Annotated in this window: 59 protein-coding genes and 1 tRNA gene (2 of these 60 cut by a window edge); 36 read left to right on the forward strand and 24 right to left on the reverse strand. The window is 59.6% G+C overall.

Annotated elements, in window-relative coordinates; genetic code table 11:
- Positions 1-620 carry the 5' portion of an AraC family transcriptional regulator gene (locus tag HYE77_RS25145; protein ID WP_023659137.1) on the reverse strand. 319 nt of this gene lie to the left of the window's left edge, so the window shows 620 of its 939 coding nt (coding positions 1-620); its start codon is at positions 618-620; its stop codon lies off the left edge, out of view.
- A 79-nt stretch (positions 621-699) separates the two neighbouring features.
- On the opposite strand from HYE77_RS25145, the gene HYE77_RS25150 reads away from it, so the two are divergent.
- The gene (locus HYE77_RS25150) at positions 700-1,665 is read left to right on the forward strand and encodes an oxidoreductase (RefSeq protein WP_177069717.1); all 966 of its coding nucleotides are present in this window, start codon (positions 700-702) and stop codon (positions 1,663-1,665) included.
- A gap of 39 nt (positions 1,666-1,704) precedes the next feature.
- On the opposite strand, the gene phnX is transcribed toward HYE77_RS25150, so the two are convergent.
- From phnX to HYE77_RS25195, 9 genes are all read right to left on the reverse strand, one after another.
- Positions 1,705-2,532, reverse strand: coding sequence for a phosphonoacetaldehyde hydrolase (gene phnX, locus HYE77_RS25155; RefSeq protein ID WP_177069719.1), 828 nt, complete (start codon positions 2,530-2,532; stop codon positions 1,705-1,707).
- An 88-nt stretch (positions 2,533-2,620) separates the two neighbouring features.
- Entirely contained in the window at positions 2,621-3,493 is an 873-nt protein-coding gene (locus tag HYE77_RS25160; protein ID WP_087695146.1) for a LysR substrate-binding domain-containing protein, read from the reverse strand.
- Between the two features lie 36 nt (positions 3,494-3,529).
- The gene (locus HYE77_RS25165) at positions 3,530-4,825 is read right to left on the reverse strand and encodes an MFS transporter (RefSeq protein WP_102606353.1); all 1,296 of its coding nucleotides are present in this window, start codon (positions 4,823-4,825) and stop codon (positions 3,530-3,532) included.
- 93 nt (positions 4,826-4,918) lie between these two features.
- Positions 4,919-6,010: an iron-containing alcohol dehydrogenase PsrA gene (psrA, locus tag HYE77_RS25170; protein ID WP_003210343.1), complete on the reverse strand. Its 1,092-nt coding sequence runs from the start codon at positions 6,008-6,010 to the stop codon at positions 4,919-4,921.
- Between the two features lie 126 nt (positions 6,011-6,136).
- Positions 6,137-8,155, reverse strand: a complete 2,019-nt coding sequence (locus HYE77_RS25175) for an LTA synthase family protein (RefSeq protein ID WP_177069721.1) — start codon at positions 8,153-8,155, stop codon at positions 6,137-6,139.
- Positions 8,155-8,754, reverse strand: a complete 600-nt coding sequence (locus HYE77_RS25180) for a hypothetical protein (protein WP_177069723.1) — start codon at positions 8,752-8,754, stop codon at positions 8,155-8,157. The genes HYE77_RS25175 and HYE77_RS25180 overlap by 1 nt, the downstream gene beginning before the upstream one ends.
- Positions 8,754-10,022 carry an exo-alpha-sialidase gene (locus HYE77_RS25185; protein WP_256347483.1) on the reverse strand — a complete coding sequence of 423 codons (1,269 nt, stop codon included), beginning with the start codon at positions 10,020-10,022 and terminating at the stop codon, positions 8,754-8,756. The genes HYE77_RS25180 and HYE77_RS25185 overlap by 1 nt, the downstream gene beginning before the upstream one ends.
- Positions 10,023-10,045: 23 nt before the next feature.
- Entirely contained in the window at positions 10,046-10,591 is a 546-nt protein-coding gene (locus HYE77_RS25190; protein ID WP_003210336.1) for a cytochrome b/b6 domain-containing protein, read from the reverse strand.
- Complete coding sequence (locus HYE77_RS25195) at positions 10,591-10,857, reverse strand: PepSY domain-containing protein (protein WP_003210334.1); 267 nt, start codon at positions 10,855-10,857, stop codon at positions 10,591-10,593. The genes HYE77_RS25190 and HYE77_RS25195 overlap by 1 nt, the downstream gene beginning before the upstream one ends.
- Before the next feature lie 147 nt (positions 10,858-11,004).
- On the opposite strand from HYE77_RS25195, the gene HYE77_RS25200 reads away from it, so the two are divergent.
- Together HYE77_RS25200 and HYE77_RS25205 are read left to right on the forward strand one after the other, a co-directional pair.
- A complete protein-coding gene (locus HYE77_RS25200; protein WP_177069725.1) occupies positions 11,005-11,667 on the forward strand; it encodes a response regulator in 663 nt (220 codons plus the stop codon).
- Positions 11,664-13,037 (forward strand): sensor histidine kinase, encoded by a 1,374-nt coding sequence (locus HYE77_RS25205; RefSeq protein WP_177069726.1) that lies wholly within the window; start codon positions 11,664-11,666, stop codon positions 13,035-13,037. Before HYE77_RS25200 ends, HYE77_RS25205 begins: the two co-directional genes overlap by 4 nt.
- A gap of 37 nt (positions 13,038-13,074) precedes the next feature.
- Here HYE77_RS25205 and HYE77_RS25210 read toward each other — a convergent pair whose 3' ends face one another.
- The 5 genes from HYE77_RS25210 to HYE77_RS25230 form a co-directional block, all read right to left on the reverse strand.
- Positions 13,075-13,698: a DUF3916 domain-containing protein gene (locus HYE77_RS25210; RefSeq protein ID WP_177020400.1), complete on the reverse strand. Its 624-nt coding sequence runs from the start codon at positions 13,696-13,698 to the stop codon at positions 13,075-13,077.
- Between the two features lie 55 nt (positions 13,699-13,753).
- Positions 13,754-14,008, reverse strand: a complete 255-nt coding sequence (locus HYE77_RS25215; RefSeq protein ID WP_102368185.1) for a colicin E3-like toxin immunity protein — start codon at positions 14,006-14,008, stop codon at positions 13,754-13,756.
- A 6-nt stretch (positions 14,009-14,014) separates the two neighbouring features.
- Positions 14,015-15,169 carry an S-type pyocin domain-containing protein gene (locus HYE77_RS25220; RefSeq protein WP_177069728.1) on the reverse strand — a complete coding sequence of 385 codons (1,155 nt, stop codon included), beginning with the start codon at positions 15,167-15,169 and terminating at the stop codon, positions 14,015-14,017.
- A gap of 125 nt (positions 15,170-15,294) precedes the next feature.
- Entirely contained in the window at positions 15,295-15,615 is a 321-nt protein-coding gene (locus tag HYE77_RS25225) for a hypothetical protein (protein WP_008438441.1), read from the reverse strand.
- Positions 15,616-15,652: 37 nt separating this feature from the next.
- Positions 15,653-16,021, reverse strand: coding sequence for a PH domain-containing protein (locus tag HYE77_RS25230; protein WP_177069730.1), 369 nt, complete (start codon positions 16,019-16,021; stop codon positions 15,653-15,655).
- A 157-nt stretch (positions 16,022-16,178) separates the two neighbouring features.
- On the opposite strand from HYE77_RS25230, the gene HYE77_RS25235 reads away from it, so the two are divergent.
- The gene (locus HYE77_RS25235; protein WP_003210319.1) at positions 16,179-16,814 is read left to right on the forward strand and encodes a LysE family translocator; all 636 of its coding nucleotides are present in this window, start codon (positions 16,179-16,181) and stop codon (positions 16,812-16,814) included.
- On the opposite strand, the gene HYE77_RS25240 is transcribed toward HYE77_RS25235, so the two are convergent.
- Positions 16,811-17,140 (reverse strand): hypothetical protein, encoded by a 330-nt coding sequence (locus HYE77_RS25240; RefSeq protein ID WP_008438439.1) that lies wholly within the window; start codon positions 17,138-17,140, stop codon positions 16,811-16,813. The two genes, HYE77_RS25235 and HYE77_RS25240, sit on opposite strands and share 4 nt — an antisense overlap.
- Before the next feature lie 561 nt (positions 17,141-17,701).
- On the opposite strand from HYE77_RS25240, the gene HYE77_RS25245 reads away from it, so the two are divergent.
- A complete protein-coding gene (locus HYE77_RS25245) occupies positions 17,702-18,733 on the forward strand; it encodes a hypothetical protein (RefSeq protein WP_083853252.1) in 1,032 nt (343 codons plus the stop codon).
- A gap of 131 nt (positions 18,734-18,864) precedes the next feature.
- Here HYE77_RS25245 and HYE77_RS25250 read toward each other — a convergent pair whose 3' ends face one another.
- The 3 genes from HYE77_RS25250 to HYE77_RS25260 form a co-directional block, all read right to left on the reverse strand.
- Positions 18,865-19,296, reverse strand: a complete 432-nt coding sequence (locus tag HYE77_RS25250; RefSeq protein ID WP_087695135.1) for a MaoC family dehydratase — start codon at positions 19,294-19,296, stop codon at positions 18,865-18,867.
- The gene (locus HYE77_RS25255; RefSeq protein WP_008438437.1) at positions 19,296-19,961 is read right to left on the reverse strand and encodes an acetyltransferase; all 666 of its coding nucleotides are present in this window, start codon (positions 19,959-19,961) and stop codon (positions 19,296-19,298) included. Before HYE77_RS25255 ends, HYE77_RS25250 begins: the two co-directional genes overlap by 1 nt.
- Before the next feature lie 630 nt (positions 19,962-20,591).
- A tRNA-Leu gene (locus HYE77_RS25260) sits at positions 20,592-20,676 on the reverse strand.
- Between the two features lie 108 nt (positions 20,677-20,784).
- Here HYE77_RS25260 and queA point away from each other — a divergent pair.
- The 6 genes from queA to HYE77_RS25290 all read left to right on the forward strand — a co-directional run bounded on the left by queA (position 20,785) and on the right by HYE77_RS25290 (position 26,864).
- A complete protein-coding gene (queA, locus tag HYE77_RS25265) occupies positions 20,785-21,834 on the forward strand; it encodes a tRNA preQ1(34) S-adenosylmethionine ribosyltransferase-isomerase QueA (RefSeq protein ID WP_003210316.1) in 1,050 nt (349 codons plus the stop codon).
- A 5-nt stretch (positions 21,835-21,839) separates the two neighbouring features.
- Positions 21,840-22,955, forward strand: coding sequence for a tRNA guanosine(34) transglycosylase Tgt (gene tgt, locus HYE77_RS25270; protein WP_003210314.1), 1,116 nt, complete (start codon positions 21,840-21,842; stop codon positions 22,953-22,955).
- A 43-nt stretch (positions 22,956-22,998) separates the two neighbouring features.
- The gene (yajC, locus tag HYE77_RS25275; RefSeq protein WP_003175975.1) at positions 22,999-23,337 is read left to right on the forward strand and encodes a preprotein translocase subunit YajC; all 339 of its coding nucleotides are present in this window, start codon (positions 22,999-23,001) and stop codon (positions 23,335-23,337) included.
- A gap of 62 nt (positions 23,338-23,399) precedes the next feature.
- Positions 23,400-25,268 (forward strand): protein translocase subunit SecD, encoded by a 1,869-nt coding sequence (gene secD, locus HYE77_RS25280; RefSeq protein ID WP_003210312.1) that lies wholly within the window; start codon positions 23,400-23,402, stop codon positions 25,266-25,268.
- A 9-nt stretch (positions 25,269-25,277) separates the two neighbouring features.
- Positions 25,278-26,192, forward strand: coding sequence for a protein translocase subunit SecF (gene secF, locus HYE77_RS25285; RefSeq protein WP_003210311.1), 915 nt, complete (start codon positions 25,278-25,280; stop codon positions 26,190-26,192).
- A 123-nt stretch (positions 26,193-26,315) separates the two neighbouring features.
- Positions 26,316-26,864 carry a glycine zipper 2TM domain-containing protein gene (locus HYE77_RS25290; RefSeq protein WP_003210309.1) on the forward strand — a complete coding sequence of 183 codons (549 nt, stop codon included), beginning with the start codon at positions 26,316-26,318 and terminating at the stop codon, positions 26,862-26,864.
- A 51-nt stretch (positions 26,865-26,915) separates the two neighbouring features.
- On the opposite strand, the gene suhB is transcribed toward HYE77_RS25290, so the two are convergent.
- Positions 26,916-27,731: an inositol-phosphate phosphatase gene (gene suhB, locus HYE77_RS25295; protein WP_003175971.1), complete on the reverse strand. Its 816-nt coding sequence runs from the start codon at positions 27,729-27,731 to the stop codon at positions 26,916-26,918.
- 145 nt (positions 27,732-27,876) lie between these two features.
- Here suhB and trmJ point away from each other — a divergent pair, with 145 nt between their 5' ends.
- The 21 genes from trmJ to HYE77_RS25400 all read left to right on the forward strand — a co-directional run bounded on the left by trmJ (position 27,877) and on the right by HYE77_RS25400 (position 46,698).
- Positions 27,877-28,647, forward strand: a complete 771-nt coding sequence (gene trmJ / locus HYE77_RS25300) for a tRNA (cytosine(32)/uridine(32)-2'-O)-methyltransferase TrmJ (RefSeq protein ID WP_003210307.1) — start codon at positions 27,877-27,879, stop codon at positions 28,645-28,647.
- A gap of 2 nt (positions 28,648-28,649) precedes the next feature.
- Complete coding sequence (cysE, locus tag HYE77_RS25305) at positions 28,650-29,435, forward strand: serine O-acetyltransferase (protein ID WP_008438291.1); 786 nt, start codon at positions 28,650-28,652, stop codon at positions 29,433-29,435.
- A 302-nt stretch (positions 29,436-29,737) separates the two neighbouring features.
- The gene (gene iscR, locus HYE77_RS25310; protein WP_003210305.1) at positions 29,738-30,229 is read left to right on the forward strand and encodes a Fe-S cluster assembly transcriptional regulator IscR; all 492 of its coding nucleotides are present in this window, start codon (positions 29,738-29,740) and stop codon (positions 30,227-30,229) included.
- 50 nt (positions 30,230-30,279) lie between these two features.
- Positions 30,280-31,494: an IscS subfamily cysteine desulfurase gene (locus HYE77_RS25315; protein ID WP_008438290.1), complete on the forward strand. Its 1,215-nt coding sequence runs from the start codon at positions 30,280-30,282 to the stop codon at positions 31,492-31,494.
- A 102-nt stretch (positions 31,495-31,596) separates the two neighbouring features.
- Positions 31,597-31,983: a Fe-S cluster assembly scaffold IscU gene (gene iscU / locus HYE77_RS25320; protein WP_003209682.1), complete on the forward strand. Its 387-nt coding sequence runs from the start codon at positions 31,597-31,599 to the stop codon at positions 31,981-31,983.
- Positions 31,984-32,011: 28 nt separating this feature from the next.
- The gene (gene iscA, locus HYE77_RS25325) at positions 32,012-32,335 is read left to right on the forward strand and encodes an iron-sulfur cluster assembly protein IscA (RefSeq protein WP_003209680.1); all 324 of its coding nucleotides are present in this window, start codon (positions 32,012-32,014) and stop codon (positions 32,333-32,335) included.
- 8 nt (positions 32,336-32,343) lie between these two features.
- Complete coding sequence (gene hscB, locus HYE77_RS25330) at positions 32,344-32,865, forward strand: co-chaperone HscB (RefSeq protein ID WP_008438289.1); 522 nt, start codon at positions 32,344-32,346, stop codon at positions 32,863-32,865.
- 51 nt (positions 32,866-32,916) lie between these two features.
- The gene (hscA, locus tag HYE77_RS25335) at positions 32,917-34,779 is read left to right on the forward strand and encodes a Fe-S protein assembly chaperone HscA (protein WP_087695132.1); all 1,863 of its coding nucleotides are present in this window, start codon (positions 32,917-32,919) and stop codon (positions 34,777-34,779) included.
- 3 nt (positions 34,780-34,782) lie between these two features.
- Positions 34,783-35,124 (forward strand): ISC system 2Fe-2S type ferredoxin, encoded by a 342-nt coding sequence (gene fdx, locus HYE77_RS25340; protein ID WP_003209674.1) that lies wholly within the window; start codon positions 34,783-34,785, stop codon positions 35,122-35,124.
- A gap of 14 nt (positions 35,125-35,138) precedes the next feature.
- Positions 35,139-35,339, forward strand: a complete 201-nt coding sequence (iscX, locus tag HYE77_RS25345; RefSeq protein WP_003209673.1) for a Fe-S cluster assembly protein IscX — start codon at positions 35,139-35,141, stop codon at positions 35,337-35,339.
- 92 nt (positions 35,340-35,431) lie between these two features.
- On the forward strand, positions 35,432-35,857 hold the full coding sequence (ndk, locus tag HYE77_RS25350) for a nucleoside-diphosphate kinase (protein ID WP_003175956.1): 426 nt from the start codon (positions 35,432-35,434) through the stop codon (positions 35,855-35,857).
- A 30-nt stretch (positions 35,858-35,887) separates the two neighbouring features.
- The gene (gene rlmN / locus HYE77_RS25355) at positions 35,888-37,036 is read left to right on the forward strand and encodes a 23S rRNA (adenine(2503)-C(2))-methyltransferase RlmN (RefSeq protein ID WP_003209670.1); all 1,149 of its coding nucleotides are present in this window, start codon (positions 35,888-35,890) and stop codon (positions 37,034-37,036) included.
- A 12-nt stretch (positions 37,037-37,048) separates the two neighbouring features.
- The gene (gene pilW / locus HYE77_RS25360; protein ID WP_003209669.1) at positions 37,049-37,807 is read left to right on the forward strand and encodes a type IV pilus biogenesis/stability protein PilW; all 759 of its coding nucleotides are present in this window, start codon (positions 37,049-37,051) and stop codon (positions 37,805-37,807) included.
- Positions 37,807-38,799 carry a RodZ family helix-turn-helix domain-containing protein gene (locus tag HYE77_RS25365; RefSeq protein WP_177069732.1) on the forward strand — a complete coding sequence of 331 codons (993 nt, stop codon included), beginning with the start codon at positions 37,807-37,809 and terminating at the stop codon, positions 38,797-38,799. The genes pilW and HYE77_RS25365 overlap by 1 nt, the downstream gene beginning before the upstream one ends.
- 4 nt (positions 38,800-38,803) lie before the next feature.
- A complete protein-coding gene (ispG, locus tag HYE77_RS25370; protein WP_003209666.1) occupies positions 38,804-39,913 on the forward strand; it encodes a flavodoxin-dependent (E)-4-hydroxy-3-methylbut-2-enyl-diphosphate synthase in 1,110 nt (369 codons plus the stop codon).
- A gap of 23 nt (positions 39,914-39,936) precedes the next feature.
- The gene (gene hisS / locus HYE77_RS25375; RefSeq protein ID WP_003209664.1) at positions 39,937-41,226 is read left to right on the forward strand and encodes a histidine--tRNA ligase; all 1,290 of its coding nucleotides are present in this window, start codon (positions 39,937-39,939) and stop codon (positions 41,224-41,226) included.
- A gap of 40 nt (positions 41,227-41,266) precedes the next feature.
- Positions 41,267-41,908, forward strand: a complete 642-nt coding sequence (locus tag HYE77_RS25380; RefSeq protein WP_003209663.1) for a tetratricopeptide repeat protein — start codon at positions 41,267-41,269, stop codon at positions 41,906-41,908.
- Complete coding sequence (gene bamB / locus HYE77_RS25385) at positions 41,901-43,052, forward strand: outer membrane protein assembly factor BamB (protein WP_003209662.1); 1,152 nt, start codon at positions 41,901-41,903, stop codon at positions 43,050-43,052. Before HYE77_RS25380 ends, bamB begins: the two co-directional genes overlap by 8 nt.
- Before the next feature lie 139 nt (positions 43,053-43,191).
- Entirely contained in the window at positions 43,192-44,661 is a 1,470-nt protein-coding gene (gene der, locus HYE77_RS25390) for a ribosome biogenesis GTPase Der (RefSeq protein WP_003209661.1), read from the forward strand.
- A 109-nt stretch (positions 44,662-44,770) separates the two neighbouring features.
- Positions 44,771-45,919, forward strand: a complete 1,149-nt coding sequence (locus HYE77_RS25395) for a pyridoxal phosphate-dependent aminotransferase (RefSeq protein WP_003209660.1) — start codon at positions 44,771-44,773, stop codon at positions 45,917-45,919.
- Complete coding sequence (locus HYE77_RS25400) at positions 45,907-46,698, forward strand: amidohydrolase (RefSeq protein ID WP_003209658.1); 792 nt, start codon at positions 45,907-45,909, stop codon at positions 46,696-46,698. The genes HYE77_RS25395 and HYE77_RS25400 overlap by 13 nt, the downstream gene beginning before the upstream one ends.
- A gap of 162 nt (positions 46,699-46,860) precedes the next feature.
- Here HYE77_RS25400 and leuA read toward each other — a convergent pair whose 3' ends face one another.
- From leuA to HYE77_RS25420, 4 genes are all read right to left on the reverse strand, one after another.
- A complete protein-coding gene (gene leuA, locus HYE77_RS25405) occupies positions 46,861-48,540 on the reverse strand; it encodes a 2-isopropylmalate synthase (protein WP_003209657.1) in 1,680 nt (559 codons plus the stop codon).
- 320 nt (positions 48,541-48,860) lie between these two features.
- A complete protein-coding gene (locus HYE77_RS25410; RefSeq protein WP_008438272.1) occupies positions 48,861-49,682 on the reverse strand; it encodes a peptidoglycan DD-metalloendopeptidase family protein in 822 nt (273 codons plus the stop codon).
- Between the two features lie 3 nt (positions 49,683-49,685).
- Positions 49,686-51,065: an exodeoxyribonuclease VII large subunit gene (gene xseA, locus HYE77_RS25415; RefSeq protein ID WP_003209653.1), complete on the reverse strand. Its 1,380-nt coding sequence runs from the start codon at positions 51,063-51,065 to the stop codon at positions 49,686-49,688.
- A gap of 10 nt (positions 51,066-51,075) precedes the next feature.
- On the reverse strand, positions 51,076-51,966 hold the full coding sequence (locus tag HYE77_RS25420) for a LysR family transcriptional regulator (protein WP_177027908.1): 891 nt from the start codon (positions 51,964-51,966) through the stop codon (positions 51,076-51,078).
- A gap of 99 nt (positions 51,967-52,065) precedes the next feature.
- Between HYE77_RS25420 and HYE77_RS25425 the strand changes: the two genes are divergently transcribed.
- From HYE77_RS25425 to guaA, 4 genes are all read left to right on the forward strand, one after another.
- The gene (locus HYE77_RS25425; RefSeq protein ID WP_003209649.1) at positions 52,066-52,833 is read left to right on the forward strand and encodes a sulfite exporter TauE/SafE family protein; all 768 of its coding nucleotides are present in this window, start codon (positions 52,066-52,068) and stop codon (positions 52,831-52,833) included.
- 137 nt (positions 52,834-52,970) lie between these two features.
- Complete coding sequence (locus tag HYE77_RS25430) at positions 52,971-53,519, forward strand: hypothetical protein (RefSeq protein ID WP_003209647.1); 549 nt, start codon at positions 52,971-52,973, stop codon at positions 53,517-53,519.
- A gap of 159 nt (positions 53,520-53,678) precedes the next feature.
- Positions 53,679-55,148 (forward strand): IMP dehydrogenase, encoded by a 1,470-nt coding sequence (gene guaB, locus HYE77_RS25435; RefSeq protein ID WP_003209646.1) that lies wholly within the window; start codon positions 53,679-53,681, stop codon positions 55,146-55,148.
- Positions 55,149-55,230: 82 nt separating this feature from the next.
- On the forward strand, positions 55,231-55,403 hold the beginning of the coding sequence (gene guaA, locus HYE77_RS25440) for a glutamine-hydrolyzing GMP synthase (protein ID WP_003209644.1). The gene runs 1,405 nt beyond the window's last position; the window shows 173 of its 1,578 coding nt (coding positions 1-173); the start codon lies at positions 55,231-55,233; its stop codon lies off the right edge, out of view.

Raw genomic sequence — 55,403 nt, forward strand, 5'->3', positions numbered from 1 at the left:
CGCTTGTCGCTGACCGTGCGCAGCCAGCCTTCGGGTAATACGCCCGAGGTCTCGACATAGGCCCGCAGGATCTGGATAAACATCAACTGCGCCAGTTGCGCCGACGCCAAGCTTGCCCCGAGCAAATTGGCTTGCCCCTCATGTGCCAACTGGCCGAGTAGCCATTGCACGATTGTCGCTTGCGGCGACGTGGCCCGCACGTGGATCAGGGGCGGCAGCGCGTTGGCCAGCAGGCCGCCACTCTCCGGGTCCAGTTGCACGTAGCCGCCGATTTGCACACAGCCCTGGCCGTCACCGATTTGCGGGAAGCGGCCGGCGTCAGCGAATAATTGCCGCGCTTCCAAAGGCGCGACCGACACATCGCCTGCAAGCACAAACGAGCGTTGCGCACACAGCAGGAACACATCGCCCGCCTCAATCAACACCGGCGCCAGTTCGCCATCCATCCACAACCAGCACTGCCCCTTCACCACCCCGAAAAACTTGATCTTGTCCGGCGCGGGAAAACGCAGGGCCCAGGCGCCGCCCGCGCTGAAGCCGCCGGTCATCACCGATTGGGCATTCACGAACGTGAGAATCTCGGAAAACGGGTCGCTGGGCATATTCGTACTTTTACGCATGTAAATGGGATAATCGAGTATTCAGAGTACGGCTTTCGAGGGGTAGCGTGTTAACCACACGTCCAATGGAGACTCTGTCATGCCCACAGTACAAAAACCGATCCACAGCGGCTATGGAGCAGCAACCACCGTCGCCGAAGTCATCCGGGGCGTCGATCTCTCGGGCAAGGTGGCGATTGTCACGGGCGGCTACTCCGGCATTGGCCTGGTCACCGCCCGTACCCTGGCTGCCGCGGGCGCCCGCGTGATCGTCCCGGCCCGTGACCTGGCCAAGGCACGCGCCGCACTCAAACCTTACCCACAGCTGCAACTTGAACCCCTGGACTTGATGGACGCCCAGTCCATCGAACAGTTTGCCGAGCGCTTTCTGGCGACAGGCTGCCCGCTGCACCTGCTGATCAATAACGCGGGCATCATGGCGCCGCCGTTGAGCCGCAATGCCCAGGGCTACGAATCTCAGTTTGCGACCAACCATCTCGGGCATTTCCTGCTTACCCAGCGCCTGTGGCCGGCCTTGCAGCGCGCCGAAGGTGCACGGGTGGTGACGCTGTCCTCACGGGGGCATGTGCACGGCGCCGTCGACTTTGACGACTGGAATTTCGAGCGCCAGGCCTACGATCCATGGAGGGCCTATGGTCAGTCCAAGACTGCCAATGCGCTGTTCGCCGTGCATCTGGATACGCTCGGTGCGGCGAGTGGGGTAAGGGCTTTTGCGGTGCATCCCGGTGGAATCATTACCGATCTGGTGCGGCACATGAAGCCTGAAGTCTTGCAGGCATCAGGCTATGTCGACGAGCACGGGAAACCGGTGATCGACCCTGAGCGGAACATGAAAACCCCGGAGCAAGGCGCGGCCACCAGTGTGTGGTGCGCGGTGAGTGGGCAGTTGGCGGGAATGGGCGGGGTCTATTGCGAGAACTGTGATGTGGCGGCGGCAGTGAGTGCGGAATCGGAAGAGCAGTTGGGTGTCAGGCCGTGGGCGGTGGATACCGGGTTGGCGCAGCGGCTGTGGATACTTAGCGAGCAGCTTGTCGCAGGGCGATAGGCCGCAGTGTGGGGTCAGCTCACTGACCCCATCGGCCCATCAAGAACCCTGCGGCGTTTCTCCGCGCGCCAAACGCGCATTGATATCGTCGATCACCGCCGGCAGTTCGACGATGGTGTCGATCAGGTAATGCGGCCGCGAGCCCTCGAACATCTGTGTAATGCGCGCACGCTCCAGCGCCAGCTCAGCAGCAGGCAGCGCCTGGTATTGCTCGTAGGTCAAACCCAGTGCGTTGCCGGAACAGGTCAACGCCACCGTCCACATGCCGGCGCTACGGCCTTCCAGGATCCCCGGCCAGGTGTCGTCGACCTTCACGCACGCGGCCACATCGCTGACCCCCAGGGCAATCACGTTGGCCAGTGCCTGCGCCGGATGCGGGCGCCCGTTGGGCACTTCGTCGGTTGCCACCACATGGTCGGCGACGTAGCCGTTCTGTCGCGCCAGCTCGACCACCTTGGCCATCACCACCGCCGGGTACCCGGAGCAGGAGCCAATCTTCAAGCCCTGCGCGCGCAGGGTGTTGATCGCCTCAAGGGCGCCGGGAATGACCGCCGAATGCAGCGCGATTTTCTCGATCTGCAACGGCATGAAGCGCTCATACAGTGCGGTGACATCCTCGTCAGTCGGTAAGCGATCAAATACCGCCCGATAACGCTCGGCAATCTGCGGCAGGTTGCACAAGGTGCGGATGTGATCCCACTTGCCCATGCCCATCGGGCCGCGGGCTTCCTCCAGGGAAACGGCGACGCCGAACTCGCCGAACGCCTCGACAAAAATCTGCGTGGGGGCGAAGGAACCGAAGTCGACGACGGTGCCGGCCCAGTCCAGGACCACGGCTTGCAGCTTGGAAGGTTGTTGGTAGTGCATGGCAAGTCTCCATTTTCAGGTGTGAGCAGGCCGTCCCTCTCTCAAAGAAGAGGTAAGCGCCTGGTGAGGGTTTAAACGGTCAAGACGATCAGGTGGCCGGGATCGGGCTGGCCTCGAATAGCTCGGCGATCATCGGTCGGTTGCGGCGGATGCCCAGGCAACACAAGTGGTAGTCGATGAAAAACGGATGGTCGACGAAGGTGATCGGCGTGGTGCCCGGGGTTTCGGCGTATTCCACGGCAGACACAAAGCCGATGCCGATGCCCTTGGTGATCGCGTGCACAATGGCTTCGCGACTGTTCAGCTGCATCACGCAGTTCACGGCGATGCCCTGGCGCTTGCAGCTTTCTTCAACCAGTTGCCGGGTGCGTGAGCTTTTCTCGCGCATCACCCACTTTTCGCGGCTGATCTGTTCCACGTGCACCTCTTTCTGCCGGGCCCACGGGTGGTCATCGCGCACCACCGCAATAATCGGATAGCGCCGGTACAGCTGGGTATCGAAGCGCTGGTCGAACTCCGAAAGTGCCAGGATCGCCACGTCGATATCGAAGTTGAAGAGCCGGTCCAGGGTTTCCTTTTCCGGGGAAAACGAGGTTTCCAGTTCGATGTCCGGGTGGCGCTGCATCAGCTCGTAGGTCAGGTTCATCGCGATCGGCGGCGACACCGCGCCCAGGCGCAGCAGCCCGGTCTTGCGCTGCTTGAAACTCTGCAACAGTTGCATGGCTTCATCCTCCTGGCCGAACAGCCCCTGGGTGATCCCGTAAAGGGCGTGCCCGGCGGCACTCATCTCGATAAACCGCCCGCGACGGTGGAACAGCTCCACCGAGAACTGCTTCTCCAGCCCGTTGACCTGCTCGCTGACCGTCGGCTGGCCGACGCTCAGGTACTCGGCGGCGAGGGTGAAACTGCCGGTCTTCGCCACCGCATGAAACGAGCGCAGCCACTTGTGGTACTGGTACATAACGAGTCCTGTTCCTGAGGTCCGCCGGGCCGGTCATCAACGTCGGATAAACAACGCCACCGCTGCGCTGCACAGGCAGGCCGAGGTCACGACGATGAAGATCAGCGAGGTATTGCCGGTACTGTCGAGCATACTGCCGATCAGCGGTTCCGCCAGGCCGGCGAACAGATAGGATGAGAAATTCATCACGCCCGTGGCCGTACCCGCACGCTTGGCGCCGACCAGGTCCGGGCACAGCGCCCAGAAACTCGACGCCGGGCCATACACGAAGAACCCGCAGAGGAACAACGCTACCAGGCCGATTGCGCTGTGGGGCGGCAAACTCCACATCCACAGGCTGGTGGCGGCGCCGAGGAACATGTAGAGCATGATCGCCAGGTAGCGTTTGGAGCCGAACAGCTTGTCCGAGACCCAGCCGTTGCTCAGGGCGCCGATGGCCATGCCCACCGGCAGGGCCACGGTGATCCACTTGGGGTCGATCATGCTGTCGCCGCTTTTCCAGTTGGCCCCGAGGAAGTGCACCGGCACCCAGACGATCAGGCCGTAGCGGGCGGCGTTCTGGAAACCCAGGGAGATCGCGGCGATGATCAGCCGCGGATTTTTCAGCACCGCCTTGTAGCGCTGCGCCGAGGATTCGACTTCGCCGTGGGCCACTTCATGATTCTTGTCTTCGGCATTCGCCACGCCGGTATCGGCCAGGGGCTCGAAGCCCATGTCTTGAGGCCGCTCGCGGGCCACCAGGTAGAAAATGATGCCGCCCGCCAACATCAACAGCACCGGCAGGCGGAAGATCCAGCGCCATTCCAGTTGGAACACTTCCAGCACCACGATGGAGGTGACGTACGACAGGACCGAGGCGCACCCGGCGGCGAACACATAAAAGCCATACACCTTGCCGCGCTCGCCGGCGCTCCACCAATTGGAAATCAACCGGCTGCCGGGTGCCCAGCCGAGAGCCTGGAAGTAACCGTTGATGCCCCACGGCAGGATCAACCCGGCAAAGCCGCCGGCGAAACTGGTGACCCAGTTGGCCGCGCAGGACAGCACCGCGCCCAGGGTCATGATGCGGCGGCCGCCGAACTTGTCGGCGAGGTTGCCGTTGATCGCCTGGCCAATCGCGTAGGCCCAAAGCATCGCCGCGGAGGCCCAACCTAGGGTTTCCTTGGTCAGGCCGAACTCGGCCTGGATTCCGGGGATGGCAAAGCCGAAGGTCTGGCGGCCGGTGTAGAAAAACAGATAACAAAACATCGCCGCCAGCAGCATGCGCCACTGGGCTACGCGAAACGATGAGGTACGGACGGCAGGAACAGGCAGCACGTGTGCACGATTCATGATGTTTTCCTTATTGTTATTCGCCCCGGCGACCGTAGCCGCTGGGGGGCACTCTTGATAGGTGCAACAGGAAACGACTGAATTACGGTGAGTCTAGGCCGCTTGCGCGCCGATGAAATTCTTGCCGCGTGCGCCTTGCAGGGCGAAGCGGATCATCGCCTCGGCCTCGGTGGCATTCACGCCGTAGTCGGCAAATTCGGTCTTCACGTCCAGGCTGTGGAGGAAGTCGCGCAGCTGCGCCTGGGCCTGCTGCAGGTCGGTGCCGAATACCCGTTGCAGAGTGCGGTCCCGCGCGGCGTCGTGCCCCCATGCCAGGCCCAGTACCAGCGGCAAAGTGAAGGAACAGGCGATGCCATGGGGCAGGCCGTGGTGCAGAGTCATCTCATAAGAGATGGAGTGGGCGAGGGCGGTCTTGGTGTTGGAAAAAGCCAGGCCGGCTTTCAGCGCCGCCAAGGCCATGCGCGAGCGCAATTCCTGGTTGCCGAGGTCACGCCGCAAGCGCGGCAGGCATTCCAGGATGTCTTCGATGGCGGAGATGGCGAAGGTGTCCGAGACCGGGTTGGCGTTGACGTTCCAGATCGATTCCAGCGCATGGGACAAGGCATCCAGCCCGGTGGACACCGTGACCCCGGCCGGCACCGTCAGCATCAACTGCGGGTCGATGATCGCCACTGTCGGCCAGGTGCAGTCCAGGTGCAGCGAATACTTCTTGAGGCTGGCGGAGTCCCAGATCGTCGCCCATGGCGTGACTTCGCTGCCGGTGCCGGCGGTGGTCGGTGCGGCAATCAACAGCTTGTGGCGGGCCGGCGCGAAAGGTTTACCGGTGGCCAGCAACGCCAGCAGCTCGTCGAAATCCCCGGAATCTGTGCCGACGATCAAGGCCTTTGCCGTATCAATTGCACTGCCACCGCCGACGGCGACCACCACCTGGCAGTCACCGGCCTGCAGCCAGAAACGCTCGTAGGTGTCGCGCAGTTGGGCCACGTCAGGGTTGGGCTGTACGTCTTCGATGACGTACACCAGGCGTTCGCCCAGCAGGGCCTGGATGCGGTCTACCAAACCGAGCCCGCGGGCTTCGGGAAAGGTCACGAGGGCGACGCTCTGGCCTTCGGTAAGAGCGGCGAGTTCTTGCAGGCAGCCCCAGCCGAAGCGGGTGTCTACCGGGTTGTGGAAGCGGGCAGTCATGGCGGGTTCCTGGTTTTTGTTATTGGAAGTGCCGCCATAGTCGGGGAGGGTGAGGTGGACCTCAAATCGATAGATTGTGGGGATGGATTGGCTAGGCCGATAGTACAGCCCGACCGTCAGGTGACTTCAGCGCACGTTCCGGAACAACATCAATCGCGCACTCTCATGCAGGCCACGAGTCAGCCCCTGCAACCGCTCAAACTCCTCGGGATACTGCTGAGCCACATCGTCCCTCGGCGTTTGCGACGCCAGGTCATGCAGGGTCGGCGAGCTGCCGTCGTGCTCCATTTGCAGCAGGAAGTCCTTGGTCACGCCGCCGATCAGCGGGAACGTGCCCTCGCGCAATACCAGCGGCACCACGCGCTCGCCTTCCGGCGCAGGTTGCTGGATATCCCGGCCCATCGCGCCATTGCGGAACGGTATGCCCGCCATGCCGGCCACGGTCGGCAGCAGGTCCGCCAGGCCGACGGCTTCTTCGATCACCCGGGGTTGCAGGCCGGGCGCGTGGATCATCATCGGCACGTTGTTGCTTTCCAGCCCAAGCTGCTCGAATGCCGGCGCCATGTGCGGAATCTGGCTGATTCGGGTGTTGTGGTCGCCGAAAAACACGAAGATGGTGTTGTCGTAGTAACCGCCAGCCTTGGCGATTTCCATCAGGCGGCCGATGTTGAAGTCCAGCAGGCGCACGGCGTTGTACTGCTCGACGCTGCGGCTGCCTGCGGCCTGCACTTGTTCCACGGTGAGGTCATGCACCTTGAAGCCATCGTTGGTCTTGGGGATGGTAAACGGTCGGTGGTTGCCGGAGGTTTGCAGGTAGGCGAAGAACGGTTGGTCCTTGGGGATGGCCCGCAGCAGTTCGTCGCCTTCCTTGAACAGGTCCAGATCCGAAACGCCCCACACGTCCACCCGTGGCGAGCGCCAGTGGCTTTCGTCATACAGCTTCACGCCGTCGATGCTCTGGCGGATCAAGGCGTTGATATTCGCCCAGCCGGCATTGCCGCCGATCATGTAGAGCTTCTGGTAGTCCTCGAACGCATTGATCAAGGTGTGTTGCCGGGTGATCAGCGGGTTGCGGGTTGCCGTCTCCTGGCGGGTAACGTCGGGCACGCCGGTGATGCTCGCCCACACGGTTTTGGCGGTGCCGGTGACGGGCACGTAGAAGTGTTTGAAGAACCAGCTTTCCTTCGCCAGCTTGTCGAGGTTCGGCGTGGGGTTCAGCGGGTTGCCATAGGCGCCCACGGCGCTGGTGCCGAGGGACTCGAGCATCACGAAGATCACGTTCGGCGGGCGCTCGCCCTTGAGCTGATAAGGCTGCACGGCTTGTTCACGGGCGAAGTTCAACTGCTCGGGGTCGGGCTGGCTGACCCCCAGATAATTCGCGACTTGCGGGTAATGCTCGCGCACCCGCGCCTCATCGAATTGCGACTGGCCGACCTTGAGGGTGTCGTACAGAAACAGCACCGGGTTGAGGCCCGCGGCGGCGATCTGGTTGTTGCCGGAAAAGAACGCGTCGCTCCAGCGCAGGGGCACGGGATTTTCGATATTGAGGTTGGCGACGCGGCCGAGCAGGGCCAGCAATACCGCGATCACGCCGACGGTGGCCACGGATGCGATGGCCAGCTTGCCAATGGGTTTGCGTTCGCCATCCAGGGTGATGCGTTCAAGGCGAACCAGGGCGTAGGTCCATAGGCCGACGGCGGCAAGCCAGCTCAAGGTTATCCACAGCACCGGGTAGGTTTCCCACACCATCTGTTGTGAAATCTGCGCGTCTTCCAGGTAACGCAGCACCGTGGCGTTGATGCGCACACCGAGGTAGGCGTAGTGGCCGAAGTCGATGATGTACACCAGCCCGACGATGGCCAGCGCCAGCAGCAGATAACCCCGTGCCAGCCAGCGCAGGGCGGGGACAGTCACCAGGTTCCAGCGTGGCAGCCAGGCGAGCAGTGCCAGGGGCAACAGGATCAGCACCGCCAGGCGCAGGTCGAAACGCAGGCCGATGCCCACGGTTTCCAGCAGTGCGGGCTCCCTCAGGCCGACCCCGGAAAATCCCCATACAAACACCAGCCGCAGTGCCGCCAGCAACGCAAATACCAAACCGATCGCGCCCACGCCGTAGCGCAGGCGGCGCGAGTGCAACCATCCCATCATTGACCTCTGTGCAATTTTAAAAGAGGGCGCCAGGCAGCCATCGCCAGCATCCACAACCCGGCCACCAGGCAGTAGCCCGTCAGCAGTGGGTCGATCAGATAGTCCCAGTAGTTTTCCGAGGCCTTGAGCCGCAGCGCGAACGCCAGGGTGCCCGCCGCGAGCATCCACACCGCCAGCGTATTACGCAGCCAGAGCATCAACAGTGCTGCCGCGCCTATCAGCACGATCATCGGCCGAGGGTTGAAACCCCAGCGGTAGGGGTCGAAATACGTCAGGCCCATCGTTGCCGGGTACAGCACCAGGCTCAGGATGCCAAACAGCAGCAGCACCTGGACCTTCTGCGGGCGCTGGAGCGGCTGCACCACGCCCAACCGGCACAGGCTGACCCACGCCAGCAACACCAGGGTGCTGATGGCCAGGTCATCGGTGAAGCTGCGCACATACGCCGCCAACGGCAGTTCGTTGACCGGGATAAAACTCACCACCACCAACACCGGCAGCAGCCAGGGGCGCCAGGGTGTTGTGACGCGCAACAGGCTGAGCAGCACAAAACCCAACAGCACAAAACTCAAATGCGCTTGCCATACAGAAACCATCACAGGCGCTCCGACAGCCAGGCTTCGTTGAAGCTGACATGTTTGATAAAGGTGTTATTCCACGAGTACACCAGGTGGTACATGCCGTCCGGGCTGCGGCTGAAGTACGGGTACTCGTATTCGAAATCGCAGCCACGGGGCTTGCACACCCGGTAGTCCAGGTTGCTGAGGAAGCGTTGCTCCAGGGGCAGGCGCAGGGCGCCGCTGGAGGCGCGGAAGCCTTCACCGATGATTTCCTTGTAGGCCTCGGGGGAGAACGGTTGGCCCAAGGGGTCGGGGGATTGATCCAGTTCCACCACGGTGCGCCACTGATTGAGCTTGGCATCGGTGCCGTATAGGCTGAGCTTGAAGCGGCCGTCCTGCAGGTCGTTGAGGGCCACGAGCAAACCGTCGCCTTCAGTGCTGACGGCTGCCAGCGAGGAGTTGGGATTGGACGGCTCCAATGGGTAAGGCTCGCTCCAGGTTTGGCCGGCGTCTTCGGTGCGACTGGCGAGGACTCGGTGATGGGTTTCGCCGGCGTAACGCAACATGGCGATGGCGCATTGGCCGTCCTGCGGGACGATGGTCGGCTGCAGCGAGTTCTTCCCACGGCTGATACGGAATTTGTCGACCACCGCACCGTCGGGGCTCAAGTACAGGTACTCGGCGAATTTGCCCATGAACTCGTGGTACACCGGCAGGCCGATGGAACCGTCAGCGTGGAATACCGGTGCGGCGCGCACCAGCGTGCTGATATTGAAGAATGGCGAGGTGATCAGTTGCCGAGGGGCCGACCAGTTCGTCCCCAGGTCATCCGAGACCATCACGTTGATCGCGCTGGTGGCCCAGCCGCCTACCGACACCGAAACGTAGAACATCCACAGGCGATTGTCCGGTGCCAGGGCGATCACCGGGTTGCCCAGCTTGCGGATGTAGCGGTGCGTGCCGTCGCGCGTGCTTTCGCGGGTGGCCAATACGTGCTCCGGGCCCCACTCGGCGCTTTTCGCGTCAAAGCGCGCGGTGCGCACCTGCACATCGGCGGCGCCCTCGCGGGACCCGGCAAACCACACGGCCATCAGGTCGCCGCCGGGCAGGGCGGTGACCGAGGAGGAATGCACAAAGTCATTGAGCTGCGAGGAGACAAAGCGGCTGCTGTATTGCGGGGCGTCCTCTGTTGGCGAGCTGTCCTTGGGGCCTTGGGCAAACGGCGCCAATACGTGGGGCGGATGACTTTGCCAGGCAGCGAAAAACACCACCAGCAGACTGCAGATCATTAAAAGCGGGCGCATAGAGAACCTGTCGGGAAAAAGGATTACTGCGCACGGTCATCCGGCAGGCGCCTCCTGCGGCCGGTGAGCATGGATAACGGCAGGTTGTCCCGCACCTGGATACTTTCAAACAACGCCGCCAGCACATGCACGCCTACCAGGCCGGCCAGTACATTGGCGGCAGTTTCGTGCAACAGCAGCGGCCAATCGGCGCCCCACAGGGCGTCGACTTCCTGCATCAAAAAGCCACTGGCACCGATAGCCAGCAGCGCCAGCAACATCAGAATCATCACCAGCGCGCCAATGGGCGAATGGCCCAGGCGGTGCTGCGGCCGGCGGTTGAGCAGTGAACGCACATGGCCCATGAGCCGTTCCGGCGTTGGCCAGAAGTCCGCCCAGCGCGCGCTGCGCGGACCGACAAATCCCCACACCAACCGCACCAGCAACCAGGCCATGGCGTAATAGCCCAGCCATACGTGCCAGTCGTCGCCTGCTTCGTTGAAGAAGTAATTGGCCACAAAGACGCCGGCGATGGAGAGGTGAAACACCCTCACCACCGGGTCCCAGAGGCGCAGGGAGGTTGCTGGCATCAGCCCTTGATCTCTGTCTTCACGGCCTTGCCGGTGACTGGATCGTGGTAGATCTCGACCTTGCGCTTGTCCTTGTCAAAGCCATAGATCTCGTAGCAGTTGCCGTCAGTGACCTTGAACTTGCTGATCTCGTAGCCCTGGGCCTTGAGTTGCTCCTGAAAGGCCTTCTGGTCCTGCCATTGCGAGCGCTCGGCAGTGGTGCATTGCGGGCCGGCGAAGGCCATGGGGCTGGCGATAATCAGCGACAGCAAGAGAATTTTGCGCATGGGAGCACTCTCAGCAGATGTGGGAGATTTCACTGTGCAAAACCAACCTTAGCGAAAGCTTAGTTGGCAACGGCCCGTAACATCTTTCCCGAAATAGCCTCGACGGTTACACGGCATCATGCCGCCGGTTACTCCAGAGAATCAGTTATGCGCCTGCTCCTTGTCGAAGATGATCGTGCCCTTGGCCAAGGGATCCGCGTGGCCCTGGGCGCCGAAGGCTACACCCTGGACTGGTTGCAGGATGGCGTCAGCGCCTTGCACGCGTTGCGCACCGAAAGCTTCGACCTGCTGCTGCTCGACCTCGGCCTGCCGCGCCTCGACGGCCTCACACTCCTGCAAACCCTGCGCGCCGGGCAATACGACCTGCCGGTGCTGATCCTCACCGCCCGCGACGGCACCGCCGAACGCATTGCCGGCCTGGATGCCGGCGCCGACGACTACCTGGTCAAACCCTTCGATGTCGAAGAGTTCAAGGCCCGCGTCCGCGCCCTGTTGCGCCGCAGCCAGGGGCGGGCGCAGCCATTGCTGGAGCATGCGGGCGTGAGCCTGGACCCGGCGACCCAACAGGTCAGCTATCAAGGCGAGGACGTTGTGGTGACGCCGATGGAATACCAACTGCTGCACCAACTGATGGTGCGCCCCGGCAAAGTCGTCACCCGCGAACGTCTGTCCCGCGCGCTGTACGGCTGGCAGGACCGCGTCGAAAGCAACACCCTCGAAGTCCTTATCCACAACCTGCGCAAAAAACTCTCCACCGAACTGATCCGCACCGTACGCGGCGTGGGCTACGTGGTGGAACTCAAGCCATGAACTCGGTCCGCGCGCGCATCCTCATTCCGGTACTGGTGCTGATCCTGCTGGGTGATGGCCTGATCAGTTGGCTGGTGCTGCGGGACAGCCACCACGAAATCGAAGAAGTCTACGACGCTCAACTCGCCCAAAGTGCCCGTTTGCTGCAAGGCGTACTGCGCCAGCGCGACCCCGGCGATGCCGACTGGGACCGCCTCTACCAGGCTTTCGATCAAGCCATGAGCCGCGTCGGCGAAGACGGCGCCGCGCACCCCTACGAAACCCGCCTGACCTTCCAGGTATGGCGCGCCGACGGCCAACTGCTGGTGCGCTCCACCGACGCGCCGATCCTCAACGCACCGCCCACCACCCTCGGGCCTCACGACCTGATGGAAAACGGCAACGACTGGTGCGCGTTCATGCTCGCCGACATGCAACAAGGCCTGCTCATTTGGGTGGGCGAGCGCGACGACATTCGCCAGGACGTGATCCAGCGCATCATCCGCCACACCCTCTGGCCCATCCTGATTGGCGTGCCGCTGCTGGCGTTGTTGATCTGGCTGACCATCGGCTGGGGCCTCAAGCCCCTGCGCGCCATGGCCCAGGCCATTCGCGGGCGGGACAGCAATACGTTGCGACCGCTGCAACTTGAACCGTTGCCGGCGGACCTGGAACCGATGCAAACCGCGCTGAACCGCCTGCTGGTGCAGGTGGATGACCTGCTGGAGCGGGAGCGTCGGTTTATCGCGGACGCGGCGCATGAACTGCGCACGCCGTTGGCGATATTGCGCATTCACGCGCAGAACGCCCAGAGCGCGGAAACCGACGAGCAGCGGCGAGAGGCGTTGGACTTCCTGGTGAATGGCGTGGACCGGGCGACGCGTATTGGCAGCCAACTGCTGACCATGGCGCGCATCGAGCCGCAGTTGAACAGCACCGTACGAGTGCGTGTGCCGTTGACGGAGTTGGTGCGCGAAGAACTTGCGGAACTGACGCCCCTGGCGATGGAGAAAGGCGTTGAGTTGGTGCTGGAAGGGGATGAGGAATGCTGGATTGAAACGGACCCCGTGGCGTTGGCGATTGCGCTGCAGAACCTGGTGACCAATGCGCTGAATTTCTCGCCGGCGGGGAGTGAGGTGAGGGTGATGGTGCGGGGGACGGATTCAGGAGGGGTGCAGCTGTGTGTGGAGGATGCGGGGCCGGGGATTGATGAGGGGGAGATTGGGCGGTTGTTCGAGCGGTTTTATAGCCGCGGGAATGCAAATGGGGCGGGGTTGGGGTTGGCGATTGTGCAGATGATCGTGGGGAAGATTGGGGGGCGGTTGGAGTTGTATAACCGGGAGGTGGGTGGGTTGTGTGCGCGGTTGAGTTTTAGCGAGGGGGCTGCTTGAAAAGGCCGTCGTTATAAGCACGGCTTTCATCGCAAGGCTACGGTGCTGTGCTGAATAAATGCGGATGTTCTGCCTGAAATGCTTTGAAAGTCTTGTACTTCCAGCGGTCGCCGCCCGGGTCTTCATCCGATGAACTGACCTCGCCGAAATACCAATGCTCTGACTCGAACTGTTCTCCGTCCTCATCTTCGTGGATGAAGTGAAAACCCACCTCGTGTAGGCCTGGGGGGATGATCAACCCCCATTCGTTTGCAAGGCTTCTGCCCGTTATTCGGGTTTGACGAAAGTAGTCGTAGTCGAAGGGCAGAATAGCGCCGAGGTAGCGGCTTTTATCGATGTAGACGCAGACTTCGCTTGAGAACATGTCGGGCACAAGAATGGCTGCTACGATCCAGCATTCAGGTGTTTCATCGGGCCGGGCTTGAATCAGGTGCGCGGCCGCGTTGATCAATTGCTGAGCGCAGTGTGCCTGGATCGCCGGGGTTGTTTGCTTGCCTTCGACCAAGGTTTCTATGACGGGGATTTTGAAGTTTTCAAATCCTCGCCTCACTGGGAAGTCTTCTAAAAACCAGCCTTCGAAACTATCTGCCCATCGGCTTATTGCGCGCAAGCGCCTGGGGATGTTGCGGAGTTTTTTGTCTGAAAGTGCAAGACGACGCATAGGGTATGAATACTCTTGGTTTGCTTCTGTTTGTGAGGCCCGGGCTTATTCTTGATCACCAGGACTTTCTATAATCGAGAGCGAGAAAGTAGTCACTTTCCGACGAAATAATTTTGTGGCTGAAGAGCGGCTGTATAGTTAATAGCCATTCTTCACGCAGCTGGAACATTCCGTTGTTAATGTCGTCTTCAACGGACAGTCTGAGCGAGTCGACAACGGTATAGTCCTCGCCCAAGTCTGCGGAGCGCTCTATTCCTAAACCAAGCTCTGTCGACTTATCGAACCATTCCAGTCTTAATTTCAGTCCCATATGCCCTCACAAAAATTTTTTGATATTTCGTTTTTTCTTAGGCTTTTTCAGCCGTTCACCAGTTATGTGGTTGAACGCCCCCAAGTGACTGCCATCGCTTGCTCTATACGCCTCTAGTTCGCCGTGCTGCGAGTCCCACTCGTAAATTATCCGTCCTTTGTCATCAATCCAGCGCTCTCTAAGCCCTGCCCCACCTTGCTTTGGGGTCTTGGGTTTTGCCTTGCTCAGGTTTAGGAAACCGGTGATTTCGTCTGTGCCGGGAGCGGAATGGTATTTGTGATCGCCCGCCCTAACGCTAACCACCACATACAGCGGCCGAACCCCCGACTCCACCGGAAACACCAGAATAAAATCCCGATACTCCGGCGGATAAATCGGGTTAACCAGAATCTGCTCGGCAGCCTCCGTCGGCGGATAAATCCACATCACCGGAGCTTGCGGTGCAGCTTCCAATGCCGGAATGCCAAGGGTGTCGCCAGGATCAATGGCCGGCGTCCAAATCAGCTCCACACCCTCGCCAAGATCCGCCACGAACTGACTGTCACGACTCTGAAACTGCACCACATCGATCATCTGCCAGTCGGTATTTTTACCGGTGTAAAACCCATATCCCTTCAGCGTCCCATCGGCGCGTTGCTCGATATGCAACCGCATCCGCGAACGGGCTTTTTGCAGGTGACGAAGCTGCTCTTCGCTATAGAGCGCACTGTCGCCAAGCTCCGACGGCCAGGCCAGCGCCACTAGCCCTGCAAGCAAACCCCCAGCGGCGGCACCGACCGCCGCAGCCGCGGACTCCAACGCGGATGTACGCAGCACAAGCTGGCCAAGCCCAACGGGTAGGGCACTACCGCTGATTTTCCTGAGGGATACGCCGCCTTGGCTGTCCACTTCCCGTCCGCCTAACAGCGTGAAGTGGCCGTAATCCTTGATCAGCTCAAGCGGCACATAACCGGTGGGGTTGTTGTAGCTGATGATCCCGTCGGGCAGTTGGCACGACTTGGCGAATACATGACCTGGAATTCTCGCGGGTTCAGGCGTGGGCGCGGGAGGGGCTTCATACAAATCAATGAACGGTGAATACGGAATCTGCTTAGGCTGCGGCGTCAGGATTCGCCGCTTCAGCTGCTCTTCTTCGGTAATTGGATACGCGCGCTCTGTCATGGCTGCTCACTTCCCTGTGCAAGGAAGCGAGCCTATGAGAGCGGAGAAGAACCTGAAATTCTCGTTGTTCGATGGGAGGTGTGGGAAAAGTCACTTTAGCAATCGCTACATTGATTCAAGCACGTTTACTCTGCCTGAGAGCGCTGTATCTGCGCGCCCAACTGCGCGGCTTTATTACGTAACCCGTCCAACCGGTCGTTCAACTCCTTGTATCCAGGCTTCCAGAAAAAAACGCCGCCTTCGCTGCTTTGTCCAAGAACGAGGTCATTGAACGAGCCCATTCCGCCGTATGCAGAGCGCAAATAGGTGATTCCGGAGTAATCGGATGCTTGCAATAAGGTTTTGGCCTTACGCATCCATCGGCTCCAGTGATTGTCCCCATCGCTTTCCAGCAGGATGGCAAGTTCCTCAAGCACATCGATTAGCTCTGCGGTTTTTGGGCCCATAGTGGGAAATCCTTAAAAGCGGAGTTTTCGTAACGGTTCAAAGCACATGCCGGGAAATCACCCTCGATATCTCAACAATCGACGTCTTCCCCGTGAACTCAAACTTCACTTTCCCCACCGCCGAAAAGTAAATCTCCAGCTCCGAATCCAGATCGAACGTCCCGGAGGTTTCCACCGAATACGCGACGATGTTTTTGTACGGCAGGGACGTGAAGTCTTTTTTGCTGCCGGTAATCCATTGCACGTTCACGGCGATGATGCGCTTGGTGGTGAACACCACCCCATCGCGCATGGCCTTATAGGAATCGATGACCTGCTCATCATCCAGCAGCAATGACGAAACGCGCTCGGCGTATTCGTTGTTCTGCTTGAGCTTGAAGAAGCCTTTGTTGTTGAAGTCGATCATGTGCCTTTCCTTGGGTGAGTGGTGCAGCAGATGCCGGTACCGGTGTATGACGTTTTGCTCGCGGATCTGTATCTAACGGTGTTCCTTTTATCGACCTACCATGGCGCCAACAACCCGCCGGCCATCACAAGGTTTTACGTCGTCAAGGAGCCACACCATGCCCGAACTCTCCAGCCTGCTTGCCTACGGCCTGATCTCGCTCGGCATGGTGCTGACGCCCGGCCCGAACATGATTTACCTCATTTCGCGGTCGATCTGCCAGGGGCGAGTGGCCGGGCTGATTTCCCTGGGCGGCGTTGCGATGGGTTTTGTCGTCTATATGTTCTGCGCGGCATTGGGTATCACCGCGTTGGTGATGGCGGTTCCCTATGCCTACGACGCGCTGCGGCTCGGCGGGGCGCTGTATCTGGTTTACCTGGCCTGGCAGGCGGTGAAGCCGGGTGGCCGGTCGCCCTTCCAGGTGCGGGACTTGCCCAAGGACAGCCCGCGCAAGCTGTTCATGATGGGCTTTGTCACCAACCTGCTGAATCCCAAAGTGGCAGTGATGTATCTGTCGTTGCTGCCCCAGTTTATCGACCCCAACGGGCACGCCAGTGTGCTCTCGCAATCGCTGGTACTGGGCTTTACGCAGATCATGATCAGCGTGAGCGTCAACGGGCTGATCGCTCTGATGGCGGGCTCGATCGCGGGGTTCTTCATCCGCAAACCGGTCTGGCAAACCGTACAGCGCTGGTTGATGGGCTCGGTGCTGATGGGCCTGGCTGTACGCATGGCGGTCGAAGGCAGGCGTTAAAGGATCGCCTTCAGGTAATCCTTGAGTGCGTTGAGCGGGGCATTGAGTTCTTCGAGTGTCGTCGCTTGGCGCGCATCCACCGCAAGCCGTTGCAGCTCGCGGCCCATCACGGTGTGTGCACCGCCCAGGGATTCGAGGGCCAATGCCAGGCACTCGTCGATCTTATGCTGGATGACGTTGATATCGCCCTTGCGCACCAGCAAGCCAAACACCTCCCGCTCATAGCCGTCCATGACCAGGTCGTCCCGCAGAATCGGGCTCGCACCTTCGGTCTCATGCACCAGCTTGAGAGCAAAAAGCGCTACAGCTTCCAGCGTCTGTTCCATGGCCAAGGTTCCTCTTTTCTCGCGTTCGCCCGCCCATCATCACTTTCCTGCAGGCGAAAAAAAGACCTTGGACTTCAAGGTCTTTTTAAGATGGTCGCCTCATTGGGAGGGCCAAGCTATTCAGCAACCTTGAGGGCCATAGGTGTTTCAAGTTCGTCCATACACGTGACCATAGAGGGAGGTTTGTGTGACGACGTTTTGTTGCAACTGTTGCCCTGTGAAGATGGCGGGCCGCGACAAGTATACTTACGCAGTGTGCTTACTGTCTGCCTTTGAGGTTGATCCAAACATTGGCCGAGATTTGAAGGGGAGGCAGGGTCGTACGATCAATGTCCAGTAGGCGCATCATATCCTTGGTCGGGCGCGCCGCTCAGTCCAGGGCAACGCTGGTCACTGCGCTTGGCGCTACGGCAGGCTTATCGAATCGAGCGCTCACGTGGTGTCAGAATTTAGGGGGGCTGAGAAAATCCCTACACATTTCTTTACTTTTGTACTGTTTATATGTACAGTTGTTTCTCGCCAGGAAGGCGAGACGATTTAATTTAAGGAATAAGGTAACCAATGTATCAAGATACTCCATATGTGTTTATGCCAAGCGCATCGCTCGATAACGGGCCACAGCTAAGATCAATCATTCAGGCTGGATATCGTTGGATTCAAATCAATCGGGACGTATGCCCGATCAAGACCCCCGTATCTCTCAATAAGTTGGATTTAACTCCGGCTCATGGCCTCATCATCGAGCCAGCACCGGGGATTGAAAAGGTACGAATTGATTCAAGCGGAATCGGCCGCAACCCCAACTCCCCTACCGATCCAAGTTATGCTGCGTTTGATTACCAAGGAAAGGTACGCCCGGCAAGTTATCTTGTTCGCGCAGCAGGTCTGAATCAAACTGAAATTTTCGTCGCTGACGCGACAAAGTATGTGGCGGGGGATTGGATTGTAATTTCGGATGCATCGACTAATTTTGCAAGTATGCCTCTGCCACTCGACGGACCGATGGAGGTTCGCCAAGTTCTCCGCGTGCTTGGTGGCTCCTTGGTAATTAATAACGCCTTGAAGACGGCACATCCTAACGGCGCTATCGTGGCAACTTGTGTGCCGATTCGTAACGTCTTTATTCGAGGTCTTGAATTTACGGGGAACTCCGCCGTAGGCGTGCATTTACATTACGCTCAGCATTGTACAGTGCAGAACATCACGTCGGTTAATTGGAAAGGACGAGCGCTTGTTCTTATTGATAATGGCGGCAATAACAACTCTGTGATCGACTGTTATTGCACCGGCACTGTGCCAGGCGGTGGGCCAGAGCAGAATGCTTGGGGTGTCGTGATGGAAGGGCAGGACTCATCCCGCATGATAAATAGCGGCGGCGAGCTTTGTGGGAATGGCAGTGCAATGAATTACTGTATTGACAGCGTGTCGGTCGACGCAAGGGCTCGTCGCAATAATGTTAACGTTGGAGTCTACACTCAATCGCTGAGAAGTGGCTTTCTTCGCCCGAGGACCGACATGCCTCTCATCCTTGATCGTTACGAAAGCCCGGAAAACACTGAATGCTATATTTCTAATATGCAAAGTTTTTCTTAAGCGAGTGGCGCATTGTGTTGAGGGGTACTATTGTAATTTAGTCTCCAACTGTAAGCCTTGAAGCTCTCGAGTTGAGATAGTCATTCTGCGCCATTGATGAAACCGCCCCGCCCAAAAAAGCGGGGTGGTTGCTATTTGTTTGGGATAAAGATTTCTGCAGATCCGCTAATGACTTTCTTGCCTTTTACGCTACAGATAGTATCGAAAAAAACTCGGCGTTTTTCCAAGTCTACTTTAGTTACTGTAACTTCTGCAACGATAGTGTCGTCAATATAGACGGGGCGTAAAAAATTCAGGCTCTGCGATACATACACACAACCAGGCCCCGGGATTTTTGTGCCGAATATGGCAGAGAAAAAACCAGCAGACATTAATCCATGTGCGATACGCTTGCCAAACCTTGAAGCCTCAGCATATTCTCTGTCGACGTGTACAGGGTTGTGGTCGCCACTAATACCTGCAAATGCCTTGATATCAGCGTCCGTTATAGTTTGAGAGTAGCTTGCCTTCATTCCAACTGTAATTTCAGCAATGGGAACGGACCCCATGGTAAAGTCTCTCATCAGCTGCCCAGTCCCTTTCGAAGTGGTTTGGCCGGGTTTCCGACAACTACGGTGCCCGGTGCAACGCTCTTGGTCACTACGGCTCCCATCCCAACAACAGCCCCTTCACCAATGACAATTGGTTTTTCTGGTGTTCCCTGCTTAATAATGGCACCTGTTCCTATATAGGCATGATCTTCTATGGTGACGTTACCGTTACATTTTACGCTTGGTGCGAAAGTTACGAAGTCACCTATCGTGCAATCATGTGCGACATAAGAGTACAGGTTGGCGTGAAAGTATTTCCCGATTTTTGTATTGGATGTAATGGTTGTGAATGGGCATAAAATTGCGCCCTCACCTATTACGTTGCAGTCTAAACTTACACTGTTATTGATGGAGTGTATTGTGAATGGCAGCGCTCCCGAAGAAATCATTTCGGCGGCAATTCGCTCGCGAATCCTGCTATTACCTATGGCGATGTTGAAGAATTTTTCGCCTGATGACAATGCATTGAATTCAGCGGTGGTCATCACTGCTACGCCGTTAATCTCTGCCGCTTGCGATCCATCATCGACAAATACAATCTGAAATTTTTCCTCGCTGAGCACGCCGAGTTTCTCTCTTACGAGTGGCAGCACTTCTCGGCCAAATCCCCCAGCTCCAACAATTGCATAAGTATTCATGTTGACTCCTTTTAACGAATTTGGGCAGCTGTCAAGTCACGGCCGGCCCCGAATGAAATTGCTTCGTCACCGACGAGTTGTTGTGTGCCTGCCTTTTGTCATCGTGCCTGGGCTATACCGTCAAAACGATGCGCTGCATGACGATGTTCCTTGTGATTGTCTATCGTCTTGTAAAGAGGCGGCGGTTCTAAAGGGGTTGATTGTACTGTGTTCTGTTGTAATGAGCTTCTACTGGGTGCTCACCTTCGTGCTGAGCTCTGGCCTGAAGCGGCCGGTCAGGGCGTCGCCTGACGCGTCCTTGGCTCGCACATGGATCATGTCCGCAGTGACTGGCAGGCTTGCTTGCGGCGCACGGAAGTAAGTACGAGCGACGTCATAGGTCTCACAGCACTGCTTGGCTTCGGGTTCAAGTGATAACAGGACTGTGTCAGCGAGAAGGGCGCGCTTGATGCCGGACCGCTTCAATTTTCATGGAGCCAAGTTCGTATTTTTGGCGAACATACATCAACGCCGAATAAGACAACAAGGAACATACTGGAAAAGAAGGGATAAGCAGAAACAAGAAAGCCGGCGCAGTGGCCGGCTTTGCTGTGTATCAGCAGCATGTCAGAACAACATGAAACCTTTAGATGGTGCCCCGAGGGAGACTCGAACTCCCACTCCTTTCGAAAACGGATTTTGAATCCGCCGCGTCTACCAATTCCGCCATCAGGGCTCAATGGCGGCGAAGTATAGAGATGAGATTACCGTTGGTCAATCACGTTTCATGGTCAATTTTCACTATTTCCGCTAGACTTCCCGGCCCTGCTAGACGAACCCCATCATGCGCGTTGCTGACTTTACTTTTGAGCTCCCTGATTCGCTGATCGCTCGCCATCCTTTGGCCGAGCGTCGCGCCAGTCGACTGCTGACCCTGGACGGGGTCAGCGGTGCCCTCGCACACCGTCAATTCACTGATTTGCTTGAGCATTTACGCCCAGGCGACTTGATGGTTTTCAACAATACCCGGGTGATTCCGGCTCGCCTTTTTGGCCAGAAAGCATCCGGCGGCAAGCTGGAAATCCTGGTGGAGCGGGTGCTGGACAGCCATCGCGTGCTGGCCCATGTGCGCTCCAGCAAGTCGCCGAAACCGGGTTCGAAGATCCTTATCGATGGCGGTGGCGAAGCAGAAATGCTGGCCCGTCATGATGCGTTGTTCGAGCTTGGGTTTGCCGAGGAAGTGTTGCCGCTGCTGGAACGCGTCGGCCATATGCCGTTGCCTCCTTATATAGACCGCCCGGATGAAGACTCGGACCGCGAGCGTTATCAGACGGTGTATTCCCAGCGCCTGGGCGCGGTGGCTGCACCGACGGCGGGGCTGCATTTCGACCAGCCGCTGCTGGATGCGATTGCCGCCAAAGGCGTTGAAACGGCCTATGTGACCCTGCACGTGGGGGCCGGCACGTTTCAGCCGGTGCGTGTGGATAACATCGAAGACCACCATATGCACAGCGAGTGGCTGGAAGTCAGCCAGGACGTCGTGGATGCGGTTGACGCGTGCAAGGCGCGCGGCGGGCGGGTGGTGGCGGTCGGTACGACCAGCGTGCGCTCGCTGGAAAGCGCGGCGCGCGATGGCGTGCTCAAGCCGTTCAGTGGCGACACAGACATCTTTATCTACCCGGGCCGGCCGTTTCATGTGGTCGATGCCCTGGTGACCAATTTCCATTTGCCGGAATCCACGCTGTTGATGCTGGTGTCGGCATTTGCCGGTTATCCCGAGACCATGGCCGCTTATCAAGCCGCCATCGATAACGGATACCGTTTTTTCAGCTACGGTGATGCGATGTTTATCACCCGTAATCCGGCGCCGCGCGGCCCAGAGGAACAATCATGAGTCGTATGTCGTTTGAATTGCTGGCCACGGATGGTAAAGCTCGCCGCGGCCGTTTGACTTTCCCTCGCGGTACCGTCGAGACCCCGGCTTTTATGCCGGTCGGAACCTACGGCACGGTAAAAGGCATGCTGCCGCGTGACATCGTCGCCACGGGCGCCGAGATCATCCTCGGCAACACCTTCCACCTGTGGCTGCGCCCGGGCACCGAAGTGATCAAGAAGCATGGCGACCTGCATGACTTCATGAAGTGGCAAGGCCCGATCCTCACTGACTCCGGTGGTTTCCAGGTGTTCAGCCTGGGCGCCATGCGCAAGATCAAGGAGGAGGGCGTGACCTTCGCCTCCCCGGTCGACGGCGCTAAAGTGTTCATGGGCCCGGAAGAGTCGATGCAGGTGCAACGTGACCTGGGCTCCGACATCGTGATGATTTTCGACGAGTGCACGCCGTACCCGGCCGATGAAGACGTCGCGCGGATTTCCATGGAGCTGTCGTTGCGTTGGGCCCAGCGCTCGAAAAACGCCCATGGCGATAACACCGCTGCCCTGTTCGGTATCGTGCAGGGCGGCATGCATGAAAGCTTGCGCAAGCGCTCGCTGGAAGGCCTGGACAAGATCGGCTTCGACGGCCTGGCCATCGGCGGCCTGTCGGTGGGCGAGCCCAAGCACGAGATGATCAAGGTGCTGGATTACCTGCCGGGCCTGATGCCGGCTGACAAACCTCGTTACCTTATGGGCGTTGGCAAACCGGAGGATCTCGTAGAGGGTGTGCGCCGCGGTGTGGACATGTTCGATTGCGTGATGCCAACCCGTAATGCCCGCAATGGGCATCTGTTCATCGATACAGGCGTGCTGAAGATCCGTAACGCGTTCCATCGCCATGATGAATCGCCGCTGGATCCTACCTGTGACTGCTACACCTGCCAGAACTTCTCGCGCGCTTATCTGCACCATCTGGACAAGTGTGGGGAAATGCTGGGTAGCATGTTGAATACCATCCACAATTTGCGTCACTACCAAGTCCTGATGGCTGGTTTGCGCGAGGCTATTCAACAGGGTACATTGGCCGCCTTCGTCGATGCCTTCTATGCCAAGCGCGGGCTGCCTGTGCCGCCCTTGGACTGAGTTTTCCGACCCTAAGATTCACTATTTGCAACTGGAGTGCTAAATGAGCTTTTTTATCTCTAATGCCATGGCTGATGCCGCTGCACCGGCCGCTGCCGGTCCTATGGGCGGTGGTTTTGAGTGGATTTTCCTGGTCGGCTTCCTGGTCATCTTCTACCTGATGATCTGGCGTCCACAGGCCAAGCGCGCCAAAGAGCAGAAGAACCTGCTGGGCAGCTTGCAGAAAGGCGACGAAGTCGTGACCACTGGCGGCATCGCCGGCAAGATCACTAAAGTGTCCGACGCTTTCGTGGTTCTGGAAGTCTCCGACACCGTAGAAATGAAGTTCCAGAAGGGCGCCATCGCTGCCACGCTGCCAAAAGGCACGCTCAAAGCGATCTAAGTAACAACCTTTACCAATCGACGGGGCGCGCAAGGCGCCCCGCGTTATAAGCGGGCGGCGTGATGCTGAACAAATACCCTCTGTGGAAATACGTACTGATCCTGGCGGTGCTGGCGATCGGTTTTATTTATTCCGCTCCCAATCTCTATCCTGATGACCCGGCTATCCAGATCACTGGCGCCAGCACTGCGCTGCAGGTCAATCAGGCTGATCTGGACCGTGCGAGCAAAGCGCTCACCGACGCGGGTATCCAGGTTAAAGCGGCAAGTTTGGCTGCTGATGCGAAGGGCGGCTTGTTGCGCCTGACCAAGCAAGAAGACCAATTGCCGGCAAAAGACGTTGTGCGCAAGGTCATGGGTGATGACTACGTCGTCGCACTGAACCTGGCACAGACCACGCCAAAATGGCTGCGCGCGATCGGCGCACACCCGATGAAGCTGGGTCTGGACTTGTCCGGTGGTGTGCACTTTCTGCTGGAAGTGGACATGGACAAGGCCCTCGACGCTCGCCTGAAAGTCTACGAAGGCGATGTGAAGAGCCTGCTGCGTAAAGAGCGCCTGCGTTATCGCAGCCTGCCGCAGCTCAACGGTGCCATCCAGCTGGGCTTTGCTGACGAAGCAACCCGCGAACAGGCCCGTGCGCTGATCCGCAAGAACTTCAACGATTTCGACATTGTTCCGGCCGACCTCAATGGTCAGGCGGTACTGCGTCTGGCGATGACCCCGGCCAAGCTGGCGGAAATCCGTGAATACTCGATCAAGCAGAACTTGACCACGGTACGTAACCGCGTCAACGAGCTGGGTGTGGCCGAGCCGATCGTTCAGCGCCAGGGTGCCAACCGCATCGTGGTTGAACTGCCGGGCGTGCAGGACACCGCTGAAGCCAAGCGTATCCTGGGTAAAACAGCCAACCTGGAATTCCGCCTGGCGGCTGAGCCGGGTGCTACCCGTGCTACTGCAGAAGAGTTCGAGTTCCGTGAAGGCAATCGTCCACCTGCACTGATCGAGCGTGGCTTGATCATTACGGGTGACCAGGTGACCGACGCCAAGGCTGGTTTCGGCGAGCACGGTACGCCTGAAGTGAACATCCGCCTGGATGGCCACGGCGGCGAACTGATGAGCCGCGCAACCCGCAGCAACGTCGGTCGCAGCATGGCGGTGATCTTCATCGAGCAGCGTCCTGTCACCACCTACACCAAGCAAGTGGTCGACGGCGTCGAGAAAGACGTACCGGTACAGACCTTTAAAGAAGAGAAGAAGATCATCAGCCTGGCGACCATCCAGTCGCCGCTGGGTGCTCAATTCCGCATCACCGGCCTGAACGGCCAGGGTGAGTCATCCGAACTGGCGCTGCTGCTGCGTGCCGGTGGCCTGGCCGCCCCGATGTACTTCGCTGAAGAACGTACCATCGGCCCGAGCCTGGGTGCTGACAACATCACCAAGGGTATCGACGCTGCTCTGTGGGGCATGCTGTTCGTCTCCCTGTTCATCATCGCCATCTATCGCTTCTTCGGCGTCATCGCCACCGTCGCGCTGGCGGGCAACATGGTGATGCTGCTGGCCCTGATGTCGCTGCTGGGTGCAACGCTGACCCTGCCAGGTATCGCCGGTATCGTACTCACCATGGGTATGGCGGTTGACGCCAACGTACTGATCTTCTCGCGGATTCGTGAAGAGATTGCTGCGGGCATGACCGTGCAACGGGCAATCAACGAAGGCTTCGGCCGGGCATTTACTGCAATTCTCGACTCCAACCTGACCACCCTGTTGGTCGGCGGGATTCTCTTTGCCATGGGCACAGGCCCGGTCAAAGGTTTTGCGGTGACCATGTCCCTCGGTATCTTTACCTCGATGTTCACGGCCATCATGGTGACCCGCGCAATGGTCAACCTGATCTTTGGCGGACGTGACTTCAAGAAGTTGTGGATTTAAGGGGCTGCCATGTTACGTACAATCAACTTCATGGGCGTTCGCAACGTTGCGTTCGGCTTCACCATGCTCCTGACCGTTCTGGCGTTGTTCAGCTGGTTCCATAAGGGCCTGAACTACGGTCTGGACTTCACCGGCGGTACGCTCATCGAGCTGACCTACGAGAAGCCGGCCGACGTTAGCCTGGTGCGCAACGAGCTGGTCAAGGCTGGCTATCACGAAGCCATCGTCCAGAGCTTTGGTGCAACCACCGACCTGCTGGTGCGGATGCCCGGCGAAGACCCGCAACTGGGGCACCAGGTAGCCGAGGCCTTGCAGAAGGTCGGCGGCGACAACCCGGCGTCGGTCAAGCGCGTCGAGTTCGTGGGCCCGCAGGTAGGTGAAGAGCTGCGCGACCAGGGCGGCCTCGGCATGCTGATGGCGCTGGTCGGCATCATGATCTACCTGGCTTTCCGCTTTCAGTGGAAGTTCGGTGTCGGCGCCATTGTGTCGCTGATCCACGACGTGATCGTGACCGTGGGTATCCTGGCCTACTTCCAGATCACCTTCGATCTGACGGTATTGGCGGCGGTGCTGGCAATCATTGGCTACTCCCTCAACGACACCATCGTGGTATTCGACCGGGTTCGTGAGAACTTCCGGGTGCTGCGCAAGGCGACGTTGATCGAGAACATCAACATCTCCACCACCCAGACCCTGCTGCGCACCATGGCGACTTCGATCTCCACCTTGCTGGCGATTGCCGCACTGATGGTGTTCGGTGGCGACAACCTGTGGGGCTTCTCGCTGTCGCTGTTCATCGGCGTGCTGGCGGGTACCTACTCGTCGATCTACATCGCCAACGTGGTACTGATCTGGCTGAACCTCAACAGCGAAGACTTGATCCCTCCTGCCAGCACCGGCAAGGAGGTCGACGACCGCCCTTGATGGGTGATTGTTGATCTGCTGTTACAAATAAGGCGCGAGTATTGAACTCGCGCCTTTTTTTTTGCTCCAAGGCTGGGTATAGCGCGGATCGTTCGGTCCGTTTGTGATGGTCAGGAGGTTCACGTGAACAAGTCGTTACTGGTTGGTGCGGTATTGGGTGCTGTCGGTGTGACTGCCGGGGGTGCTGTTGCCACCTACAGCCTGGTAAAAAGCGGCCCTGAGTATGCGCAAGTGCTGGCGGTGCAGCCGGTGAAAACCCAGATTAAAACCCCGCGTGAAGTATGCAAGGATGTTGCCGTAACCCGGCAGAAACCTGTGCAGGATCAGCATCAGATCGTCGGTACGGTGGTCGGTGCGCTGGCGGGCGGCCTGTTGGGTAATCAGGTCGGCGGCGGTAATGGCAAGAAGCTGGCCACCGTGGCCGGTGCGGTCGGTGGCGGTTACGCTGGTAACAAGGTTCAGGAAGGCATGCAGAACCGCGATACCTACACCACCACGCAAACTCGTTGTAATACCGTTAATGACATCAGCGACAAGGTTGTCGGGTACGACGTACGTTACACCCTGGACGGCAAGGAAGGCTCCGTGCGCATGGATCGTGATCCGGGCAACCAGATCCCCGTCGACAAGGAAGGGCGCCTGGTTATCGGTCAGAACCAGCCGCAGCAGTAATCCCAGGTATAAAAAAAGCACCCCGAGGGGTGCTTTTTTGTGCTCGCTCGCTTAGCGCTTCAGCGAAGCCGGCAGATGCGGCTGGATCGCCGTCAGGACTGCCTTGAAGCATTTGGTGTTGCCGGCAACCACGTGACCCTTCTCCAGGAAGTCGTGACCACCGGTGAAGTCGCTCACCAGGCCGCCCGCTTCTTGAATCAGCAGTGCGCCTGCAGCCATGTCCCACTCGGACAGGCCCGACTCCCAGAACGCATCAAAACGGCCGGCAGCGACATATGCCAGGTCCAGGCTGGCTGCGCCGGCGCGACGGATGCCGGCGGTCTGGCCAACCAGGGCGCGGAACATGCCCAGGTAGTTTTCCAGGTTGTCCATCTGGTCGTCACGGAATGGGAAGCCGGTACCCAGCAGGGCGCCGTCGAGGCTGGTGCGACCGCTGACACGCAGGCGGCGACCGTTCAACTGGGCGCCACGGCCACGGCTGGCGGTGAATTCTTCCTGGCGAACCGGGTCCAGCACAACGGCGTGTTCCAGGCGGCCACGGTATTTGCAGGCAATGCTCACGGCAAAGTGCGGGATACCGCGCAGGAAGTTGGTGGTGCCATCCAGTGGGTCGATGATCCACAGGTAGTCTTCGCCTTCGCCGCTACCTTTGTGCAAACCGGTTTCTTCACCGAGGATGCCGTGGGTAGGGTAGGCCTTGCGCAGCGCGTCGATGATTTTCTGCTCGGCGGCGCGATCCACCTCGGATACGTAATCCTTGGCGTCTTTTTCGTCGACCTTGATGGTATCCAGGCGCTCGATGGAGCGGAAGATCAATTCACTGGCGCTGCGGGCGGCGCGCAGCGCGATATTCAGCATGGGCTGCATGGATGTGTCACCTAAGGTTGTTAAAGAAAGCCGAGCATTCTAGCAGAAACTTTCTTCAGGTGAAGGACGACGTTACCTTTCATGGCATAACCTTAGGCTGTTCTGTAAGATTTGCTCCCCTTTCCCGTGTCCGAGAGCGCTTCCCTTGCTGCAAAACATCCGTGTCGTCCTCGTCAATACCAGTCATCCCGGCAATATCGGCGGCGTGGCGCGAGCCATGAAGAACATGGGGCTGACGCGCCTGGTGCTGGTGGAGCCGCGTGTGTTCCCGCACCACGAGGCCGATGCGCGCGCGTCCGGCGCCAATGACATCCTCGAAAAAGCCCAGGTCGTTGCCACCCTGGAAGACGCCCTGGTCGGCTGCAACCTCGTGCTCGGCACCAGCGCTCGCGACCGTCGCATCCCCTGGCCGCTGCTGGATCCTCGCGAATGCGGGACCAAAGTCGTGGAAGAGGCCGCCGGCGGCGCTGAAATCGCCTTGGTATTCGGCCGTGAAGACTCCGGCCTGACCAATGAAGAGCTGCAGCGATGTCATTATCACGTGCACATTCCATCAGACCCTGAGTTCAGTTCGCTGAACCTCGGGGCAGCGGTGCAGGTGTTGAGCTATGAAGTGCGCATGGCCTGGCTGGCTGCTGAAGGCCAGCCAAGCAAGGTTGAAAAGGATGAGGTTGCATCGACCAAGAGTGGCGAACTGGCCACCATGGACGAGCTGGAGCGATTCTATGAGCACCTGGAGCAAACCCTGGTGGCCATCGAGTTCCTCGATCCGGAAAAACCGCGGCACTTGATGGCGCGTCTGCGCCGGCTATACGGACGCAGCTCGGTCAGCCGGGCAGAAATGAATATATTGCGTGGCATCCTCACGGAAACCCAGAAAGCGGCCCGTGGCGAGCTTCTTAAGCGGAAGGATTAAAAATGTTCGAGCGTTTGCGAGAAGATATCCAGAGTGTTTTCCACCGTGACCCGGCGGCGCGCAACGCCTTTGAAGTGCTGACCTGCTACCCGGGCATGCACGCGATCTGGATCCATCGCCTGTCCGGCGCCTTGTGGGGCATGGGCTGGAAATGGCTGGCGCGGCTGGTGTCGAACTTCGGCCGTTGGTTGACCGGGATTGAGATTCATCCGGGCGCCAAGGTCGGCCGTCGTTTCTTTATCGACCACGGCATGGGCATCGTTATTGGCGAGACCGCCGAGATTGGTGATGACGTGACCCTGTACCAGGGCGTGACCCTGGGTGGCACAACCTGGAACAAAGGCAAGCGCCACCCTACGCTGGAAGATGGCGTTGTAGTCGGGGCGGGCGCGAAGGTGCTCGGTCCGTTTACCGTCGGTGCGGGCGCCAAGGTCGGCTCCAATGCTGTGGTGACCAAGGCTGTACCGCCTGGCGCAACGGTTGTCGGCATTCCCGGGCGGATCATCGTCAAGCCGGAGGTCGGTGATGAGCAGGAAGCCAAGCGCAAGGCCATGGCCGAGAAGATCGGCTTCGATGCCTATGGCGTCAGCGAAGACATGCCTGACCCGGTAGCGCGTGCCATCGGTCAGTTGCTGGATCACCTGCAAGCGGTGGACGGCAAGCTGGACGGTATGTGCGGTGCCCTGAAAGACCTCGGCAGCAGCTACTGCGCCAAGGATCTGCCTGAGCTGCGCAAGGAAGACTTCGCCGAGATCAAGGACGAAAGTGCCGCCACCAAGGCTGGCTGAAGTCTCGCAATCACTGCAAAACCCATGTGGGAGCGGGCTTGCTCGCGAAAGCTGCGCGTCAGTCACCGAATATATTGACTGAATCACCGCATTCGCGAGCAAGCCCGCTCCCACATTTTGACCTTCATTAGTCCCGAATTCCCGCTTGGCCCTGTTCCCGCTGGTCCATCCCGTCCCGCCCTGCTATGATTCGCGCGCCCTTTTTACGGGTATTCCTGACTAAAGTACTAGGTCTTATAGTTGACTTAAATACTCGGGAATCGCATACTTGCTCCCATTCTGAAACACCTTGGTACTTGTCCATGAGACTGACTACAAAAGGCCGATACGCGGTGACCGCCATGCTTGACCTGGCCTTGCACGCGCAAAATGGGCCGGTGTCCCTGGCCGATATCTCCGAGCGCCAAGGCATTTCCCTGTCCTACCTCGAGCAGTTGTTCGCCAAGTTGCGCCGCAGCAATCTGGTTTCCAGCGTTCGTGGTCCAGGCGGCGGCTATCAATTGTCCCGCGACATGCAGGGCATCCAGGTCGCCCAGGTGATCGACGCGGTGAATGAATCCGTCGATGCCACCAAATGCCAGGGGCTGGGTGATTGCCACGCTGGTGACACCTGCCTCACGCACCACTTGTGGTGTGACCTGAGCCTGCAGATCCATGAGTTTTTGAGTGGTATCAGCTTGGCTGATCTTGTGACTCGCCGTGAGGTGCAAGAAGTAGCCCAGCGTCAGGACCAGCGCCGTTGCAACACCAAGGCGCCGCGTCTGGACAAGATTGAAGCGTCCGCCGTCGAGTGACAGCCGAAGAGCTAACGGCACGCCAGCCAGCCTGATTTAGGAGAAAGTCCATGAAATTGCCGATTTACCTTGATTACTCAGCGACCACCCCGGTTGATCCGCGTGTCGCGCAAAAGATGAGCGAATGCCTGCTGGTTGACGGAAACTTCGGTAACCCGGCGTCCCGTTCCCACGTTTTCGGCTGGAAAGCCGAAGAAGCAGTGGAAAACGCTCGTCGCCAGGTCGCTGACCTGGTGAATGCCGACCCACGTGAAATCGTCTGGACCTCCGGTGCCACCGAGTCCGACAACCTGGCAATCAAGGGTGCGGCGCATTTCTACGCGACCAAAGGCAAACACCTGATCACCACCAAGATTGAGCACAAGGCTGTCCTCGACACCATGCGCCAACTGGAGCGTGAAGGTTTTGAGGTTACCTACCTCGAGCCAACCACCGACGGTATCGTGACCCCTGCGATGATCGAAGCCGCGATGCGTGAAGACACCATCCTGGTTTCCGTGATCCACGTGAACAACGAAATCGGCACCATCAACGACATCGCCGCCATCGGCGAGCTGACCCGCTCCAAGGGTGTGTTGCTGCACGTCGACGCTGCGCAGTCCACCGGCAAGGTCGATATTGACCTGTCGAAACTGAAAGTCGACCTGATGTCGTTCTCTGCCCACAAGACCTACGGCCCTAAAGGCATTGGCGCGCTCTACGTGAGCCGCAAGCCTCGCGTACGTATCGAAGCCACCATGCACGGCGGCGGTCACGAGCGCGGCATGCGTTCGGGCACCCTGGCGACCCACCAGATCGTCGGCATCGGCGAAGCGTTCCGTGTGGCCAAGGAAGACATGGCTGCCGAAAACGTGCGCATCAAGGCCCTGAGCGATCGCTTCTACAAGCAGGTCGAGCACCTTGAAGAGCTGTACATCAACGGCAGCATGACCGCCCGTGTACCGCACAACCTGAATTTGAGCTTCAACTACGTCGAAGGCGAGTCGCTGATCATGGCGCTCAAGGACCTGGCGGTTTCGTCCGGCTCGGCCTGCACCTCGGCTTCCCTTGAGCCGTCTTACGTCCTGCGCGCCCTGGGCCGCAACGACGAACTGGCTCACAGCTCGATCCGCTTTACATTCGGCCGTTTCACCACCGAAGAAGAAGTCGACTACGCCGCGCAGAAAGTCTGCGAGGCCGTCACCAAGCTGCGTACCTTGTCCCCGCTGTGGGACATGTACAAGGACGGTGTCGACATTTCCAAGATCGAGTGGGCGGCACACTAAATATAGAAGCCGCCACCCAAAAGGCTCTGTAAAGACGTGGCGGAAAACGCAGGCGTATTTGCAGGGTTCCAGAGCGGCCCTGATGAGTGAGGATTCAGTACCATGGCTTACAGCGAAAAGGTCATCGACCACTACGAAAACCCGCGCAACGTCGGCAAGATGAACGCGGAAGACCCTGATGTCGGCACCGGCATGGTCGGCGCTCCGGCGTGCGGCGACGTTATGCGCCTGCAGATCAAGGTCAACGAAGCTGGCGTTATCGAAGACGCCAAGTTCAAGACCTACGGTTGCGGTTCGGCCATCGCCTCCAGCTCCCTGGCGACCGAATGGATGAAAGGCAAGACCCTGGATGAGGCTGTGACTATCAGCAACACCCAGCTGGCCGAAGAACTGGCCTTGCCGCCAGTGAAAATCCACTGCTCGGTACTCGCAGAAGACGCCATCAAGGCGGCCGTTCGCGACTACAAGCAGAAGAAAGGCTTGATCTAAGCAATTTGGCGACGAGTAAGGAGTCACGATGGCTATCAGCATGACAGAAGCGGCTGCGCAGCACATTCGCCGCTCCCTGAATGGGCGCGGTAAAGGTGAGGGGATTCGTCTGGGTGTTCGCACCACAGGCTGTTCCGGCCTTGCCTACGTGCTGGAGTTTGTCGACGAGGTGGTCGAGGAAGATCAGGTGTTCGAGAGTCACGGCGAAAAAGTGATCATCGACCCGAAAAGCCTGACCTACCTGGACGGCACCGAACTCGATTTCGTCAAGGAAGGGTTGAACGAAGGCTTCAAGTTCAACAACCCCAACGTGCGCGGTGAATGTGGCTGCGGCGAAAGCTTCAACATCTGAGGCTGATCGTGGGTACTCCTTGTCATTTCGCTTTGTTCGAGCTGCAGCCGAGTTTTCGACTGGACCTTGAACAGCTTGCCACGCGCTACCGTGAACTGGCGCGTGGGGTGCATCCGGACCGCTTCGCTGACGCTTCCGAGCGTGAGCAACGCCTGGCGCTGGAGCAATCAGCCAGCCTCAACGAAGCCTATCAGACGCTCAAGAACCCTCCCAAACGCGCGCGCTACCTGCTCGCGATGGGCGGTCGCGAGCTGCCGCTTGAAGTCACGGTCCAGGACCCTGATTTCCTGATGCAGCAGATGCAATGGCGCGAGGAGCTTGAAGAACTGCAGGACGAGGCTGATCTGGCCGGAGTCGCAGTGTTCAAGCGCCGTCTGAAAGTGGCCCAGGATGAACTCAACGAAAGCTTCGCAGCCTGTTGGGATGATGCAGCGCAACGTGAACAGGCCGAACGCCTGATGCGGCGCATGCAGTTCCTCGACAAGCTCACCTACGAAGTGCGCCAGTTAGAAGAGCGCCTCGACGATTAACCCAGTGCCGCCCAGGTTGCACGCCTGATATACAGATAAGTCCTGATTACCATGGCCCTACTGCAGATCGCCGAACCCGGTCAAAGTCCTCAACCGCACCAGCGTCGTCTGGCGGTCGGGATTGACTTGGGCACTACCAATTCGCTGGTCGCTGCATTGCGCAGCGGTCTTTCCGAGCCGCTGCCCGACGCGGATGGCCAGGTCATCCTGCCGTCTGCCGTGCGTTATCACGCTGACCGCACCGAAGTGGGCGAGTCGGCCAAGCTGGCGGCGTCTACCGATCCTTTGAATACCGTGCTGTCGGTCAAGCGCTTGATGGGTCGTGGTTTGTCCGACGTCAAGCAGCTGGGCGACCAGCTTCCATACCGCTTTGTCGGCGGCGAATCACATATGCCGTTCATCGACACGATCCAGGGCCCGAAAAGCCCGGTGGAAGTGTCGGCCGATATCCTCAAGGTCTTGCGCCAGCGCGCCGAGACCACCTTGGGTGGCGAACTGGTAGGTGCGGTGATTACTGTTCCTGCATATTTCGATGACGCTCAGCGCCAGGCCACCAAGGATGCGGCGAAACTTGCCGGCCTGAACGTGCTGCGCCTGCTCAACGAGCCGACCGCAGCCGCTGTGGCTTACGGCCTGGATCAGCACGCCGAAGGCCTGGTGGCTATTTACGACCTGGGCGGCGGTACCTTTGATATTTCGATCCTGCGCCTGACCGGCGGTGTCTTCGAAGTGCTGGCTACCGGTGGCGATACCGCCCTGGGTGGCGATGACTTCGATCACGCCATTGCTGGCTGGATCATCACCAGCGCCGGCTTGTCTGCCGACCTGGACCCGGGTGCGCAACGTAATTTGCTGCAAACTGCCTGTGCCGCCAAAGAAGCGCTGACTGACGCTGCGTCGGTTGAAGTTTCCTACGGTAGCTGGTCGGCTCAATTGACCCGTGAAGCGTTCGATTCGTTGATCGAACCGATGGTCGCCCGCAGCCTGAAAGCCTGCCGCCGCGCCGTGCGTGATTCCGGTGTCGAGCTGGAAGACGTGGTCGCCGTGGTCATGGTGGGTGGTTCGACCCGCGTGCCGCGTGTTCGTGAGGCGGTCGCTGAAGCCTTCGGCCGTCAGCCGCTGACTGAAATCGACCCGGATCAAGTGGTGGCTATCGGTGCCGCGATCCAGGCCGATACCCTCGCCGGTAACAAGCGTGATGGTGGCGAACTGCTTCTGCTTGACGTGATCCCGTTGTCTCTGGGGCTGGAAACCATGGGCGGCCTGATGGAGAAGGTGATTCCACGCAACACCACCATCCCCGTTGCCCGCGCCCAGGACTTCACCACGTACAAAGATGGTCAGACGGCCATGATGATTCATGTGCTGCAGGGCGAGCGTGAGCTGATCAGCGACTGCCGTTCCCTGGCGCGCTTCGAATTGCGCGGCATTCCGGCGATGGTGGCTGGTGCGGCGAAGATTCGCGTGACCTTCCAGGTCGACGCCGACGGCTTGCTCAGCGTTGCCGCTCGCGAACTGGCCTCCGGCGTTGAAGCCAGCATCCAGGTCAAGCCGTCCTACGGCCTGACCGACGGCGAAATCGCCAAGATGCTCAAGGATTCGTTCCAGTACGCCGGGGACGACAAGGTCGCCCGCGTGCTGCGTGAGCAGCAAGTCGACGCCCAGCGCCTGCTCGAAGCGGTGCAGGGCGCCCTTGAAGCTGACGGCGAGCGTCTGCTGGATGCCGAAGAGCGCATGGTTATCGACCTGCAAATGCAGGAACTGGCTGAATTGATGAAAGGCACCGATGGTTACGCCATCGAGCAACAGACCAAGCGCCTGTCGCAAGTGACCGATGCCTTTGCCGCCCGTCGCATGGACCAGACGGTGAAAGCCGCCCTGGCGGGCCGCAACTTGAACGAACTTGAGGATTAACTGATGCCGCAGATCATTTTTCTGCCACACGCCGAGCATTGCCCGGACGGTATGGTTGTGGAGGCTGAGACCGGCAAGTCCATTCTCGAAGTCGCTCACGATAACCACATCGAGATCGAAAGCGCCTGCGGCGGCGTTAACGCCTGTACCACGTGCCATTGCATCATTCGCGAAGGTTTCAATAGCCTGGAAGAGGCTGATGAGCTGGAAGAGGACTATCTTGATAGGGCGTGGGGCCTTGAGCCGACGTCGCGATTGAGCTGTCAGGCAAAAGTGGGAACAGAAGACCTCACCGTCGAGATTCCGAAGTATTCGCTCAACCATGCCGCCGAAGCGCCGCATTGATTCAAGGAAATGTCATGAGCCTGAAATGGGTTGATGTACAAGAAATCGCTATACAACTTGCTGAAGCTCACCCGGATGTCGATCCTCTGTCGGTGAACTTCGTCAAGTTGCGCAACCTGGTGATGCAGCTGCCGGAATTTGACGACATCCCGGATCGGGGTGGCGAAAAGGTTCTTGAGGCGATACAAGGCCTGTGGATCGAAGAAGCAGACTGAATCGCCTTTTTACGCAGTTAGGCAATACCCAAGAACCCGCGTATAATTCGCGGGTTTAATTTTTCGCAAATTACCGTTTCTGGAGTTACACCATGGCTGTTCAACGTACTTTCTCCATCATCAAGCCTGACGCTGTTGCAAAAAACGTCATCGGCGAGATCACCACTCGTTTCGAAAAAGCCGGCCTGAAGGTTGTAGCTTCGAAACTCAAGCAACTGTCCAAGGCTGAAGCTGAAGGCTTCTACGCTGAGCACAGCGCTCGTGGTTTCTTCGGCGACCTGGTTGCCTTCATGATCTCCGGCCCTGTTGTTGTTCAGGTTCTGGAAGGCGAAAACGCTATCGCTCTGAACCGTGAGCTGATGGGCGCTACCAACCCTAAAGAAGCTGCTGCCGGCACCATCCGTGCTGACTTCGCTGAATCGATCGACGCCAACGCCGTTCACGGTTCGGACTCCGAAGCCGCTGCTGCCCGCGAAATCTCGTACTTTTTCGCTGCTACTGAAGTAACCGCTCGCTAAGCATTGGCTTAAAAGAGCGAAGGTGAATCCATGACTACATTGACTGCAAAAACCAACCTGCTGGGTCTGACTCAACAGGAAATGGAAAAATTCTTCGACTCAATCGGGGAGAAGCGTTTTCGTGCCGCTCAGGTAATGAAGTGGATTCACCATCTTGGCGTCGATGATTTCGACGCCATGACGAACGTCAGCAAGGCCCTGCGCGACAAGCTCAAGGCCATTGCCGAAGTTCGCGGCCCCGAAGTGGTCAGCGAGGACATTTCCACCGACGGCACCCGTAAGTGGGTGGTGCGCGTGGCGTCCGGCAGCTGCGTCGAGACCGTGTACATTCCCCAGGGCAAACGCGGCACTCTGTGCGTTTCGTCCCAGGCAGGCTGTGCCCTGGACTGCAGTTTCTGCTCCACCGGCAAGCAAGGTTTCAACAGCAACCTCACCGCCGCCGAAGTCATCGGCCAGGTGTGGATTGCCAATAAATCGTTCGGCAGCATCCCGGCGACCGCCGACCGTGCCATCACCAACGTGGTGATGATGGGCATGGGCGAGCCGCTGCTGAACTTCGACAACGTTGTCGCGGCCATGCACCTGATGATGGACGACCTGGGCTACGGTATCTCCAAGCGCCGCGTGACCCTGTCGACCTCCGGCGTGGTACCGATGATCGATGAGCTGGCCAAGCACATCGACGTCTCCCTGGCGTTGTCGCTGCACGCACCGAATGACGCATTGCGTAACCAATTGGTGCCGATCAACAAGAAGTATCCGCTTAAGATGCTGCTCGAATCTTGCCAGCGCTACATGGCGACCTTGGGCGAAAAGCGTGTGTTGACCATTGAGTACACCATGCTCAAGGACATCAACGACAAGGTCGAGCACGCGGTCGAGATGATCGAGTTGCTCAAGAACGTACCGTGCAAGATCAACCTGATTCCGTTTAACCCGTTTCCCCATTCTGGCTATGAGCGGCCGAGCAACAACGCCATCCGCCGTTTCCAGGATCAACTGCACCATGCAGGCTTCAATGTCACCGTGCGCACCACCCGCGGCGAAGACATCGATGCGGCATGTGGCCAATTGGTAGGACAGGTGCTGGATCGCACCCGTCGCAGCGAACGTTATATCGCCGTGCGTGAATTGAGTGCCGCCGACGATATGCCGCAAAGCGCCGCGACTCGAACCTGAGAGAGGATCTCTATGCCCTTGCGCCTTGCGCTGCTTTTGCTTGTTGCCAGCCTCGCGGCTGGCTGTGTTTCATCGGGCCATGACAGCCCGTTGCAAACCGGCAAGGGCCGTGACGAAGCGCGAGCTGCCTATGTGCAGCTGGGCTTGGGGTACTTGCAGCAAGGGATGACCGAACAGGCCAAGGTGCCGCTGAAAAAAGCCCTCGAGCTGGATGGCAGCGACGCCGACGCCAATGCTGCGTTGGCCTTGGTGTTCCAGGCCCAGGCCGAGCCCGAATTGGCCGATCAATATTTCCAAAAGGCCCTGGCCACACGCCCTGGCGACCCAAGACTGCTGAATAACTACGGCAGTTTTTTGTTTGCGCAGAAACGTTATGCCCAGGCATCCGAATATTTCCAGCAGGCTGCGGCCGATACCCTCTATCCTGAGCGTTCGCGGGTTTTCGAGAACCTGGGGGTGACCTCAATGCTTCTCGGCCAGCGCGACACCGCACGCCAGCAACTGGAAAAAGCCCTGCACCTGAACCAGCGCCAGCCACGGGCCTTGCTCGAAATGGCTGAGTTGTCCTTCGAAGACAGGCATTATGTGCCGGCACGTGACTATTACGAGCGTTTTAGCCTGCTGAGCGGGCAAAATGCACGTAGTCTATTGCTCGGTGTGCGCCTGGCGACGGTTCATGAAGAACGCGACAAGGCCGCACGTTTTGGCCAGCAACTCGAACGACTCTATCCCGGTACGCCGGAATATCAGCAATACCTGTCGGAGCAATGATGAAAGCGGCGCACCCGGAAGTTGTAGCAGCTAATCGTGGAAACCCAGGCGAGACCTTGCGTCAGGCCCGCGAAAGCAATGGTTGGTCGCTGGCAGAAGTGGCCCTCAAGCTCAATTTGACCACGACTTCATTGGGCAACCTTGAAGCTGGCGCATTCGACAAGCTGCCAGGGCATACCTTTGCCCGCGGCTATATCCGCGCCTACGCGAAGTTGCTGGGTATCGACCAGGCTGCATTGGTCCAGGAATTCGACCAAATCACCGGTACCGATTCCCAGGGCAGCAATGTCCATGGTCTTGGCCGCATTGAAGAGCCTGTGCGGGTTTCCCACACCATTTTGCGCATTGTCAGCCTGTTGCTGCTCATCGCCGTGATCGGCGGTGGTTTTGTATGGTGGCAGGATCAGACCGCCCAGCGTGGCAAGGACTTGTCCAGCAACGCCATGGAGCACGTCGAAGTCGAAAGCGCCGACGGCACCACCCAGATTCATCCGTTGGATGAGCCGGAAGACCAGGCCGTGGCCCAGGGTCAGGCGGCGCCTGAGGCAGAGCCAAGCGCCGAGCAGCCTGCGCCCGAAGCAGGTACTGCCGCCGCAGTGGCACCCGTCGCACCCGCTCCAGCGGTTGCAGTGACGCCTGCTGCTCCAGCTCATACGCCAGCAACGCCAGCAGTACCGGCGCAGGCTCCGGCAACAACGGCTCCCGTCGCCCCGGCGATTTCCGCGCCAACCACCCCGGTACTGATCTCCGGTGATGGCCGAGTACAAATTACCTACGTCGCTGACTGCTGGACGCAAGTCTCCGATGGCAACGGCAAGGTGCTGTTCAGTGGTCTGAAGCGTAAGGGAGATACACTTGACCAGGGCGGCAAGCCTCCTTTGACGCTGCGTCTGGGCTTTGCCCGTGGCGCGCAAGTGGCCTACAACGGCCAGCCTGTGGACGTGGCGCCGTTCACCAGTGGCGAGACTGCTCGCCTCAAGTTGGGACAATAAAGTCATGCACGGCGAATCTCCAATCAAACGTCGCGTATCGCGCAAGATCTGGGTCGGCTCGGTGCCGGTGGGCGGCGATGCCCCCATCGCAGTACAGAGCATGACCAACAGCGACACCAATGATGTGGCGGCCACTGTCGCCCAGATCAACCGCCTGGAAGCGGCGGGCGTCGACATCGTGCGGGTTTCCGTACCGGACATGGACGCTGCCGAAGCCTTTGGCCGCATCAAGCAACTGGTCAAGGTGCCGCTGGTCGCCGATATTCACTTCGACTACAAGATCGCGTTGCGCGTGGCCGAGTTGGGCGTCGATTGCCTGCGGATCAACCCGGGCAACATCGGTCGTGAAGACCGGGTTCGCGCCGTGGTGGATGCCGCCCGTGATCGCGGGATTCCAATTCGCATCGGCGTCAACGCCGGCTCCCTGGAAAAAGACCTGCAAAAGAAGTACGGCGAGCCGACGCCGGCCGCACTGGTCGAGTCCGCGCTGCGCCACGTAGAACACCTCGAACGCCTGAATTTCCAGGACTTCAAGGTCAGCGTAAAGGCTTCCGACGTGTTCATGGCGGTAGAAGCGTACCGCCTGCTGGCCAAGGAAATCGTCCAGCCGCTGCACCTGGGTATCACCGAAGCCGGCGGTTTACGCTCAGGCACAGTGAAATCTGCGGTGGGTCTCGGTATGCTGCTGGCCGACGGGATTGGCGATACTATTCGCATCTCCCTCGCGGCAGACCCGGTAGAGGAAGTGAAAGTCGGTTACGACATTCTCAAATCCCTGCATTTGCGTTCCCGTGGCATCAACTTCATTGCCTGCCCGAGCTGCTCGCGGCAGAACTTCGACGTGGTGAAAACCATGAACGAACTGGAAGTACGCCTCGAAGACCTGCTGGTGCCGCTGGATGTCGCGGTGATCGGCTGTGTGGTCAACGGGCCGGGTGAGGCCAAAGAGGCCCATGTGGGCCTGACCGGTGGTACGCCAAACCTGATTTACATCGACGGCAAGCCGTCGCAGAAATTGACGAATGACAATCTGGTGGATGAGCTGGAACGGCTGATCCGCCAGAAAGCGGCCGAAAAGGTCGAAGCTGACGCAGCGGTTATCGCGCGCGGCTGATCGAACGAATTTAAGGATTTGATGTGAGCAAGTCTCTGCAAGCCATTCGTGGCATGAACGACATCCTGCCTGAGCAGACGCCCCTGTGGCGCTACTTCGAGGGCACTGTCGCGCGCCTGCTGGATAACTACGGTTACAAGCAGATCCGCATGCCGATCGTCGAGTTCACCGAGCTGTTCAAGCGCTCCATCGGTGAAGTGACCGACATCGTCGAAAAAGAGATGTACACCTTCGAAGACCGCAACGGTGACTCCCTGACCCTGCGTCCGGAAGGTACTGCCGCGTGTGTGCGTGCGGTGCTCGAACATGGCCTCACCGGCGGTGGCCAGCCGCAGAAGCTCTGGTACATCGGCCCGATGTTCCGCCACGAGCGTCCGCAGAAAGGCCGTTATCGCCAGTTTCACCAGATCGGCCTGGAAGTCTTCAACCTCGACGGTCCGGACATCGACGCCGAGCTGATCGTGCTGACCTGGCGCCTGTGGGGCATGCTGGGCATCCGCGATGCGGTCAAGCTTGAACTCAACAGCCTGGGCACCAGCGAATCCCGGGGCCGCTACCGCGAAGCCCTGGTGGAATTCCTGTCGGCCCACCTGGACAAGCTGGACGAAGACAGCCAGCGCCGCCTGAAAACCAACCCGCTGCGGGTACTGGACACCAAGAACGCCGAGACCCAGGCCGTACTGGTGGACGCGCCGAAAATGGCCGACTACCTGGACGACGAGTCCCGTATCCACTTCGAGGGCCTCAAGGCTCGCCTGGATGCAGCCGGTATTCCTTACGTCATTAACCCGAAACTGGTGCGTGGCCTCGATTACTACAGCAAGACCGTGTTCGAGTGGGTCACCGACAAGCTCGGCGCCCAGGGCACGGTGTGTGCCGGTGGTCGTTACGACGGCCTGGTCGAGCAGATGGGCGGCAAGCCGACCACCGGCGTAGGTTTTGCCATGGGCATCGAGCGGCTGATCCTGCTGCTGGAAACCCTGGAGCAGGTTCCCGAAGAAATCTCCCGTCAGGTGGACGTGTACTTCTGTGCCTTTGGCGAGGCGGCCGAACTGGCTGCCCTGGCCCTGAGCGAGAAACTGCGCGACCAACTGCCGAACCTGCGCCTGCAAGTCAATGCCGGCGCCGGCAGCTTCAAAAGCCAGTTCAAGAAAGCCGACAAGAGCGGTGCGTTGTATGCACTGATCCTGGGTGATGATGAGTTGGCCCAGCAAGTGGTAAGTTTCAAACCCCTGCGTGGTCAGGGTGAACAACAAAGCATTGCCTTTGATGCGCTTGCAGCGCACCTGGCCACCTGCATCGTGCAGGGTTGAAGCTGTCAAACAGCCGATTTAGCGATTAAGGAGTATTGGGGTGTCGAGTACTGATGATGACCAGCTGGCCGAGTTCAAAGACTGGTGGCAGCGCAACGGCAAGCCCCTGGTCACTGGCGGCTTGCTGGCTTTAGTAGTGGTGTTCGGCTGGCAAGCCTGGCACAAGTATCAGGCTAACCAGTCGCAAGGCGCCTCGATTATCTATCAGCAACTGCTGGAAACCACGCTGACGCCAAACGGCAAGCCTGACCTGGCCCAGGTTGCAGACCTGGCCGGCAAGCTGAAGAGCGAATTCGGCGGTAGCACCTACGCGCAATACGGCAGCCTGTTCGTCGCAAAAGTTGCGGTCGACAACGGCAAGCTGGATGACGCAGCCTCCGAGCTGAAAGCCATCACCGACAAGCCGGCCAACCCGACACTGGGTGAAATCGCACGTCAGCGTCTGGCTCAAGTACTGGCGGCACAGAACAAGGCCGACGAAGCACTGAAACTGCTCGACGGCGATGCTGACAAGGCATTCCTGGCCACTCGTGAAGAGCTCAAGGGCGACCTTCTGGTCCAATTGGGTCGTACCGACGAAGCCAATGCTGCGTACCAAAAAGCCAAGGCGGCGCTGTCTGATGAAGCGGCGGTCGGTGGCTTACAAATCAAGCTCGACGACTTGGCCAAAGGGGATGCGTGACGTGATCCGTTGGAAACATGCAGCATTGCTGGCTCTGGCCGTTTTGGCCGCGGGTTGCAGCAGCAACAGCAAAAAAGAACTGCCTCCGGCCGAGCTGACCAGCTTCAAGGAAGAAGTGGTCCTGCAAAAGCAGTGGAGCCGCTCCATTGGTGACGGTCAGGGCGATCTGTACAACCTGATGGTCCCGGCGATCGACGGTGACACTATCTACGCCGCTGATTCCACCGGTGTTGTGGTCTCCATGGATCGCATGAACGGCGACGTCAAGTGGAAGAAAGACCTCGAACTGCCTGTGTCCGGCGCCGTTGGCGTGGGTTCTGGCCTGGTGATGCTCGGCACGCTGAAAGGCGACGTCGTGGCACTGGATTCGAGCACCGGTGAAGAGAAATGGCGCGCTCGCGTGACCAGTGAAGTGCTCTCGCCACCGGCTACCAACGGTGACGTGGTTGTCGTGCAGACCCAGGATGACCGTGTGATCGGCCTCGACGCCGCCACCGGTAACCAGCGCTGGTTGTATGACAGCACGCCGGCGGTCCTGACCTTGCGCGGTACCAGCGGTCCGGTTGTGACCAGCAACCTGGCACTGGCAGGCCTGTCGACCGGTAAAGTGGTCGCCCTGGACACCCAGAACGGCGTGCCGGCCTGGGAAACCCGGGTCGCGATTCCTCAAGGTCGTTCGGAACTGGACCGCGTAGTGGACATCGACGGTGGCTTGCTGCTGTCGGGTGATACCCTTTACGTCGCTACTTATCAGGGCCGTGTTGCGGCGCTGGACGTGCAGAGCGGCCGGATCAACTGGCAGCGTGATGCTTCCAGCTACGCCGGTGTCGCCCAAGGGTTTGGCAGCGTCTACGTAAGCCTGGCGTCCGGCACCGTTGAAAGTGTCGACGAGCGTTCCACCACTGCATTGTGGAGCAACGACTCCCTGGCCCGCCGTCAGTTGTCGGCACCGGAAGTGTTCTCCAGCTACGTAGCGGTAGGCGACTTTGAAGGTTACCTGCACCTGCTGAGCCAGGTGGACGGTCGCTTCGTGGGTCGCGAACGTATCGACAGCGACGGCCTGCGTGCCCGGCCGCTGGTGGTAGGTAACATGCTTTACGTGTATGGCAACAGCGGCAAACTGGAAGCGCTGACCATCAAGTAATGGTTTGACTATGCTTGGGGTAATTCCCAGGCGGCCCTGCTTCGGCAGGGCATGCGGCGCTTTCGAGCGCTGCCCCGAGCACCAGCCGCTGCCTTGCAGCGGCTTTTGTATTTTCTGAAATAACGAAGTGGAGAGCCGCATGGTTCCCGTAATCGCCCTGGTGGGCCGACCGAACGTCGGCAAGTCCACCTTGTTCAACCGCCTGACCAGGACTCGCGACGCCATCGTCGGCGACTTGTCCGGTCTGACCCGTGATCGCCAATACGGTGAGGCAAAGTGGCAAGGGCGCTCCTACATTATTGTCGACACCGGTGGTATCTCCGGTGACGAGCATGGCATGGACGAAAAGATGGCCGAGCAGTCGCTGCTGGCCATTGAAGAAGCTGATGTCGTGTTGTTCCTGGTGGACGCCCGCGCGGGCTACACCGCTGCAGACCAGATGATTGGCGAGCACCTGCGCAAGCGCAACAAGCGTTCCTACGTGGTGGCCAACAAGATCGACAATATCGATCCTGAAATGGCCCGCGCCGAGTTCAGCCCGATGGGCCTGGGCGATGCGATCCCGATCGCCGGTGCCCACGGTCGCGGCATCACCCAGATGCTGGAAATCGCCCTGCGCGACTTCCCGCGTGATGACGTGGATGAAGTCGAAGGCGAAGAAGAAATCGTTGCCGAAGGCGAGGAAGCCAAGCGCATTCCTGGCCCAAGCGAAAAAGACGGTATCAAGATCGCGATCATCGGCCGTCCGAACGTCGGCAAGTCGACCCTGGTCAACCGCATGCTCGGTGAAGACCGGGTAATCGTCTATGACGAGCCGGGCACCACTCGCGACAGCATCTACATCCCGTTCGAGCGTAACGACGAGAAGTACACGCTGATCGACACTGCCGGTGTGCGCAAGCGCGGCAAGATCCACGAGGAAGTTGAAAAGTTCTCCGTGGTGAAAACCCTGCAGGCGATCAAAGACGCCAACGTAGTGATCTTCGTCATGGACGCCCGCGAAGGCGTGGTAGACCACGACCTGAACTTGCTGGGCTTTGCCCTGGAAGCCGGTCGCGCCCTGGTGATTGCGATCAACAAGTGGGACGGCATGACGCCGAGCGAGCGCGACTACGTCAAGGTCGAGCTGCAGCGTCGCCTGTTCTTCGTCGAGTTTGCCGATATCCACTTTATCTCGGCACTGCACGGTACCGGCGTGGGTAACCTCTACGCCTCGGTGCAGAACTCGTTCAAGTCCGCGGTTACCCGCTGGCCGACCAACCGCCTGACCCAGATTCTTGAAGATGCGGTCAGCGAGCACGCGCCGCCGATGGTCAACAACCGTCGGATCAAGCTGCGCTACGCTCACTTGGGTGGTGCCAACCCGCCGATTATCGTGATTCACGGTAACCAGCTGGAGAAGGTGCCGAAGTCCTACGTGCGTTACCTGGAAAATACCTACCGCCGTGTCTTGAAACTGGTCGGTACGCCGATCCGTATCGAGTTCAAGGGTGGCGAGAACCCGTACGAAGGTAACAAGAACAGCCTCACCGACCGCCAGGTAAACAAAAAGCGCCGGATGATGACGCACCACAAGAAGGCCGACAAAAAGCGCCGCGACAAGCGCTGATCCTGATCGGTTGAAAAAGGGCTCTTTCGGAGCCCTTTTTTTGTGCCTGGCGGTTGACCCTTCGCGGCATGCAGCTTAAAACTTGGGGCTCACCGCAAGGGGCGCACCGATGATCACCAGCAAGCTGCCGAATGTCGGCACCACCATCTTCACCACCATGTCGCAACTCGCTGCCGAAACCGGTGCGCTCAACCTGTCCCAGGGCTTTCCCGACTTTAACGGGCCCCAGGAGTTGCTCGATGGAGTGGGCAGACACATTGCCCTGGGCCATAACCAATACGCCCCGATGACCGGCCTGCCGGTACTGCGCCAGCAAGTGGCGGCCAAGATCGCCCGCAGCTATGGCGCAACGGTGAATGCCGACAGCGAAGTGACCATCACCCCAGGCGCCACTGAAGCGATCTTCTGTGCGATCCAGGCGGTGATCCGCAGCGGTGATGAAGTCATCGTGTTCGATCCGGCCTACGACAGCTACGAGCCTTCTGTGGAACTGGCAGGCGGTCGCTGCGTACACGTGCAACTGGGTCTGGATGATTTCGCCCTGGACTTCGAGCAACTGCGCGCTGCGCTGTCGCCGCGCACCCGCATGATCATCCTCAACAGCCCGCATAACCCCACCGGTGCCCTGATCAGCCGTGCCGAGCTGGACCAGTTGGCCGAGTTGATCCGCGACCGCGACATCTACCTGGTCAGCGACGAGGTCTACGAGCACCTGGTGTTCGACGGTGTGCCCCACGTCAGCGTGCTGGCTCACGAAGAGCTGTATCAGCGTGCGTTTGTGGTCAGTTCGTTCGGCAAGACCTACCACGTCACCGGCTGGAAAACCGGCTACGTGGTCGCGCCGCCAGCCCTCAGCGCCGAGCTGCGCAAGGTGCATCAATATGTCAACTTTTGCGGCGTGACCCCGTTGCAGTACGCTTTGGCAGACTTCATGGCCGAACACCCGGAACACGTCGAGGAGCTGCCGGCTTTTTATCAAGCCAAGCGCGACCTGTTCTGCGACCTGCTGGAACCGTCGCGTTTCAGCTTTACCCGGGTGGCCGGTACCTACTTTCAATTGGTGGATTACTCACAGATTCGCCCGGACCTGGATGACGTCGCCATGTCGCTATGGATGACCCGCGAGCATGGCGTAGCAACCATCCCGGTCTCGGTGTTCTACCGGAACCCACCGCAAGGCCAGCGCCTGGTGCGACTGTGCTTTGCCAAACGCGAGGAGACGCTGCGTCAAGCAGCCGAGAAACTATGCGTGATCTGAGTGCACTGCCCAACCTGAACATCGCCCTGGTGCAAACCACCCTGGCCTGGCACGACCGCCAGGCCAACCTGGAGCATTTTGAACTGCTGCTGGAACAGGCCAAGGGTGCCGACCTGATCGTGCTACCGGAGATGTTCACCACCGGTTTCTCGATGGAATCGGAAACCCTCGCCGAGCCTGAAAACGGCCCCACCCATCAATGGCTGCAGGCCCAGGCGAAGAAGTACAACGCGGTGATCACCGGCAGCGTGATCATCCAGGCCGCCGATGGCAGCCACCGCAACCGCCTGCTGTGGGCGCGACCGGATGGTGAGGTGTTGCACTACGACAAGCGTCACCTGTTCCGTATGGCCGGTGAACACGACCACTACACCCCCGGCGAGCGCCAGGTGCAGTTCGAACTCAAGGGGTGGCGGATTCGTCCGTTGATCTGCTACGACCTGCGATTCCCGGTGTGGAGTCGTGACGCCCAGGACACTGACTTGCTGCTGTACACCGCCAACTGGCCGGGCGCACGTCGCCAGCACTGGAACCGTCTGCTGCCGGCACGGGCCATCGAAAACCTGTGCTACGTGGCGGCGGTGAATCGGGTGGGCACGGACGGCAAGGGCTTTGCCTACACCGGCGACAGCCAGGTCGTGGACTTCCAGGGCGAAAGCCTGCTGAGCGCAGGGGAGGCGGACGGCGTGTTCCAGGTGTGCCTGGACGCAGCGGAATTGGCGGAGTACCGCACACGCTTCCCGGCGAACCTGGATGCGGACAGCTTCGAGTTCGTATAAATCGTTCCCACGCTCTGCGTGGGCACGCCTCTTGTGACGCTCCGCGTCACGCTTCGGGACGCGGAGCGTCCGAGCTGCATTCCCACGCGGAGCGTGGGAACGATCATAAAAAAGGCCCCTGGATTCTCATCCCGGGGCCTTTTGCATTTCAGCGGTCAGTGTTTATGCCGCTTTCGCTTCCAGCTGGCTCAACGAGCGGTTCAGCGCGCTGAACACCGCCTTGAAGCTCGCCGTGGTGATGTTTTCATCAATGCCCACGCCATGCACCGGACGCTCACCGTTCACTCGCAGCTCGATGTAGGCCGCCGCCTTGGCATTGGTGCCGGCGCCAATCGCGTGTTCGTTGTAATCCATGATCTCCACACCAATCGGCAGCCCGGCCACCAGCGCTTCCAGGGCGCCGTTGCCCTTGCCGTGCCAGCGCAGGTTGGTTTCGCCCTGGCCTTTGCCGGAGACTTCAACTTCCACCGAGCTGTTGCCGTTCTCTTCCTGCAAGCGATGGCTGACCAGCGCGTAAGGAATGTTGGCTTGCAGGTATTCACGCTGCAACAAGCTGTAGATCTGCGCGGCGGTCATCTCCAGGCCCACTCGGTCGGTTTCGGCCTGTACCACCTGGCTGAACTCGATCTGCATGCGGCGCGGCAAGCTGATGCCGTATTCCTGCTCCAGCAGGTAGGCGATGCCGCCTTTGCCCGACTGGCTGTTGACGCGAATCACCGCCTCGTAGCTGCGGCCGATGTCGGCCGGGTCGATCGGCAAGTACGGCACTTCCCACAAGGCGTCGTCTTTCTGCTGGGTGAAGCCCTTGCGGATCGCGTCCTGGTGGGAGCCGGAGAAGGCGGTGTGAACCAGGTCGCCGACGTACGGGTGACGCGGGTGCACCGGGATCTGGTTGCACTCTTCGACAACTTTGCGAATACCGTCGATGTCGGAGAAGTCCAGCTGAGGGTCGAGGCCCTGGGTGTACATGTTCAAGGCCACGGTGACCAGGTCGACGTTACCGGTACGCTCGCCGTTGCCGAACAGGCAGCCTTCGACACGGTCGGCGCCGGCCATCAGGCCCAACTCGGTGGCGGCTACGCCGGTGCCACGGTCGTTGTGGGTGTGCAGGCTGATGATCACGCTGTCGCGACGGTTGATATGACGACCGAACCACTCGATCTGGTCGGCATAGATGTTCGGGGTGGCGCACTCGACGGTGGCTGGCAGGTTGAGGATCACCTTGTGCTCAGGCGTCGGGTTCCAGACCTCGATCACCGCGTCACAGACTTCCTTGGCGAACTCCAGCTCAGTGGCGCTGAACGTCTCTGGCGAGTATTCGAAGGTCCACTGGGTTTCCGGCTGCTGGGCGGCGTATTTGACGAACAGCTTGGCCGCGTTGACCGCGATGGCCTTGATGCCGTCCTTGTCCTGGTTGAACACGATGCGGCGGAACGACGGCGAGGTGGCGTTGTACAAGTGAACGATGGCTTTCTTCGCCCCGCGCAGGGATTCGAAGGTGCGTGCGATCAAGTCTTCACGGCCCTGGGTCAGCACCTGGATGGTGGTGTCCTCGGGGATGTGATTGTCTTCGATCAGGGTGCGCACGAAGTCGAAATCGGTTTGCGACGCAGCCGGGAAGGAGGCTTCGATTTCCTTCACACCGACGGCGACCAGGGTCTTCCAGAAACGCAGCTTTTTCACCGCGTCCATCGGTTCGATCAGCGACTGGTTGCCGTCGCGCAGGTCGGAACTGCACCAGATCGGCGCGGTGGTGATGGTTTTCGAAGGCCAGGTGCGGTCCGGGATATCAATGGTCGGGAACGCGCGGTACTTCGAAGACGGGTCTTTGAGCATGCTCATCGGGAAATCCTTTGTCTAGGGGCCGAGAAAAGGCGGCCTGCCGTAAAACTGTTATTGGGGATAAAGCGGAAGACGAGGCAGATCGATTCAGCCTGGCAGTCGTGCGCTGACTAGGCACAGGCTGCGGTGCTGGCGGAGCTGAATGAGGGTGTGAGAGGTTTTCATAGGTCCAACCCTAACCGCCGGGGTGAAAGATGGCAAGCAGTCGGAAAAAATTGAGAGAAGTTCTGCTATTGCTGAGGAAAACGAGATTTTATGGTTGAGAATTGTGCGTGGGGGTGTTTTGTTTGCGCACCCGTTGCCGGGTGCGCAATTGAGCATCAGGGCTGAAACGCGCCGATAAAGATCGCCGGATCCACCCGTGCGTCGTTCAGGCTGATGTTCCAATGCATATGCGGCCCGGTCGCCCGGCCGGTGGAACCGACCTTGCCCACCACCGCACCACGAGCCAGTTGCTGGCCCACGCTCACATCAATCTTCGACATATGGCAGAACATGCTGATAAAGCCCTGGCCATGGTCGACAAACACGGTGTTGCCGTTGAAGAAGTAGTTGCCGGTCAGGATCACCTTGCCCGCTGCCGGGGTCTTGATCGGCGTGCCGGCGCCCACGGCAAAGTCCAGGCCGGAATGCGGATTCCGCTCCTCGCCATTGAAGAAACGTCGTACGCCGAACTTGCTCGACAGCGGCCCGTTCACCGGCTTGTCCAGCAGCAGGTTGCTCGGCGTGTTCGGGCTGAAACTGCGATAGGCCTTGAGCTGGACTGCCAGCTCGCCTTCGATGCGCTTGAGCTGCGCCGGGTCCGGGTTCACCTGGCTCTTGTTCTTCAGGGTGATGTGCTGCTCGGGGTATTTCTTGAAGCCCACGACAAACGGCAGGTTCTGGCTGCCGCTGGTGATGCGTTGGGTGCCGGGCTTGACCGTCAGCGGGATGCCCACAATCGCCAGCCAGTTGTTTTGCTCCTTCACCACCAGCACTGGGCGGTTCATGTAGGTGGCTTTGGGCGCCGTGGCCGAAGTGCCGAGGTCGACCACCGCCACGCCACCGGGCACCGGCTTGTTCAGCAGGCGGGTGATGTAGCTGTCGGCATGGGCGTTAAAGGTCAGGCACAGCAGCATCAACAAACTTAAAAAGCGTGGCATCAATCAATCCAGTAACGAGAGGGTGACGGGCGTCAGGTGGTTGTCTTCCACCCGTACCTGCAATTGGCCTTCACCGAGGCGCGCGGTCAGGCGCTGGCCGGTGTGGGTTTGCGCGGCGTTGCGAATCGCCTGGCCGCGTTCGTCGAGCAAGATGCTGTAGCCGCGTCCAAGCGTCGCCAGCGGGCTGACCACGTGCAGCGTCTGCACCTGGCTTTGCAGTTGCAGGCGACGGGCCTTGAGGCCTTCGCGCATGGCACGGGGCAGGCGTTCGGCAAGGCTGTCCAGGCGTTGGCGCAACAGCGCCAGTTGGCGGCCGGGGTGTTGGCCGGCGAGGCGGGTTTCCAGGCGGATCAAACGCTCGCGACGGGTGTTGAGGCTGCGCTCGAAGGCACGCCGCAGGCGCATGTCCAGGTCATCCAGGCGCTGGGCCTGTTGGCGCAGGCGCTCGCCCGGGTGACGCAGGCGACGAGCCATGCCTTCCAGGCGCAGGCGGTCGTGGGTCAGGCGGTTGCGCATCAGCATCACCAGGCGGCGGTGCAGGTTCTCTACCTGGCGAGTCAGGTGGCTGGAGTCCGGCGCCAACAGCTCGGCAGCGGCGGAAGGCGTTGGGGCGCGTACGTCGGCGACAAAGTCGCTGATCGACACATCGGTCTCATGACCAACGGCGCTGACGATGGGCGTCACGCAGGCGTCCACGGCACGCGCCACGGCTTCTTCGTTGAAGCACCAGAGGTCTTCCAGCGAGCCGCCGCCACGGGCCAGGATCAACGCGTCGAAGCCGCGTGCATCGGCCAGCTTCAGTGCGCGGACGATCTGCGCCACGGCTTCACGACCTTGTACGGCTGTCGGGATCAACGTCAGTTCCACGTTGGGCGCCCGGCGACGGAACACGCTGATGATGTCGCGAATCACCGCACCGGTGGGCGAGCTGATAATCCCGATGCGCCGTGGGTGTGCGGGCAGCGGCACCTTGCGCTCGGCACTGAACAGGCCTTCGGCGCTGAGTTTTTCCTTCAGCGCGTCGAAGGCCAGACGCAATGCGCCGTCACCGGCCGGCTCCACCGTGTCGAGAATCAGCTGATAGTCGCCACGGCCCTCAAACAGCGAGACCTTGCCCCGCACCTTCACCGCCAGGCCGTCTTTCAACGCCTGGCGCACCCGGGCGGCGTTCTGCCGGAACAGCGCACAACGCACCTGGGCGCCACTGTCCTTGAGGGTGAAATACACGTGGCCGGAGGCCGGGCGGGCGAGGTTGGAGATCTCGCCTTCGACCCAGATATTGGTGAACACGTCTTCCAGCAACACCCGCGCGCGGCCGTTGAGCTGGCTGACAGTCAGGACTTCGCGGTCCAGGCCCAGACGGGCAAAGGGATCTTTAATCATGGGCGGCAGTTTATAGGCATTCGTGCAGGGTTTGACAGAACTGCTCCACCAGCGCGCTCGGCGTTTGCTGGCAGGCGAGGGCGACGGTGCTTTGGCAATCGGGATCGGCCAGGGGTAAAAAATGAATGTTGGCCGGCGCAATGTCCTGCATCGACTCCGGCAGCAAGGCGATCCCGAATCCGGCCTGGATCAGCTGTAACTGCGTGGTCTTGCGCGACATCACCCGCGCCGCCTTGGGGAAAAATCCTGCACGCATGCACAACTCGGCTGACAGGTAACTCAGCCCTCCGCGCTGGGGGTGAGGGATCGAGATAAACGCTTCGTTCTTCAGTTGCGTCAAATCGATACCGGATGTGTGCCCGGCCAACCGGTGGTTCGGCGGCACGGCCAGCAACAGTCGCTCGCTATATAAAGGGACGATGCGCACGCCTTCGCGCTGGCGCAACACCGGTAAGCGCAACAGCCCGACCTCCAGTCGGCCGTCGGCGATTTCTTCCAACTGGGCTTCGGAGGACAGTTTGGCGATGTCCATCGATACGCCCGGGCATCGTTCCAGCCAGGCACCGATGCCGCGCAGCAGGCGGCCACTCATCGGCACCGTGCTCGAATGGCTCATTCGCAGCGTGCCGAGCTGTCCATTGCCCACTTGCGTCGCCATCTCACTGGCCTTGAGCAGTTCGCCCAGCAGGTTGCGTGCCCGCGGATAAAAAGCCTCGCCCGCAGCCGTCAGCCGTGGCTGGCGCGCAGTGCGTTCAAACAGCGGCGTTTGCAGCAGGTTTTCCAGCTCCTTGATCTGCCGGCTCAGTGCCGATTGCGCCACAAACAGCCGCTCGGCCGCTGCGCTGAAGCTGCCGCTCTCGGCGATTTCGACGAAGTAACGCAATTGCCGGGTGGAAATCACAAGTCATGCCTTTTCGAGATGAGTGATGGGCTTTGAAGATATTAGTCGCAACGCTTGCCAATGGCTAAAGTGATGGCCATCTCTAATAAGGAATACGTCATGAGTCCGGTCGAGCTGTTGAGTCATTGGTCGTTTGGCGGTGTGGACTGGCTGGTGATCGGCGTGGCGATTGCCCTGGCGTATATCGTGTTCGGCATTGCAGGCTTTGGTACCGCATTGGTGGCGGGGCCGATCCTGATTCTGTTCATGCCGCTGTCGAAGATCATCCCCTTGCTGGTGCTGCTGGATTTTGTCGCGGCCTTCGGCAACCTTCTGCAATCGCGCCGGGATGTGGTGAAACCGGAGTTGTTCAGGCTACTGCCGTGCATGGCGATTGGCTGCACCCTTGGGGTGATCTTCCTGCTCAACCTGCACTCTGATTTATTGCTGCTGTTGATGGGGCTGTTTATCAGCGCCTATGCGATCTACAGCCTGGCGGTGAAGGCCAAGCCCACGCAGATGGCAGCCGGCTGGGCGATTCCCATGGGGGTTGTCGGCGGGCTGTTTGGCGCGTTGTTTGGCAGTGGCGGCTTTCTGTATGCGATCTACCTCAACAGCCGATTGCCCAAGGATGGCGCGCGGGCGACCCAGAGTGCGTTGATCAGTTGCAGCACGGTGGTGCGCCTGAGCCTGTTTCTGATCGCGGGCGTGTATGCCGAGCTACCCTTGTTGATGTTGGCGGTGTGCCTGTTGCCGGCCATGGCGCTCGGGCTGTGGGCGGGGCGGCGGTTGACCCTGCGCATGTCCCGTGAGGCGTTTGTGCGGTTGGTGACCTGGCTGGTGCTGGCCAGTGGCATTGCCTTGATTGCCCGTTACTTGAGTACTTGACCTGATTGTTTCAGGGATTAAGCTGCCAGCCTTCAGGGCCTCTTCGCGAGCAAGCCCGCTCCCACATTTGGAACGCATTCCCCCTGTGGGAGCGGGCTTGCTCGCGAAGGCGCCAGTAGCCACGCCGCAGGACTCCCATGAATTCCCAAAGCATCCTTGTCCCGAAAATCTCCACGCTACCCGTCCACGAACCCCGCGCCCGGGCGATCGTGCGCTGGCTGGTGCGCAAGAACATCGTCAAGGAAGAACTCACCACCTGCGGGCGCACCGGCAACCGCATGGGCTATGCCCTGGCCGACGGTGCCCGCGCCGTGGTGCTGCACCCCGACGCGCTGCCGTTCAACGAGCCGATCAACGGCCTGGAGATCATCTACAAGCGCTGCATCTACACCCCGGCCAAAGGCTTCCTGGAAGAGGCCGGCTGTCCCGAGTGCCTCAAGGAAGTCGGCGAAGCCCTGTTCGAAAGCCTGGAAGACTGGATGCCCGGCCACACCGATAACTTCACCTGCCCGCTGTGTGGGCATGAGGACGACATCAACGGTTTCCTGTTCCTGCAGGAATGCGGCTTTTCCAACCTGGGATTCATCTTCAATAACTGGGCGGAGGCGGGGTTCAAGCAGAGTTTTATCGACGAATTTGCCGACTGGCTGGACCAGAAGATGAGTTGGGTCAAAGTCGAACTTTAATCCGATGTGAGCGTTCCCACGCAGAGCGTGGGAACGCTCAGTGCTGCAAAAATCATCCATCTATCAGTATTACCAAGTTTGTCAGAGTTTTACATTGAACCCGAGGGGGTGTCTGACTATAATGGCGCGCTTCCATTTTCCCGCTCGGGAGCCCCCGCGATGCTGCGTATCAGCCAAGAAGCTCTGACATTCGACGACATTCTCCTAGTGCCCGGTTATTCCGAGGTGCTTCCTAACGAAGTCAGTCTCAAGACCCGCCTAACCCGTGGCATCGAGCTGAATATTCCTCTGGTTTCCGCTGCCATGGACACCGTCACTGAAGCCCGTTTGGCAATCGCCATGGCTCAGGAAGGCGGCATCGGCATCATCCACAAGAACATGACCATCGAGCAGCAAGCTGCCGAAGTTCGCAAGGTCAAGCGTTACGAAGCCGGTGTGGTCAAGGACCCGATCACCATCGAGGCCGATGCCACCGTTCGTGACCTGTTCGACCTGACCCGCCTGCACAACATCTCCGGCGTTCCGGTGCTGCACGATGGCGACCTGGTCGGCATCGTCACTTCCCGTGACGTGCGTTTCGAGAACCGCCTTGAAGTCACCGTCCGTGAAGTGATGACGCCTAAAGAGCGCCTCGTTACTGTCAAGGAAGGCGCCGACAAGAACGATGTGCGCGAGCTGCTGCACAAGCACCGCATCGAACGCGTACTGATCGTCGACGACAAATTCGCCCTCAAGGGCATGATGACCGTCAACGACATCGAAAAAGCCAAGGCTTACCCGCTGGCCAGCAAGGACGATCAGGGTCGTCTGCGCGTAGGCGCTGCGGTCGGTACCGGCAAAGACACCGGTGACCGTGTAGCGGCCCTGGTGGCTGCCGGTGTTGACGTGGTGGTGGTCGACACTGCCCACGGTCACTCCAAAGGCGTGATCGACCGCGTTCGCTGGGTCAAACAGAATTTCCCTGACGTGCAAGTGATCGGCGGCAACATTGCCACCGGCGCTGCCGCCAAGGCCCTGGCCGAAGCCGGTGCTGATGCGGTCAAGGTCGGTATCGGCCCTGGCTCGATCTGCACCACCCGTATCGTGGCCGGTGTAGGCGTGCCGCAAATCAGCGCCATCGCCAACGTCGCCGCGGCCCTTGAAGGCACTGGCGTACCGTTGATCGCCGACGGCGGCATCCGTTTCTCCGGTGACCTGTCCAAGGCCATCGTCGCCGGTGCTTCCTGCGTGATGATGGGCTCGATGTTCGCCGGTACTGAAGAAGCGCCGGGCGAGATCGAACTGTTCCAGGGTCGTTCGTACAAGGCTTACCGTGGCATGGGTTCCCTGGGCGCCATGTCCCAGGCTCAAGGCTCTTCCGACCGCTACTTCCAGGACTCCTCCGCGGGCGCCGAGAAGCTGGTACCGGAAGGCATTGAAGGGCGTGTTCCGTACAAGGGCACCCTGAGCGCCATCATCCATCAACTGATGGGCGGCCTGCGTTCCTCGATGGGCTACACCGGCAGCGCCGACATCGAAGAAATGCGCACCAAGCCTGAGTTCGTGCGGATCACCGGTGCCGGCATGGCCGAGTCCCACGTCCACGACGTACAGATCACCAAGGAAGCGCCAAACTACCGCGTAGGTTGATGCTTCCAGCAAATAGTTAAGTAACCGGGGCTGTCTTATTCAGCCCCGAGTTGTTTCTGATTCATTAGACGAGACTGATCTCATGGCCCTCGACATTCACGCCCACCGCATCCTGATCCTCGACTTCGGTTCCCAGTACACTCAGCTGATCGCCCGCCGCGTGCGTGAAATCGGCGTGTACTGCGAACTGCATCCGTTCGACATGGACGACGAAGCGATTCGCGAATTCGCTCCAAAAGGCGTCATTCTCGCCGG

Source organism: Pseudomonas sp. IPO3774, assembly GCF_013386835.1.
In the GTDB taxonomy this organism is placed as follows: domain Bacteria; phylum Pseudomonadota; class Gammaproteobacteria; order Pseudomonadales; family Pseudomonadaceae; genus Aquipseudomonas.

Excerpts from the sequence above, each read along its gene's own strand:
- HYE77_RS25150 (WP_177069717.1), top strand. The coding sequence starts at position 700 with ATGCCCACAGTACAAAAACCGATCCACAGCGGCTATGGAGCAGCAACC.
- secF (WP_003210311.1), top strand. The coding sequence starts at position 25,278 with ATGTTACGTACAATCAACTTCATGGGCGTTCGCAACGTTGCGTTCGGC.
- HYE77_RS25365 (WP_177069732.1), top strand. The coding sequence starts at position 37,807 with ATGAAAGCGGCGCACCCGGAAGTTGTAGCAGCTAATCGTGGAAACCCA.
- pilW (WP_003209669.1), top strand. The coding sequence starts at position 37,049 with ATGCCCTTGCGCCTTGCGCTGCTTTTGCTTGTTGCCAGCCTCGCGGCT.
- HYE77_RS25315 (WP_008438290.1), top strand. The coding sequence starts at position 30,280 with ATGAAATTGCCGATTTACCTTGATTACTCAGCGACCACCCCGGTTGAT.
- HYE77_RS25160 (WP_087695146.1), bottom strand. The coding sequence starts at position 3,493 with ATGTACCAGTACCACAAGTGGCTGCGCTCGTTTCATGCGGTGGCGAAG.
- HYE77_RS25210 (WP_177020400.1), bottom strand. The coding sequence starts at position 13,698 with ATGCGTCGTCTTGCACTTTCAGACAAAAAACTCCGCAACATCCCCAGG.
- HYE77_RS25235 (WP_003210319.1), top strand. The coding sequence starts at position 16,179 with ATGCCCGAACTCTCCAGCCTGCTTGCCTACGGCCTGATCTCGCTCGGC.
- HYE77_RS25240 (WP_008438439.1), bottom strand. The coding sequence starts at position 17,140 with ATGGAACAGACGCTGGAAGCTGTAGCGCTTTTTGCTCTCAAGCTGGTG.
- xseA (WP_003209653.1), bottom strand. The coding sequence starts at position 51,065 with ATGATTAAAGATCCCTTTGCCCGTCTGGGCCTGGACCGCGAAGTCCTG.
- cysE (WP_008438291.1), top strand. The coding sequence starts at position 28,650 with ATGTTCGAGCGTTTGCGAGAAGATATCCAGAGTGTTTTCCACCGTGAC.
- leuA (WP_003209657.1), bottom strand. The coding sequence starts at position 48,540 with ATGAGCATGCTCAAAGACCCGTCTTCGAAGTACCGCGCGTTCCCGACC.
- hscA (WP_087695132.1), top strand. The coding sequence starts at position 32,917 with ATGGCCCTACTGCAGATCGCCGAACCCGGTCAAAGTCCTCAACCGCAC.
- psrA (WP_003210343.1), bottom strand. The coding sequence starts at position 6,010 with ATGACTGCCCGCTTCCACAACCCGGTAGACACCCGCTTCGGCTGGGGC.
- iscA (WP_003209680.1), top strand. The coding sequence starts at position 32,012 with ATGGCTATCAGCATGACAGAAGCGGCTGCGCAGCACATTCGCCGCTCC.
- ispG (WP_003209666.1), top strand. The coding sequence starts at position 38,804 with ATGCACGGCGAATCTCCAATCAAACGTCGCGTATCGCGCAAGATCTGG.
- queA (WP_003210316.1), top strand. The coding sequence starts at position 20,785 with ATGCGCGTTGCTGACTTTACTTTTGAGCTCCCTGATTCGCTGATCGCT.
- HYE77_RS25430 (WP_003209647.1), top strand. The coding sequence starts at position 52,971 with ATGAATTCCCAAAGCATCCTTGTCCCGAAAATCTCCACGCTACCCGTC.
- tgt (WP_003210314.1), top strand. The coding sequence starts at position 21,840 with ATGTCGTTTGAATTGCTGGCCACGGATGGTAAAGCTCGCCGCGGCCGT.
- HYE77_RS25255 (WP_008438437.1), bottom strand. The coding sequence starts at position 19,961 with ATGAATACTTATGCAATTGTTGGAGCTGGGGGATTTGGCCGAGAAGTG.
- HYE77_RS25425 (WP_003209649.1), top strand. The coding sequence starts at position 52,066 with ATGAGTCCGGTCGAGCTGTTGAGTCATTGGTCGTTTGGCGGTGTGGAC.
- suhB (WP_003175971.1), bottom strand. The coding sequence starts at position 27,731 with ATGCAGCCCATGCTGAATATCGCGCTGCGCGCCGCCCGCAGCGCCAGT.
- iscR (WP_003210305.1), top strand. The coding sequence starts at position 29,738 with ATGAGACTGACTACAAAAGGCCGATACGCGGTGACCGCCATGCTTGAC.
- HYE77_RS25205 (WP_177069726.1), top strand. The coding sequence starts at position 11,664 with ATGAACTCGGTCCGCGCGCGCATCCTCATTCCGGTACTGGTGCTGATC.
- HYE77_RS25410 (WP_008438272.1), bottom strand. The coding sequence starts at position 49,682 with ATGCCACGCTTTTTAAGTTTGTTGATGCTGCTGTGCCTGACCTTTAAC.
- HYE77_RS25220 (WP_177069728.1), bottom strand. The coding sequence starts at position 15,169 with ATGACAGAGCGCGCGTATCCAATTACCGAAGAAGAGCAGCTGAAGCGG.
- HYE77_RS25175 (WP_177069721.1), bottom strand. The coding sequence starts at position 8,155 with ATGGGATGGTTGCACTCGCGCCGCCTGCGCTACGGCGTGGGCGCGATC.
- secD (WP_003210312.1), top strand. The coding sequence starts at position 23,400 with ATGCTGAACAAATACCCTCTGTGGAAATACGTACTGATCCTGGCGGTG.
- HYE77_RS25195 (WP_003210334.1), bottom strand. The coding sequence starts at position 10,857 with ATGCGCAAAATTCTCTTGCTGTCGCTGATTATCGCCAGCCCCATGGCC.
- HYE77_RS25245 (WP_083853252.1), top strand. The coding sequence starts at position 17,702 with ATGTATCAAGATACTCCATATGTGTTTATGCCAAGCGCATCGCTCGAT.
- HYE77_RS25225 (WP_008438441.1), bottom strand. The coding sequence starts at position 15,615 with ATGGGCCCAAAAACCGCAGAGCTAATCGATGTGCTTGAGGAACTTGCC.
- HYE77_RS25180 (WP_177069723.1), bottom strand. The coding sequence starts at position 8,754 with ATGGTTTCTGTATGGCAAGCGCATTTGAGTTTTGTGCTGTTGGGTTTT.
- HYE77_RS25250 (WP_087695135.1), bottom strand. The coding sequence starts at position 19,296 with ATGAGAGACTTTACCATGGGGTCCGTTCCCATTGCTGAAATTACAGTT.
- fdx (WP_003209674.1), top strand. The coding sequence starts at position 34,783 with ATGCCGCAGATCATTTTTCTGCCACACGCCGAGCATTGCCCGGACGGT.
- der (WP_003209661.1), top strand. The coding sequence starts at position 43,192 with ATGGTTCCCGTAATCGCCCTGGTGGGCCGACCGAACGTCGGCAAGTCC.
- HYE77_RS25200 (WP_177069725.1), top strand. The coding sequence starts at position 11,005 with ATGCGCCTGCTCCTTGTCGAAGATGATCGTGCCCTTGGCCAAGGGATC.
- HYE77_RS25230 (WP_177069730.1), bottom strand. The coding sequence starts at position 16,021 with ATGATCGACTTCAACAACAAAGGCTTCTTCAAGCTCAAGCAGAACAAC.
- iscX (WP_003209673.1), top strand. The coding sequence starts at position 35,139 with ATGAGCCTGAAATGGGTTGATGTACAAGAAATCGCTATACAACTTGCT.
- HYE77_RS25165 (WP_102606353.1), bottom strand. The coding sequence starts at position 4,825 with ATGAATCGTGCACACGTGCTGCCTGTTCCTGCCGTCCGTACCTCATCG.
- HYE77_RS25395 (WP_003209660.1), top strand. The coding sequence starts at position 44,771 with ATGATCACCAGCAAGCTGCCGAATGTCGGCACCACCATCTTCACCACC.
- phnX (WP_177069719.1), bottom strand. The coding sequence starts at position 2,532 with ATGCACTACCAACAACCTTCCAAGCTGCAAGCCGTGGTCCTGGACTGG.
- yajC (WP_003175975.1), top strand. The coding sequence starts at position 22,999 with ATGAGCTTTTTTATCTCTAATGCCATGGCTGATGCCGCTGCACCGGCC.
- guaB (WP_003209646.1), top strand. The coding sequence starts at position 53,679 with ATGCTGCGTATCAGCCAAGAAGCTCTGACATTCGACGACATTCTCCTA.
- HYE77_RS25185 (WP_256347483.1), bottom strand. The coding sequence starts at position 10,022 with ATGCGCCCGCTTTTAATGATCTGCAGTCTGCTGGTGGTGTTTTTCGCT.
- HYE77_RS25215 (WP_102368185.1), bottom strand. The coding sequence starts at position 14,008 with ATGGGACTGAAATTAAGACTGGAATGGTTCGATAAGTCGACAGAGCTT.
- rlmN (WP_003209670.1), top strand. The coding sequence starts at position 35,888 with ATGACTACATTGACTGCAAAAACCAACCTGCTGGGTCTGACTCAACAG.
- HYE77_RS25190 (WP_003210336.1), bottom strand. The coding sequence starts at position 10,591 with ATGCCAGCAACCTCCCTGCGCCTCTGGGACCCGGTGGTGAGGGTGTTT.
- HYE77_RS25400 (WP_003209658.1), top strand. The coding sequence starts at position 45,907 with ATGCGTGATCTGAGTGCACTGCCCAACCTGAACATCGCCCTGGTGCAA.
- ndk (WP_003175956.1), top strand. The coding sequence starts at position 35,432 with ATGGCTGTTCAACGTACTTTCTCCATCATCAAGCCTGACGCTGTTGCA.
- bamB (WP_003209662.1), top strand. The coding sequence starts at position 41,901 with ATGCGTGACGTGATCCGTTGGAAACATGCAGCATTGCTGGCTCTGGCC.
- iscU (WP_003209682.1), top strand. The coding sequence starts at position 31,597 with ATGGCTTACAGCGAAAAGGTCATCGACCACTACGAAAACCCGCGCAAC.